The sequence below is a fragment of the Paenibacillus caseinilyticus genome, from assembly GCF_027533645.1.
Classification (GTDB): Bacteria; Bacillota; Bacilli; order Paenibacillales; family NBRC-103111; genus Paenibacillus_G; species Paenibacillus_G caseinilyticus.
The window spans coordinates 1-57,671 of sequence record NZ_JAQAGY010000002.1 but is presented as its reverse complement, the minus strand read 5'-3'; the positions used below and the strand labels follow the sequence as shown (position 1 = coordinate 57,671).

The following is a 57,671-nucleotide window of genomic DNA, read 5'->3' as shown; positions in this document are numbered from 1 at the left end:
CAGCCTGTCATGCGTATGGGCGTTGCCGAATACCCAGCCGGCTCCGTGGGTATACACGATGACCGGCAGCGTCTTCGGGGCATCCACAGGACGCAGAATCCGAACGGAAACCGTGCCTTCCGGTCCGCCATCGATTGTCCGGTCTTCGATGTCGACAGGCAGCTTGTGCACCTCGCCGGACTGCACTTCATCCACTTGAGCCCGTCCCTTTTCGGGGCCGAGATCGAAGAGATACGGCGGCTTGGCCGTGTCCTCCGCAAACTTCTGGGCCTTGGCTTCCAGCCGAATGTTCTTAGCCATTGATATCCACTCCTCGCGATTCGTATCCTTCCTAAGGGCTTACACTTCCTTCCATTACCCTTATTGGTATGGCGGCTAATCAGACAGCCCCGCCACCCGGCCTAAGCAACGAACAAAAAAAGACTCGCCGCGGCGAGTCCTCTACAGTGACATTTTTGGAAGTAAAAGAGAATGAACGGGGCAGATTTATACGCGCTTGGCCCCTACGTACTTGCGGCCCCAATAACCGGTGGTAATACTCGCGATGGAGACGCCGGAAGAACTCGCCGACGAGATAAATTGACCGTTGCCGGTATAGATGCCTACATGGGATACCCGTCCGCCTTCGGCAAAAAAGACAAGATCGCCGGCCTGCAGATCCGTAACGACGCTGCCCGCCGACTGATACATCTCCACGGAGGTGCGGGGAAGGCTGACTCCCTTTTGACCAAACACATAGCCGACATATCCGGAGCAGTCAAAACCGCCCGGCGAGCTGCCGCCCCAAGCATACGGCGTGCCCAAGTATTGGTACGCGCTCTGCAGGATAGCGGACTGCAGAGGCTGCGGTTGGGCTTGCGCCTGGGCCTGCAGTTTCGCCTCGGCCTGCTGCTTGTACCAGGCTGGGGCATGATACTGCCCGTCTTCGTTAATGATCGCGATCCGGTTATCCGCATCCCACTGAATCCGGTATCCGAAGGTTTCGGAGACGAACCGCAGAGGAAGATATACGCTGCCAGAGATGAATTGCGCCGGAGAGTCCAACTCGACCCGCTTGCCATCGACTTCCGCATAGCGGGAGGCGGTCTGCAGCGAAATCTTCTCATTCTTATTGATGAGCGTCACGTTTATGACCTCGCCCTTCTTCTCCCAGCTGACCTGATATCCTAGTTCCTCCGTCAAAGTACGCAGCGGAATCTGCATTTGATTGGAAGGATCGATAAAAGGCTGGGCTTCCGGAAAAGAGACAAGGCTGTCATTGATTTGGATTTTGACATTCGCAGCCGCCTCGGCTGTCCCAGCATGAAGCACCCCAAACAGTCCGGCGGCAGAAAAAGCGCACGACAAAAGAAGCTTTCGATAAAAACGACGATTCAAATTCATTCCTCCTGCGGCCTCCGAGGTTAGTTGACGGATTCGGAAGAGGCTGCTCCCTAGTTCGATTTCTCGAACATTCACCCCATTTGAAAGAATCCCCCGTACCAGATCTTCTGCTGAACTGGATTCGGCCTGTATTTTTTTTATAAGACTAGCACAGCCATTACGTATAGTACCAACCATGAAACAGGTTTTTTCCTAATATATTCCTTATATCGACGGATTTTTCGATTTTCGACACACTTTTACCAATATATAGAACAAAAAAAATAGATTGGCAGCGGCTAGGCCTGCCAATCTATCATGGTGTCAGTTGTGGGGATATGGGAGCAAGAAGATTGAATCTCCGGCGGCCCGGCGCTATTCTCAGCCGTGCCCCCGGCTCAGACGCCCGCAGCCTTGGCGCTTCTGCCCTATGGCGTCGTCGTCCCGGCTCCAGCCGGCTTGTCCGCCTGCGCATCGCCTGCTGCCGGGCCTGCGGCCTCTTCTGCCGGCTTACCGCTGCCCGCCGTCTGCGCCGCCGGCTCATCTGCGCCCGGCTGCGCTGTGGCGCCGCTCCCCGCTCCGCTCCCGGGCTGCGCCGTACTCCCGCCGGGCTGCGCCTCACCGCCCGCCACACCGGTGCCGCCCGCCCCCGCCTCCGCTCCGCCGCCTGCTGCCGCCCCGCCTGCTGCCGTGTCCGGCTCCGACGGGGCGCTCCCGCTTGGCGTGCCGCCCTGCGGAGCGGGAGCGGACTGCCCTGCCGGCGCCGGCTGCCCGCCGGCCTGTCCCCCGGCAGCGTCCGCCCCGGCAGGCGGGGCTTGGCCTTGCTCGCCCTGCGGCTGGGCCGCAGGAGCCCCTCCGGGAGCGGCAGCAGCCGCCGGTGCCGTACTTCCCGCAGCTTCCTGCCCCGGTGCGGCGGCGGCCGTTCCCGTCTGTGCCTGCTCGGTGCCGCCGGACTTCTCCCCATATCTTGGCGCTTTGTCTCCGTTGATCCGTTTGCGTCCCCCGGCGAAAGCTCTATACTTCTCCGGCTTCTCGAAAGCCGTCACGGACACATCCAGCAGAGCGCGGCTCACGACCTCTTTGAACAAGGACGCGGGATACTTGCCTCCGGTGGTCGTCAAATAATGGTCCTTGTTCGTCTTCTCGTAGCCCAGCCAGACGGCCGCCACGATCTCAGGCGTATAGCCGACGAACCAAGCGTCCTTCGAGCCGTCAATTTGGTTGCCCCGGCGGTCCTTGAATTCCGGCGTGTCCGGGAGCTGGGTTGTCCCCGTCTTGCCTGCGACCGGCCTCTCCATCCTTGCGGCGCGCCCGGTGCCCTCCGTCACGACCTTCTCGAGCATCTTCGTCATCGTATACGCCGCGCTCGGATCCAGCATCGGCTCCAGCGCCGGCTGCACCTCCTGGCCGACGAGCTTGCCCTGCGCATCCGTAATTTTGCGGATCGCATATGCCTTGGCCAGATTCCCGCCGTTCGCGAACATCGTGTACGCCTGCGCCATCTGAAGCGGCGACGTGCCCTGGCTCATGCCGCCAAGCGCAATCCCGAGCGTGCGGTCCGCCTCCTGCATCGGCAGTCCCGCCTTCTTCGCGAAGTCCAGCCCCCGGTCGATCCCGATCTCCTTCAGCATGGCGACAGCCGGGATATTGTAGGATTCCACGAGCGCTTCCTCCAGCGTGACCCAGCCGTGAAGCTGCTTCTTATAATTGGCAGGCGTATACCCGCCGCCAAAATCCGTCTCGGTATCGTAGATCTGATCCCGCGGTCCATACCCCGCAGCCAGTGCCGGCGCATAGACAATCAGGGGTTTGATCGTCGAGCCGGGCTGGCGCTCGTTCTGCGTGGCATAGTTGAACTCCCGGAATTTGGGCTCGGGATTACGGGAACCTACAATCCCGAGCACCGCTCCACTCTTCGGCTCCATGAGCACAATGCCGCTCTGCAGACCTCCCTCATCCTCGGGGAAGAACTCCGGATTCCGCATCACCTCTTCGGCCGCCTTCTGTACCTTGGGGTCGAGATTCGTATGGATATGCAGTCCGGAGGACAGAATCTGCTGCTCCGTCAAGCCGTACTTTTGGGAAGCTTCGTTAATGACATGGTCGATGTAGGAAGGATAGATTCTGGCCGTCTGCTGTGCGGCAGGAGGAGCGAGCTTGATCTCTTCCCGCATAGCCTCGTCACGCTGCGCAGCCGTAATCTTGCCCTGCTCAGCCATGAGGGAAAGAACCAGATTCCGGCGCTCCTTGGACGCCTCCGGTCTCGCGACAGGCGAATAATTCGTGGGGGATTTAGGGATGCCGGCGAGCAGCGCGCTCTCGGACAAGGTCAGCTGGGAAGCCTCCTTGCCGAAGTACGTTTCGGAAGCGCGCTGCAGCCCCCAGGCCCCTTCGCCGAAATAGATGTGATTGAGATACATCTCCATGATTTGGTCCTTGCTGTATGTATGTTCGATCTTCAGCGATGCCACGGCTTCCTTCAGTTTGCGCTCATAGGTCTGCTCCGGGCTGAGCAGCATGGTCTTGGCCAGCTGTTGTGTAATCGTGCTGCCGCCTTCCACCGTATGGCCGGACTTCAGATTCTGGTAGAGCGCACGGGCAATCCCCTGGTAATCCAGCCCATGGTGCTCGTAGAACCGCGCATCTTCGACGGCGGTTACGGCATCCAGCAGCGTTGCAGGGAATTCGCTCAAGGGCCTATACTCCATCCGCGCGTTCGTAAGCTCCGCCATCACCGCGCCGCTGCGGTCATAGAAAAAGGTCGACCGCGCCGGCTCCTTATCGAGCAGCGAAATGTCCGTACTGCGGTACATATCCCGGTAAGTCTTATAGCCCCAGCCGAGTCCGCCGACGCATGCCACGGCAAGCACCGACCCCAGGACCAGCAGGATCGTTTTTATAAGAGACGTTTTTTTCTTAGGCTGCTCTTCCGGCTTTTGAGAAGGATTCATGCTGTATTCCCCGTCCTTACCTTTTTTCAGGCTTATTACCCGAAGGAGCGAGGAGGGAAACAAGCGGGGATATCAAGCTTCCCGCAGGGGGCACGGAACCGTCCTCTGCCCGGCGGATCTGTGCTACAATCAAGACAAACGGCTTCGCCGTCCATTAAAGGACGATGCGCGTTTATAAGAAATATGAGATTACAGAATCGAACCTGGTGAGATATATATTCTTAGATTTGAACAAAACGGACCCGGCCTCCGCTCGAGAGCCGGGATCCCGGGAAGCGGGAGGGGTACGCCGGCCATGCCAGACAGAGGAATACGGGACCGATGGATACGCAGCGAACGGGAGGCGGCGATTGCCGCACGGTCGGACCGATTGGCCGCGCTGTTTGCGCAGCGTGCGCCGAAGCATGACGCGGAGGGGAGCTTCCCCTTCGAGAACTTCGCGGATCTGCAGGCTGCCGGTTATTTGGCGCTGACGGTTCCCGAAGAGTACGGCGGCGAAGAGGCTTCCTTATATGAGCTGGTGCTGGCTCAGGAGCGGCTGGCCCGCGGGGACGGATCTACGGCGCTGGCGGTAGGCTGGCATCTGGGTCAGCTGTTCCAACTGCGCGGTACGGGCGCTTGGCCTGAAGGGCTCTACGCCTCCATGTGCCGGGAGGTTGCGGAGAACGGAGCGCTGATCAACCATCTGGCGACGGAGCCTTCGACCGGCAGTCCCAGCCGGGGCGGCAAACCGGCTACAACGGCGTGCCGGACGGACGGGGGCTGGGTGCTCAGCGGACGCAAAACGTTCAGCACCCTGAGCCCGATCCTCGAGCATTTCACCGTCTCCGCTTCGGTCAGCGGCACGGATGACACCGGCGTGTTCTTCGTGCGCCGGGGGCCCGGAGTCCGCGTGGAGGAAACGTGGAATACGCTCGGCATGCGGGCTACGGGAAGCCATGACGTCGTGCTCGACCGCGTGTTCGTACCGGAGCAGGAAGTCATCCGCCTGTCCCATCAGGCAGCGATGGGGCCACCGGGCGATACGGGCTGGCTCCTGCATATTCCCGCCTGCTATATCGGCATTGCCTGGGCGGCCAGGGACTTCGCGCTCGACTATGCGCTGCACCACCGCCCTAATAGTCTCAGCGGACCGATCTCGGATCTGCCGCATATTCGGCGGCAGATCGGCGACATGGAGACGGAGTGGATGAAGGCGCGTACGCTGCTCTATTCGGCGGCAGGCCGCTGGGACGAGGCTCCGGACCTGCGCCCCCTGCTGAAGGGCGAGCTCGGCCTCGCCAAGATCACCGCCGTGAACAGCGCCATCCGTATCGTGGATCTGGCGATGCGTATCGTGGGCGGGGCCAGCCTCTCGCGCAGCTGCCCGCTGGAGCGGCTGTACCGGGATGTTCGCGCCGGCCTGCATAATCCGCCGATGGAGGATGCCGTGATCGAAGATTTGGCCGGGCAGGCGCTTGCCGGACGGGAGGCACGGGAGATGGTGGAATGAACGCCGGACTACGCGGGCGGCACACGAATGAACCCGGTTTCGGCAGCAAATCTGCTGTTCCGGGCGCAACAACCCAAGCCCTTCACCTATCCGGGAGGGGCTCAGCGTGTTCCGTATGGCCGTACTTTTATTGCGCTGCACCTTCCTCCGCCGCAAGTGAAGGGCGGCGGTCGGTACGGGGCGGCGGCAGCGCCCTTCACTCACAGCGCGGGTCCGAATATCGGACGCAAGACACCGTCGTCTTTTGCCTCTGTCCCGCACCATGCTGTCACGCTCTCTAACGTCCCTCTTCCACACCCGCTCCCGCCGGACTCCAGCCGTCCGGGCCGCCCAGTACGCGTCGCACGTCGAACGACACCGCCTCGGCTTCCGTCAGAGCCGCCGCCCACGCTACCCGGGCTTCCGGCGCCGCGCCCGGTCCCGTGCTCCCGAACTCCCCGTAGCGGGCGGTACGCTCATTGTCCGGACTGCTCCAGTTGTCCCAGCCGTCCCTATGAATATGCGGTCCCATCCAGGTATCGATGAATACCGTGTGGGCGGCGGGCCGCCATGGCCTGCCCAGGTAGACGGATCCCTCAGGTGCCCGGCCGGTCAGACGGCAGCCTCGGAATACGTATCCGACTTCGGTGCGTGCCGCCGTGGAAGCCGCCGTAATGAACCCCCCGCGCAGGCTGTGAATCTCGCAGCCTTCGAACAGCACGGTCGCCGAGCCGAAGATATAATCGACATGCCCCTCGATATAGCATCCTGCGAAATACTGGCGTCCCCGGCCCGTATAGAGCGTGTCCTGGTTGCCGAGCAGCCGGACGTTCCTGTACGTCTGGCGATCACCCGCCGTATACAGGGCCACCGCTTGTCCGATCGCCGCTCCATAGCCCGCCGTATTCTGCACCGTCACGTTTTCCATGCGGAAATCATCCGCATCCACCTTCAAGGTCGCGGTCCGGAATGTGGTCAGCTCGCTGCCGTTCGTCCCCTTCATCTGGGCATAATCGCCATAAGCGATCACGGTCCCTTCCGCGCTCTCCCCGATCAGGGAGATATCCGGCTTCGTGTCGGGTACCAAGAGTTTCTCGCGGTACACCCCATTCTTCACGAAGATCGTAACAGGCTCCAGCGGCAGCACGCGCACCGCTTCGATCGCCTCGCCAATCCGTTCGAAATCCCCTTGTCCATCCTGTGACACCGTAATATGCCTCATCCGTCCGGTTTCCCCTTTCGCCTCAGACCCTGCCGCTCCGCTATGAAGCGCAGCAGGATCCCCTATGGACTTCATTATAAGGGAAAGGGTCTCGCCCTTCTTCCCCCTCCCTTGTCCCCTTGGGCAGGAATTGGCTCCGCTTGTCCGGATCTCATGATTACGGGGCACCACACCCAGGCGCACTGCTGCAGCTCTTCGCCGAGCCTGTTCCATCTCCGCCGCTAAGCTTAAGAGCATGCCTGCCACTATAAAAAAAGCAGCCCCGGACCCTATCCCGGAACTGCCTCTTCTATTCGATAGGCACTGCCGTGGCAGCCTTAAGACTGCCCGGCCGGAGCGGCCTTCGCCTGCGCGGCTCCCGCTTTCCTTCTGAATAAGCGCTGGTTGATCCGGTCAATGATCTCGTACACGACCGGAACGACCAACAGCGTAAGCAGCGTGGAGGTCGTCAATCCTCCAATCACGACCACCGCAAGACCCTTGGAGATAATGGTTCCCTTGGATAAGCCGAGGGCCAGCGGCATCAGGGCGATGACGGTAGCGCCGGCTGTCATGATGATGGGACGCAGGCGGGTATGCGCCGCGCTGATCAGCGCCTCGCGTACGGGCACCCCCGCCTCCCTCAGCTGCTGCACCCGGTCAATGAGCACGATCGCGTTGGTCACGACGACGCCGATCAGCATCATGAACCCGATGAGCGACGTCAAGTTAAGCGACTCTCCGGTCACGAGCAGGCCGAGCATGCCGCCGATCGCCGCAAGCGGCAGCGAGAAGAGAATCGCGAAGGGGGCACTGCCGTTGCCGAACGCAAGCACCATGACCAGATAGACAATGAAGACGGAAGCCCCCATGGCCATGAACATATTCTTGAATTCCCGGTTGATGTCCTCGGCCACCCCCTTCACCTGGGGATGCACGCCTTCCGGCAGCTGGAGCGTGCCGAGCAGCTCGGTCGCTTGGGCCGTGACGCCCGCTTTATCCTTCGAGTCGATCTTGGCGGTCACATTCACGTACTGCTCCTGTTGATCCCGAGGGATCGAAGCGGGACCTTCGATCTGCCGGAGCTTCGCCACCTCATTCAGTCTGAGGGTCTGCCCCGAAGGGGATTTGAGCTGCAGGGAGCCGATCTTTTCCACGGAATCCTTGAATTCATTATCGAGCGAGATCTTCGTGCTCAAAGTAATGTTATCGAATTTGAGATCGCCGACCTCTTCTTCGCCGAGCCACGAGTTCAGCGTCTCGATAATCTCGCCCGAAGAGAGGTCGTACAGGCGGGCCTTGTTCTGATCGACCGCAATCTCCACTTCCTTCTTCGATTCTTCGAGGCTGTCCTTCACATCTAGGAATTCCGGAATCTCCTTCATCTTCGCCTTGACCAGCCCTGCTGCCTTGATGAGCGAATCCACATCGTCGCCGCGGAGCATGTAGGAGAAGTCCGTCGTGCTCCCGCCGCCGCCAGCTACGCTGACGATGGCCCCTCCCACCTCCGAGCCTTTGGGCAGCAGTTCCGTCACCTTGGTCTTCATATCTTCCAGGAGCTCTTTAGCGTTGGTCCCGGCCGAAGCTTCCGCATTGAACTCGCTGCGGTATGCCACCCTTTCGCCGCCGCCGGCATAACCGATCAGCGATTGGACATACACGAAGGCCGGTTCGTCCGCGGCATTCTTCGTCTCCCTCATCATCGATTCGATCTCTTTCACCTTGAGATCGTTCGATTCCATGGAAGTTTGCGCGGGCAGTTTGATCCATAGCGAGATCTTCTTATCCGAATTGCTGGCCGGCATGAATTCGAAGGGTACGAACGGAATCGACCCGCCGACCGCCACGACGAAGATGAGAAGGGCAAGCAGCATCGTCTTGATCCGGTTGTTCAGCGACCACTTCAGCATCCTCAGGTAGCTGCCAGCCACCGGGCCGACATGCGTGTCGTCATGGACGGTCAGCTTCTTCGAACGCAGCACCAACAGCTTCGCCAGCATCGGAATGACGGTGACCGCCACGAGCAGAGAGGAGAGCAGCGCCGCGGACAAGGTGATGGCAAAAGGACTGAACATGTCTCCGAGCTGTCCGCCGACAAAAGCAATCGGCGCAAAAACGCCCACCGTGGTCAGCGTCGACGATGTAATGGCCGAGGCTACCTGGGCGGTGGCGACGGCGATTACCGACTCTCCCCGCTCCTGCGTCTTCACGAGCTCACTGTAGATGTTCTCGATGACGACGATACTATCGTCGACGACACGCCCGATGGCGATCGCCATGCCCCCTAGCGTCATGATATTCAGCGAGATATCGAGAGGCGCCATGACGAGCAGGGTAATCAGGATCGACAAAGGAATCGAGACGAGAACGATGAACGTCATCCGGAGATTCCGGAGGAAGATCAGGATCATGACCGAAGCCAGCAGCGCTCCGAGCGCCCCCTCCTTGACCATGCCGTTGATCGATTCATTCACGGTATCCGAGTTCTTCTCCACTGACCGGAACTCGACATTCGGGTACGCCGCCTTCCATGAGGCGATCAGGGCATCTGCCTCCTCGGTGAACTCGACCGAGTTCGTGCCCATCGTCTTGTACAGGATCACGCCGATCGCCGGCTGGCCGTTCATCCGGGAGAAGAATTTGGACTCCGTGACCGCCTCCACTTTGACGATATTCTTGAGGAGCAGCGTCTCCCCGCCGGCGGTCTTCATCTTCATGTTCTCCAGGCTGTAGATCGAGTTCAGATCGCTCTTCACCCGCACCATCTGGTCGTTGCCCTGGATATCCGCCGACCCGACCGGACTCGTGAGGATCGCCGATTGAATACGCCGGGACACTTCGGCCGGCGTCAGCCCGTACGCGTTGATGGCGTTCCCGTCCAGCTTCAGGTCCAGGACCGCCTCCTGGTTGCCGATGGAGTCGACGTGGTCGATACCCTTGACCGCCTTGAATGCCGGCAGGAACACATCCTTGTACAGTTTATCGAGCTCCTGCTGGTTCATCCCGTCCTTCCCGTATACAGAGAGCTTGTATTCGGGAATCGCCGACATGCCGAACGTCGATACCTTCGGCTTCTCCGCGCCCTTCGGCAGCTTGACGTTCGCGATGAGCCCTTCCACGTCCACCTTCGCCTTGTCGGTATCGCTGCCGTGCACCAGCTCGATCTCTAGGGAAGAGTAGCCGTCGCTGGAGACGGACCTCAGCGACTTGATATTCTCGAGACCCGCCACCGCTTTCTCCAGCGGCTTCGTGATCCCCTCCAGAATGTCCTTGGGCGTGGCATTGTACTGGGTCGAGACCAGGACATACGGAAGGGAGACTTCCGGATAGAGTTCCGCCTTCAGCATCGTGGCCGCATAGCCGCCCCCGCCGAACAGCAGCAGGATGATGATCAGCACGGCCGTCACGTTCTTCATGGAAAATCGGGTTAATAAGTTCATTGCTCCGCTCCTTTAGTTGATATCCTAAAAGCTTAGACGAAGCCATGCGGATCTTCCCTTCATTTTCCATGGAATTTACTGTTTCTTTACATCGCTTCTTCCATATAAAAACCGCAGGCAGACCTCTTGGGGTCACCTGCGGTTCCATGTCCTGGATTATAAAATTCGTTTGCCGAGCAGCGAGGCGGCCAGCCCCGACAGCAGCCGGCCCGTTCTCCGCTGATCGTCGAGAAGCGGATTCACCCCGGTGACATCCATCGAAGTCACCTCTCCGCCCTCGGCCAGCAGCTCCAGCGCGAAGTGCGCCTCCCGGTAGAACAGCCCGCCCGGTACCGGGCTGCCGACGCCCGGCGCTTCAAGCGGATCGAGCGTATCCGCAGCGAAGCTGACATGGAGCCCGTCGGTCCCGGCTCCTGCGATCTTCCGTGCTTCTTCGATGACCCGCTGGATGCCCATCCGGTCGATCTCGTGCATCGTGAAGCAGGTGATGCCCTGCCCTAGGATCCACTCCCTCTCTTGCGGATACACCTCGCGGGTGCCTATGAGCACGACCTTCTCCTTGCGGATGTGCCCGAGGCCCGGAATCTTCCAGGGCATTCTCCCGAGAATCGCCGAGAGGGCCATCTCGTTCGCGCTTCCCGTCGGACCCGTCTCCTCCGTAAGCAGGCCCGCATGAGCATCGAACCAGATCAGTCCGGGGTTCGCATAACGTTCCGCCAAGCCGGCCGCCGCGCCGATCGAGACGCTGCGGTCGCCTCCGAGCACGAGCGGGAACGCGCCCTCTTCGGCCGCCTGCTGCACCCGCCGTGCCACAAGCAGGCTCATCTCGAGCACGGCCCGGAGATTCTTCACCGCGGACGAACGCTCCGAGGAGGCTTCCCTCAGCCACATGCCGGTCACCTGTTCTTCGGACAGCTCCCTGCCGAGATTGCGGATCATGCGGCCGATGCCTGCCTTGGTGATGCTGTCGGGTCCCTGCTCCTCTCCCGGACGGCCTGCGCCGAGTCCGAAGGGCACCTTGATCAGGTTCACCCTCGAACGCCCGGTCGTCTTCTTCTCCTGAGCCTCGCTCGCTTCCATCATGCGTATTCTCCTCCTTCGCGCTTGCCTACTCGTTCCCGGCCGTTCTTACAGAATCCGCTCGCCGAATACGGAGCCCGCCAGCTCTACCGCGGCCCGTGCAGTCTTATTGCCGACATCGAGCATCGGGTTCACCTCCACAATCTCCGCAGAGACGAGCGAGCCGCTCTCGTAGAGAGTCTCCATCGCATAATGGCTCTCCCGGTACGTAATGCCGCCGCTGACCGGCGTGCCTACCCCCGGCGCTTCCTGCGGATCCATTCCGTCGAGGTCGAGACTGAGGTGGACGCCGTCCGTCCCGTCCGTGACACGCTCCATCGCTTCGTCCATGACGGCCCGCATGCCGTACTTGTCGATCTCATGCATCGTGAAGACACGGATGCCCTGCTCTCTCAGGAAGACCCGCTCGCCGGGATCGATGGACCGCGCTCCAATGATGACGACGTTGCGCGGATGGACCCGCGCGTGCTCGCCGCCGATGGAGATGAGGCTCTTGTGCCCATACCCGAGCAGAACGGCCAGAGACATGCCGTGGATGTTGCCGGAGCCTGTCGTTTCTTCCGTGTTCACGTCCGGGTGTGCGTCAAACCAGACTACGCCCAGTTTGTTCACATGATGCAGGACGCCCTTGATCGTCCCGATCGCCACGCTGTGATCGCCGCCAATAACCAGCGGGAAGTTTCCTTGGCCCATCTCCGCCGAGACGCATTCCGCGAGGTCCGCATTCACGCGGGCGATCTCCGCCAGATACTTCAGCTTCTCGCCGGGCGCACAAGGATCCAGGAAGCGGTTCACGTGTATGTCGCCTTTATCGTGTACGCGGTGGCCCAGCACTTCCAGCCGCTCGCGGAGGTTCGAGGTCCGGATCGCTTGAGGCCCGAGGTCCACCCCGGCCCGGTCTGCGCCAAGCTGAAGAGGAACGCCGATCAGTGAAATATCCCGTTTGTCCGTTGCCAGCTTCATCAGCATAAGAGCACCCCTCGTTAACTATCGAATGTATTCAGTCGGTAAGCGGTTGCAATGTTGTTGGGGAAGAGAGGCTGTATAGAAGGCCTCTCTACTTCTCTACTTCTTTCTTCGAATGTACCACACTTCCCCGATGGCGAAAAATTGAATGTCTCAATCGTAACTATTGAGAAATGTAATGACGATTGCGTATAGAGCGGCAATTCCGTCAGTGCCCGGTTGCAAGAAAGCAGCGGAAGCGGGCAGCGGCGGTACGGGACGCGGCTCCGCTCTCAGCGCACAGAGGGGCAGGCAGGAGCGTAGGGCCCATGCCGCCGGGGGTGGCGGGCAGTCGCCCATGTGCCGCACACCGGGCTGGAGCGCGGGCCCCGGCGCCGCTGCAGCATGCGGGCAAAGCAAAGAACCGCTCCTTGCGAGGAGAGCGGCTGCCAAGCGGTGCCTATGCGTCCGGGGCTATGGACCGCCTCGGCGGAAAGCGCCGGGCGATGGGCTGCGGCCCTCCCGACTGGATTGGCGGCGGGCCATTGCCGGGCTCATTACGCTTCCATCTCCAGCGTCGGCCAAGATGCCGTCAGCGTCTCGGCGAAGGAGCGGATGTTGATCTCGTCCATCCGGCTGTGGAGGACGATCATCGAGGTCTCGATCTTATCCGGGAACCGGTGCAGCTCCACCAGAGTCCCTTTGCGGAGCTCGGACTGGACCAGTCCCGCGCCGAGGAGGGCCACGCCGGTCTGATGGAGGACCGCCCGCTTGATTGTCTCGTCGCTGAGGCATTCCACCAGGGAGGACGGCCGGTAGCCGATCTCCCCCAGGCACTCATTGACGAGACTCTGCAGGTTCGAGCCCGCTTTGTAAGAGATAAGCGGCCCCACCCGCAGCACCTCCTCGCGGCCGAAGGACTTGTAGCGCTCCTTCGTGGTTACGAGCACGACGTCTTCCGTACCGAGCCGCACGGACTCGACTCCCGGCAGAGTGCAGGGGCCTGCAATGATACCGAGATCGGCCTCGCGCGCGGCTACTTTCTTCATCGCTTCGTTGCTGTCATAGGAGGACAGCTGCAGCTTGACCTGCGGATTGGCCGATATGTAAGAGTGCATAATCACCGTCAAATAATGGGAACAGTACAATTCCGGCGCCGCAACGACCAGGGAACCTCCCGGCCGGTCCAGCTTGCGCAGCTCTTCCTCCATCTCGCTTAGCGTAGCAAATACGCGGTCGGCATATTGTTTGACGATTTGGCCGTGCGGGGTCAGGTAGGTCTGCTTGCCTGCACGGCCGAGGAGCGCGAAGCCCAGCTCGTTCTCCAGAGTCTGAAGCTGTATCGTGATCGTAGGCTGCGTATAGCCGAGCTGCGCGGCGGCTTTGGTCAGATTGAGGCAGTCTGCCGCGACTTGGAAGGTTTTCAATCGCTTGATATCCATGCCTGTCCAGTCCTTACATGTTAAATTGGCGGGAGCGGGTGAGTGGATGTGGAGTTGGGCAGCCGTCCGCCTCTGCTCCTTCCACTATAGCATGGATGGGCGGGAGGAAGGTACCTGAAGGTACCTTAGGAACGTTAGGCAAGGCACAAGTTGCTGCCCCCCCCTCCTGAATTAGACACGCCAAAAGCAGCCGGCAGGGTTGTCCCTTCCGGCCGCCTGCTACGTCTCTATAGATCCTCCTCAAGATTCGGGCAATGAATCCAGCGCTGCCCGCTCCTGTGCGGAAGCCTGCACGGATAGCTCCTTGCGGTATTTCAGATGATAGACCGCATAACACACGACAATAAAAGGAACGCCGCAGTACAATGCCATCCGCTGCTCCGGGTCAAACGCCAGGGCGATGCAGGCCGTGGTACATAAGACGAAGGCCAGAATCGGCACCAGCGGATACAGGGGAACCCGGTACTTCAGATCGCGCACATTCCCGCCTTCCTGCAGGAACCGCTTCCTGAACATATACTGCGAAGCGGCGATGCCCATCCAGACCAGCATGGCGGTCAAGCCTGCGATCGATACGAGCCAGAGGTACACCGTATCCGGCGCGAACACGCTCGACAGCAGCGACAGACACGCCACGCCGATACTGACGAGCAGCGCATTCAAGGGAACGCCCCTTCCCGACAGCTTGCCGAGGAAGGGCGGTGCCATCTGCTCCCTGGAGAGCGCCCAGAGCATCCGCGAAGCGGCATACAGCCCGGAGTTCGCAACCGACAGCAGCGCCGAGAGAATGACGAAATTCATGATATCGGCCGCGTAGGGAATGCCGATGAGGTCGAAGACCATCACGAACGGGCTCTCCTCCACTCCGGCTTCCTTCCAGGGGATGAGTCCCGCCACAATGAAGATCGAAGCGACGAAGAAGAAAATGACGCGCCACACGGTGTTCTTGATCGACTGCGGAATCGTCTTCTCCGGCTCTTCGCTCTCGCCCGCCGCAATGCCGACGAGCTCGCTGCCTTGATATGAGAAGTTCACGGCAATCATCGTGAACAGTACGGCGCCGATGCCGTTCGGGAACAGCCCGCCTTCGCCCGTGAAGTTCGACAGCATCGGAGCGGATGCCCCTGCCGGATGGATGAGGCCGAACATCGCCGCTCCCCCGAGCCCGATGAACAGAATGATGGTGACGAGCTTCACGCTGGCTAGCCAATATTCCGTCTCCGCATATGCCTTGGCGGACATAGCGTTGAGCAGGAACAGGAGAACGACGAAGAAGACACACCAGATCCAGACCGGAATGCCGGGGAACCAGCGCTTCATCATCAGCCCGGCTGCAGTGAACTCGGAGCCGAGCGTCACGACCCAGCCGAGCCAGTACAGCCAGCCGATCGTGAAGCCGGTCCCGGGGCCGATATACTTGGAAGCGTAGGTCTGGAACGAGCCGGTCACCGGCATCGCCACCGACAGCTCGCCAAGACACATCATCACCAGATACATAATGAAGCCGCCGACCAGGTAGGCGAGAAGCGCTCCCCCTGGTCCGGCTTGATTGATGGTATAGCCGGAGGATATGAACAGGCCTGTCCCGATCACGCCGCCAAGGGAGATCATATACAGATGCCTGCTTTTCATGGTACGCTGCAGTCCCGCTGCATGCTGGGACTGAGGATAGCCGTTGTGTTTCGTCATGAATCCAACTCCTCACAGATGGATAAACGCCCCCGCGCGCATCCGGCGGGCGGATGCCGTGCGCAAATCTCGGGCAGATGCGGGGTACAGGCGGGAGGGGAGCCCCCTCCCCGCTGCTCGCAAAAAATCAATACTATCAAACTGCCGGTTCATTTTCAAGCCGGCTAGACCCAGCCCCGGAACCTGGAGGCTTCGGCCAATTTGCGCAGCCCGACGATGTACGCGGCGAGCCTCATGTTCACCTGCTTAAGCTGCGCCGTCTCGTACACGGTGTGGAACGATTCCGTGATGAGCTTGTTCAGCCTCGCATCCACTTCCTCCTGGGACCAATAGTAGCCCTGGTTGTTCTGTACCCATTCGAAATAGGATACGACGACCCCGCCCGCGTTCGCGAGCACGTCCGGTACGATCAGCACGCCGCGCGAGGTCAGGATCTCGGTCGCTTCCTGCGTCGTCGGCCCGTTCGCGGCTTCGACGACGATCTTCGCCTGGATCTCATGGGCGTTCCCTTCCGTGAGCTGGTTCTCGATCGCCGCCGGGATCAGAATGTCGCACTCCTTCGTCAGCAGCTCCGCATTCGAGATGCGGTTCGGGAACAGGTTCGTGACCGCACCGAACGAGTCGCGCCGCTCGAGCAGCTCGTCGATCAGCAGGCCGTTCGGGTTATACAGCGCGCCGTGCGCATCGGAGATGCCGACGACCTTGGCCCCGGCATCCACCATGAACTTCGCGAGATAGCTCCCCGCGTTGCCGAAGCCCTGGATGATCACCGAAGCTCCCTCCACGTTCATGCCGAGCACGCCGGCTGCTTCGCGCACGGCGATCGCAACGCCCCGGGCGGTGGAGGACTCGCGCCCCACCGAACCGCCAAGCACCAGCGGCTTCCCGGTGATGAAGCCCGGAGAATCGAACTCGCGGATGCGGCTGTATTCGTCCATCATCCACGCCATGATCTGCGAATTCGTATAGACGTCCGGAGCCGGGATATCCTTCGTCGGTCCGACAATCTGGGAGACCGCCCGCACGTAGCCGCGGCTCAGCCGCTCCAGCTCGCCGAAGGACATGCTCCGGGGATCGCACTCGATGCCGCCTTTGCCGCCGCCGTAGGGCAGGTTCATGATGCCGCATTTGATGCTCATCCACAAAGCGAGCGCTTTCACTTCATCGGCTGTGACGGCGGGGTGGAATCGTATCCCCCCTTTGGTCGGTCCCACCGCGTCGTTATGCTGCGCCCGATAGCCTGTGAACACCTGGACGCTGCCATCATCCATCCGTACCGGAATGCGGACGGTCAGCATCCGCAGCGGTTCCTTCAGCAGCTCGTAGAACGCCTCGCCATACCCCATATGCCCCAGTGCCGTCTTGATGACGCCCTGCGTCCGCTGAAGAACATCCCCATTGTCCCCCGAGCCGCTTTGCTTCGCTCCCGTAACTCCCGTATTCATCCGTTTCTCCCCCATTATCGTCCATACTTGGCTTGATCATCGATTCCCATCCAAAAGAAACAAGAACCCGGAACGCAAATCGGCATCCCTCCGGTTCCCCCGCCGGCCATTCAAATTTGGCGTTCCCGTCCCCAATCTGCCGATTAATCCGATTTGTCCAATTTGTCCGCTTGGCGGCGCCTCAGCCGGCTGCTTCCCCCCCGGCGAACACCTGCCGGATCCGCTCCAGCGCCCAATCCAGGTTCTCCTGCGTGATCGTCAGCGGCGGTGCGAAGCGGATCGTCGTATCGTGCGTCTCCTTGCAGAGCAGCCCGAGCTCCTTGAGCCGTTCACAGTAAGGACGCGCCGCCTCGGTGAGCTCCACGCCGATGAACAAGCCGCGGCCGCGGATCTCTTTGATCTTGGGATTCGCTATCTCCTTCAGCTTCCCGAGAAAGTAAGCTCCGAGCTCCGCGGAGCGGCGCACCAGCTCCTCCTCTTCCAAGACATCCAGCGCGGCGATCGCGACGGCGCAGCCGAGCGGGTTGCCCCCGAATGTGGAGCCGTGCGAGCCCGGATTGAATACGCCGAGGATGCCCGCATCGCCGGCCACCGCCGAGATCGGGAACACGCCGCCGCCGAGCGCCTTGCCCATGATGTAGACATCCGGCTGCACGTCTTCCCAGTCGCAGGCGAACAGCTTGCCCGTGCGGCCGAAGCCGGTCTGGATCTCATCGGCAACCATCAGCACGTTCTGGTCCCGGCAGAGCTGCCGTGCCCCCCGGAGGAATCCTTCCTGCGGGATGACGATGCCCGCCTCCCCCTGGATCGGCTCCACGAGGAAGGCCGCCGTATTCGGCGTGATCGCCGCGCGCAGCGCTTCCAGGTCCCCGTACGGCACGTTCCGGAAGCCCGGCGTGAACGGTCCGAAGCCCCGCTGGTACTCCGCATCGGAGGAGAACGAGGTGATCGTCACCGTGCGGCCGTGGAAGTTCCCCGCACAGACGATGATCTCGGCCTGGTCCGCCGGCACCTTCTTGACGTCATAAGCCCAGCGCCGTACGGCCTTGAGCGCGGTCTCCACCGCTTCCGCGCCCGTATTCATCGGCAGAATCATGTCCTTGCCCGTCAGGCGGGACAGCTTCTCGTAGAAGACGCCGAGCTGGTCGTTGTAGAACGCGCGGGAGGTGAGCGTCACCTTGTCCGCCTGGTCCTTCAGCGCCCCGATAATCTTCGGGTGGCGGTGTCCGTGATTGAGCGCCGAATAAGCGCTGAGCATATCCATATACTTGCCGCCCTCGGGATCGTGCACCCACACGCCTTCGGCATGGGAGATGACGATCGGCAGCGGGCGGTAATTCTGCGCGCCGTACCTCTCGGTTTGCTCGATAATATTCGTAGTTTGTGTCATGATGAATGACCTCCTGTCATCGGATCTGGAAGAACTGCACCTAGTACCCCTGTGCCCGGGTATCGGGATTCAAGGCCTTCATTGATGTATATAGCAAGAACCGTGCCAACTTGATTCGAATGCTGCGGACTTTTTGCGGACGGAGGATGTTCCGCTGAAGATCAGGCGATCTGCCAGGGGGTTCTCGGCCCGCTTCCCCCTATCCGGGCAGGCATGTTTCCGTGACTTCGCCCTCCCAGCTGCCGCATGACGCCAATTTTTTTTGCACCCCGTTGTCTCATTTGGCAGGCAGCGAATAAAAATTTGGCACCCCTTCCGTACCCGTGCTACAATCGACACGAGAGAAAGGGGGATCGGTCCATGTGCGCTGACCATCCGGAGAAGGAGACGGAAGAGAGCCTTCTCTCCTACTATAAACAGGCGATCGACCATATCAACGAAGGCGTCCACGTCGTGGACCGGCATGGTCGTTCCGTCCTCTATAACCGCAAGATGACCGAGCTTGAAGCGATGGAGGAAGGGGATGTCCTCGGCAAGAGCCTGGAATCGGTGTTCCAGTTCCCCGGCGGTCAGGAGAGCACCCTGCTTCAGGCGGTCCGAAGCGGCAGGCCCACGCTGAACGTGCGCCAAACCTACTTTAACCAAAAAGGTAAAAAAATAACAACCCTTAACAATACGTACCCTATTACGGAGAACGGCACCCTGATCGGGGCAATCGAAATCGCTAACGACGTGACCAAAATGGAGCGGCTCGTGCGCGAGAATCTGCTGCGGCAGCAAACCGGCAATGGCCTCTACACGTTCGAGGGCATTATTGGCCGGAGCGAGGCGCTCCTGCGGGTAATCCAGTATGCCCAGCGTGCCGCGCGCACCGCTTCCTCCGTGCTCGTCGTCGGCGAGACCGGCACGGGCAAGGAGCTGTTCGTCCAAGGGATTCACCAGGCCAGCGCCCGCTCCGGCGGCCCCTTCATCTCCCAGAACTGCGCCGCGCTGCCCGAGGATCTCGTGGAAGGCCTCCTCTTCGGCACGACGAAGGGCGCGTACACGGGAGCGGTCGAGCGCCCAGGCCTCTTTGAACAAGCCGAGAACGGCACCCTGTTCCTCGACGAGATCAATTCGCTCGCCATGCCGCTGCAGGCCAAGCTGCTGCGGGTCCTGCAGGAGCGCTCGTTCCGCCGGCTCGGCGACACGCGGGAGCGGACCATGAACGTCCGCATTCTCGCGGCGATGAACGAGCACCCCGATACCGCTATCGACGAGGGGCGGCTGCGCGAGGATCTATACTACCGCCTCGGCGTCGTGACGCTGCTGCTGCCGACGCTCCGCGAGCGGCGCGAGGATATTGCGCCGCTCGTCCGCCATTTCATCGGCAAGTACAACGACCTGTTCCAGATGCAGGTCGAAGGCATCAGCGAAGAGGTGGAAGCCTTCTTCCTCTCGCACTCATGGCCCGGGAACGTCCGGGAGCTGCAGCATACGATCGAGGGGGCGATGAACCTGCTCATCGACGAGACCGTCATCGAGATGGCGCACCTGCCGATCCGCCGGATGAGCCGGATGACCCGCATGGGCGGGGGCCAAGCCGCGGGCGTGAGCGCAGGCGCAGCCCCGGGCGGCTCAGGCCAGCGCACCGAGGCTGCGGCGGACCCGGGCGTCGCGGGCAACGGCGCTGCCCCGGGGGGCCCAGGCGGCACCGGTGCTGCGGCCGACAGCCTCGCCCCCGGTACCTTGGCCGGCGGCAGCCGGGGCTCCGGGGCGGAGGCTCCTTCCCCACCCCCTGCCTTCACAGCCTTCCCGGCGGAGCTGGCGCCGCTGGTCGAAGCGCCCGGAGGGCTGACGCTCCGGGCGCAGCTTGAGCTCTTCGAGGCGTACGCCGTGCGCAGGGCCGTCGAGAATCACGGCGGCAACATCGTCCGCGCCGCGAAGGAGCTCGGCCTCAGCCGGCAGAGCCTGCAGTACCGGCTGCGCAAGCTGAAGCTGAGGTAATCCGCCGGCTGGCGCCGGACGGGAACCCAAAGAGCCCCGCCCTTCATCACGGATGAAGAGCGGGGCTCTCCGTTTTTCCAAAGCGCAGAATCTAGAGATGTGTATAGATCAATGACAGCACAATAAAAAAAATTATAACCGCCCAATGATGGTTATAGCCTAAGCACTTTATCATAACCATACGTACAATAGCGTATCGGTTCCGAAGGGAGGTAATACCATGAGTTGTGTTAAAGGCTTTTACACCAGCACAGGAACAATCCTGGTTCTTTACATTCTGCTGGTCATCGTTCTCGGGGCGGGCATGATGATTTAAGGGATTAAAGCTCAAGCCCCAAGGCTTGAGCTTTACTTCGTTCTTGCAGACGAATAAACCTATTGCGGGCAATCGCTGCCGCCCGGTCTCACCAGCCGACGCTTGAATGGCTGATCCCACTGTCCGCGCCAGCCCTTCCCTCTGCCTGCTGCAGCCGGGAGGGGCTGGTTTGGTCTTATCGATCCTTTTGGCTTATCGATGCTTTAGCTGCATGGAGGGCACAAGTGCCGATTCATTGAAGCCTCTTACAATGAGCCATACGGCCAGAATCATCTCATTGGCAGCTACGGGCAGCGCCAGCACAGCGCCCCACACCGACAGTTGCTCGATAGCTCCGAACATGACCAGCAGGGAGCAGCTAAAAACAAGAACCGCCCCTGTCATGCCCAAGATGGGGATAAACCTCGGTACGAGCCTGGATTTATATAAGATATAACTGTACATCATCGTATTGATCCCCAGCATGAAATTGGGGCCGAGCAAAAATGTCCAGTCATGGACTGCTTTCAGTACGGCACCTGAAGTCAAATAAGAGGCGGCGTCCGGGGCTCCTGCTGCTGTGAACTCACGGCTCAAGGTCAATAAGGCCAGCACGCTGATGACACCGACCGTAATGACAACCGCTTCAAGAAACCGGAAGCACACATGCCAGAGCGCTATCGTTTCATTATGCTTTCTAAGAATGGGGAACATGGTGGCTGCCGTACCGACCGCGGATACGACAAGAATTAACTCCATCAGCGCTCCGAGGATCACCTGACCCGCGTGTTCGGAGCCTTGAGTCAAGTAATCCGGACCTTGCAGGATCGGATTGTATAAGAGAAGTCCCATGACCGCCGTAACGGCTGCAATAATAAACAGGACGCCCACCAGTTTCGCAGCTCTTTGGTTGGAGTTCATTTTTTGTCTCCCTCTGTACATGTTTTTTTACGGATGGGAACTTTCCCCATAAAAAAATACCTCTTCGAGCGGCAGGTTGAACGCGAGAGCAATCCGAAAGGCGAGCTCCAGCGATGGAGAGTAGTTTCCCTTCTCGAGTGCCACGATCGTCTGCCTGGTTACCCCCACCTTGTCAGCCAACTGCTGCTGGGTCATTTCGTCATGGTTGAACCGTAATTTACGGATGTGATTGCCGACAAGATTCCTGCCCATCTTATACTCCTCTCCGGTAGTGATACAGTTTGGTAATGGAGCCGGTCACATCCGACAGGAATCCGGAAGCGATCAGGACGATGAACATCAGCTGTGACGGCTGGGCGAGGACCAGCGATCCCATAGCGAGCAGAAAGCCTGCGACGAACACAAAAAAAGAATTCCGCGTCGCTTTCAAGCCAATCAGCTTGTCGAGTTCATCCTCGAAGCTCGGTTCCTTCTCGCTCGTCGTTATTCTGAAGACGATGTTAAAAACGATGCTGATCATGATGTGCGCAGCGATGGAAACCAAAGTCAGGATGAGGACGAAGGACCCCCAATAGCGGAAGGTTGCGTCCGATTCCAGCCCCCCTGCGGGGAACTGCGGGTACATGTACAAGCAATAAGAAACGAAAATGAGCACAGCGCTGATCAACGATACGATGCTTTTCTTTTCCTGGTAAGTCAAGAAGTGACACCCCCTGTGTATTCACCTTTACATCATGAATGGTAATATATACATAATGTAATTCAAACCATTCATGATGTCAAGTAAAGTATACACACATTTTCATGCGAATGGAGGCCGTCTGCGGCCGCGCAAAAAGAAAAGGAGCCGTATGCCATGGGCATCGCTCCTTCATCGTTTCGATTGGATTAAACCGAACCCATTGGTTGGATCTGTGGCTGGTTCATAATCTGTGGCGGGTTCATAAGAGGATGCTCAGGCCGTTCTTGCCCATCGCCTCCTCCCTCTACCGCTTCCTGTAGCTCATCGGCGTCGTGCCGGTCACCTTCTTGAACATCGTGATGAAGTGCGACACGTTCATATATCCGACAGCCTCCGCAACCTGCCCGATGCTGAGTCCGGTCGCGGCGAGCCGCCGCTTCGCCTCGGCCATCCGCTCCTGGATGATATAATCCGAGAGCGATACGCCCGTCTGCTTCTTGAAGAGCCGGGAGAGATACGAGGGATTGAGATACACGGTCCCCGCGATATCCTCCCGGGAGAATTCCTCGTGAAGATGCTCCGCGATGTACTTCTTGATCTTCCGGATGAGATCCGTATCGCCGCCGGCCGCCTCTTGGTAATAGTCCAAGCCCGCAGCCACCGATCTGCACGCCCACTGCCGGATATGGGCGGCATTCCGACTGCCCGCCGCAGGATCGATCAGGTCCCTGAGCCCTGATGCCTCATAGACGGACAGCCCTTTCTTATGGAACGCCGTATACAGCGTATAGAGGACGCTCGCATACAGGCACTCGATCTCTTCTTTGCTCACGTGCTCCTTCTTCTCCAGCGCGGCGCAGCGTTCTTCGATGCCGCCGATCAGCTCCGCGCGGCGCCCGTGCTCGAAGAGCAGCACCCAATCAGCGACGGGATTCGGCGAAGCGGCGAATTCGCAGGGAGCCTTCTGCGCTGGAAGCTCTTCCTTCAGCTGCACCGTGCCGGGCGTCGAGACATTGGCCCGCTCCATCTCCAGGAGCTCCCGGAACATCCCGGGAAGCCCCGAGATGCGGACGACCTCCCCGATATAGCAGGACAGGCTGCACTTGAAATGCCTGACGCAGTACCGGACATACTCCCCGCAGAGGCGTTTCACCTCGCCAAGGTCCGGAACAGCCCCCTCCGGGGCATAGACCAGCACCAGATTGATCCCGCTGCGGTCGAGGAGGACCGTACCCGGCAGCGCTTCGAGGATCACCTCGGCGGCCACTTTGCGCATGGCATACTCCATAATCTCTTCGTCTCTTGCCGTCAGTTCTTCCCTCCACATCTCGACGGAGATCAGCACGGGCAGCACCCCGTCGCCCGCCCGGAGCGGAATGCCGAACTGCTTCAGCGAGGCCTCCAGCTCTTTGGGCCGCGGCACGGCGCGCTGGTTGACGAGATCCTGCCAGAACCGTTCGACGAGATAGGGCAGCTGCGCCTCCCACTGGCGCACGTACTGCCTGCGCAGCTCGCTGTCCGCTCTCGACTCCCGGTTCCGCCTCCACCGGACGAGCGCCTGCTCCGCCGCCTCCTTGACGGCTTCGTGCCTGGCCGGCTTCAGGAGGTAATCCTGGCTTCCCAGCTGCAGCGCTTTGCGGGCGTACTGGAAGTCGGCGTGTCCCGTCAGGAAGATCGACACGGTATCTTCGGAATGCTCGTTGACCCACTCGAGCAGCTCGATCCCATTGCCCCCGGGCATCTCGATGTCGCAGATCAGGAGGTGGATGCCGCGCGAGCTCATGATGTCCTTGGCCTGCTTGGCATTGTAGGCTTCGTATACCTCCGTGACCCCGAGCTCCGCCCACGGGATGCCCTGGGACAAGCCGCGGACCGCCGTTCTTTCGTCGTCTACGATTAATAAAGAATGCATGGCTGCTCCTCCTCCCCTCTGTCCGGTATCCTCTCCGCTTCCTCCCCGATACCGCGCGGTCCGGCAGGAATCCGGATGATGACCTCAGCCCCCCGCGGCTCCCCGCAGCGGAATTGCAGGGAAGCGCGGTCCCCGTACTTCATCTTGAGGCGGTGGTACACGTTCCACAGGCCGATATGGGAGTCGGAGTCCGTCAGGTCCGTGAAGTACCCGCAGGAGTTCATGCGCTCCAGCTTCTCCACAGGAAAGCCCCGCCCGTTGTCTGTTACCACAATGTCGGCGTATCCCTCAGGCCCTTCCTCCGACGGCTTCACGCGGATATCTAGATGCAGGCGCTCCACCTCCCCTTTGAACCCGTGCACCATGCAGTTCTCCACCAGCGTCTGAATCGCCAGCGGCGGGATAGTCAGGCTGCCGTACCCCGACTCCACGTCGATACGATAGGTAAGCGTCTCAGGGAAGCGGACCTTCTGGATGGCGAGGTAGCCCTCGATGAAGGCGATCTCCTCCCGGATGGGCACTTCATCGGTATTCTTGCGGATCCGGTACCGGAAGAACTCGGCCAAGTGCAGCGCGAGGGTCTTCACCGTCTCATACTCTTGGAGCACCGCGGAGTTATACATGATATTGAGGGTATTAAGGTAAAAATGCGGATTGATCTGTGCCTGCAGGTACTTGTACTCCGCGCGCTGCACTTTCAGCCGTTCCTCGTACCGGTCGATCGTAAGATCGCGGATTTCGGCGCCCATCCGGTTGAAGGTCCGGATCAGATAAGAGAATTCGCCGGCAGGCTCCTCCTTCACCTGGACGCTGAGATCGCCATGCACGATCCGGCGCATCCCGCCGAGCAGCCGGTTCATCGGGAGAAGCAGAAGGCGCCGGAGAATAAAATAATAGACGGAGAGCACGGCGATGCACAGAAGCGGAATGAGGTAGATGACTTTCTTATAGAAGGGGAGCTGCAGGAGCACATTGGTCTCGGGAATCGAAATCACCAGATGCAGATCCGTCTCGCCGAGCTTCATCCAAAGCGTCAGCCGGCTTCCGCCTCCTTCCCGCGAGTCCGCAAGAATCCGGTACGGCTCCTGCCGGTCGCCAAGCATCTGCTGCAGCGCAGCCGTGTCGCCCGGAGCCAAGGTGGTGGCGGTAAGCGGGGCACCCGCTCCCGAGAGCAGGAAAATCTCGCCCTCCCGGCCGAAATTGAACGGCTTGATGGACTGGGTCAGCGCGGACAACGGCACCCACGCGCCGAGATACACCTTACCGTCGAAGGAGACGGCCTTGAGCAGGGCGTGGGCTCCCTCGCTAGTCACCACATTCCAGGAAGCGGAAGCCGCTCCCCCTTTCATATACGCCTTGATCGCCTCCAGCTCCCCCTGAAGGTTCTTGTCCCGGTAGCTCACGATGAAGTTGTCCGCATCGCTGTCATAGACAAAGAACGCTCCCGCCACCGGATGATTGTTGAGCTCCACGTACATTTTCTTCGAGAGGGCCACTTGGGACAGGTCGTACGCCTCCGATCCGTATTCGTAGATCCCCACCGTCTTCAGGTCCGTATCGCTGAGCACCTGCTTGTAGAGATAATTCGTAATGCCCGAGATCGACTGGTCCATCTGGCGCACATACGTGGAGAGCAGGTTCTGGTTCGACTGGGCGACCTGCACCCGGACGACATCCATCGAGTAGAGCGTGATGTAGTACAAGAAGATGATGAGCGGCGTAAGCACCAGCGCGAAGGCGGCGACCATCCTCATTTGCAGCGACGTATTGTTCTTCACAGCATCACCCTCTCCCTCCCGGTTGTTCCGGCAGCGGATTCCCGCCCGTGCCGGCTCCCTCCGGCCGAATAGATAGCGAAGCAAACCTGCCCCCCTCTTCCCGGGACCGGTTTGCTCCGCTGCTCCAGCATGACTTATTTGTTCTTCTCGTTATACATCGCGGTCCAGGCATCCTCGACGCCCTTCAGCCCCTGCTTCTCCAGCTTCTTGATCAGCTCGTTGTACAGCGTAACGACATCCTCCTGCGAGCCCGCCATGATAATCTTCGTGAGCTCCGTCTCGATGGAAGAGGTCATGTTCGCGAACGCGATGCCTTCCTTCGATTCGCCGTTCAGCGTCAGGATGCGCAGCTGGGTCGCATCGAAGTTCACCGCTTCGACAAGCTTCCGGTCCTCGCGGCGGTCCGGCGCCTCCGCATCCCGCTCCCAGTTGTACTTCTGGTGCTGGTTGAGGTCGAGGTAGCGGACGCCCGTTTTCTTCCCATAGCCCTCGGAGTCCTTCATGATCTCCTCGTATACCCCCGGCTTCAGCACCGGCTTGCCGTTCACGTTCTCCCAGGTCTGTCCTTCGATACCGTAGAAGGAGAGAATCTGGCCTTCCGGACTCAGGTAATAATTGAAGAACTCCATGATCTTCTTCGGATTCTTGGCATTCTTGGTGATCACAGCAATGTTCCAGCCGGTCTTATCGTAGCCGTCGCCGTTGGCTTTCACCCCGGCCGTGCCCGCCGGGTGCGGCACCACCTTGTAGAAGGCCTGCTTATCGGTCAGCTTCAGCACTTCGCTCGCCTTCCAGAGATCCCAGAAGTTCGCCACGATGACGGCGAACCGGCCTTTGGCGGCCGCCTCGTCGAACTGCTCCGTCTTGTAGGTGAAGTTCTCGGGATCGAGTAGCTTTTCTTTGTACAGGGTGTTCATCCACTTGAGGGCATTCAGAGTCGCTTCGCTGCGGATGAAGTGCTTCACCCGCTTCTCGCCGGCATCGTAATAACGCGAACTGGCGTTCTGGGCGCCCCACAGGTTCGCGATCCGCTCGACGTTCCCGGTCACCCCCTGGAAGCCGATGCCGTACACCGCCTTGCCGTCAATGGTCAGCTTGCTGTCGCGGACCTTGCGCAGGTACTCGGTCAGCTCGTCGACCGTCTTGAACTGCGGGGTGCCGAGCTTCGTGTAGATGTCATTCCGCACGCTGAACGAACCGCCGACGGAGAATTCGCCTTTCTCGTTGAACCAGTTCGGGATGCCGTACACATGGCCGTCCGGCTTGCGCAGCGCATCGACCGCTCCTTGGGGAATGTTCTTCGTGAGTATATCCTTGTAACCGTACTTCTCGGCGAGCTCGTCGATCGGATACAGGGCCCCCGCAGCGATATACTTGTCGAGTACGGGCCCGCGGTCCATCCACATCACTTCCGGGTAATCCTTGGCGAGCAGCATGATGCTCGCTTTCTCGTTCCCGTCGCCCGAGACGCCGTTGAATTGAAAGGACACGCCCGTTTTCTCGGTAAGCGCTTTCGTAACAGGGTCGCTGCCCCACACTTTGGGCTTCCACCACTCGTACATCCACGATGCCTGCACCGTGACCGGTGCGTTCGGGTCGGCATTCTCGGCCGCAGCTGGCGTCTCCGGCGTCTCGGTTGCCGTCCCTCCGGAGCAGGCGGTCAGCGAAGCGGCCACGCTCACGGCGAGGACGGTCTGCGGAAGCTTTCTTTTCCAACGTTTCATAAGAAGAACACCCCGTTCATTTAGATTTATATTAATTGGTATAGATTCATTTGACAATCACAGATTCGCTCGACTATCCGCTAGCCCTTGATCGCGCCGACCATGAGCCCCTTGGTGAAGTGCTTCTGGAACAGAAAGTAGATCAGCGAGATCGGCACCGCCGTGATCACCACCGAAGCCGCCTTGATCGTCATCTGGTTCGCCTTCAGCCGGTCCATGAGCTGCGACTGGGCAGCGTTCGTAACCGGTGTCTGCGACAGCGCGATGATCTTGTACAGGAATGTCTGGATCGGCTGCAGCTTCGGATTGTTGTTGAAGATATACGCATCGAACCAGGAGTTCCAGTGATCGACACCGACGAAGATACAGATCGTGGCCACGATGGGCATCGATACCGGGATGATGATCCGGTAGAACGTGCTGAAGTAGCCGCAGCCGTCGATGATCGCCGACTCCTCGAGCTCCTTGGGCAGCTGCTCGAAGAAGGTCTTCATCAGGATCATGTACCAGACATTGATCGCTCCCGGAATGATGTACACGAGGAAGTTGCTGAGCAGTCCCATCTCCTTGTAGAGCAGGTACGTCGGGATCAGCCCCCCGTAGAATATCATCGAGAAGACGCAGATGAGCAGGTAGGCCCGGCGGCCCATCAGTCCCTGCTTGGACAGGCCGTACGCCAGCAGGCCCGTGCAGAATACGGTCACGAGCATGCCGAGCGCCGTCCGCGACAGGGTGATCCAATACGCGCCGATAATCGTTTTGTCCGAGAACACCACCTGATAGGAGCTCACCGAGAACTGGCGGGGCCACAGGTAGATCCCGCCCTTCTGGGCGTCCAGCCCGTCGCTGAACGAGATGGCCAGCGTGTTGATGAACGGGTACAGGGTCCCGAGGCTGAGCAGCACCATCAGCGTGATATTGAGTGTGTCGAATGTCCGCTCTCCAAGCGTTCGCTTCATTGTCTTATGCCCTCCTCCTTACCATATGCCCATCTGGAACCTGCGGGCGATGGCATTGCTGCCCCATACGAGTGCGAAGCCGATGACGCTCTTGAACATGCCGACCGCCGTCGCATAGCCGTACCGGCCTTCCTGAAGCCCCGCCTCCAGTACGTGGATGTCGAGGATATCCGATACCTCCTGGATAACCGGATTGCGCAGCACGAGGATCTGGTCGAAGCCCGCATCAAGCACGTAGCCGATCCGCAGGATGAGCAGGATCACGATCGTCGTCAGGATTGAAGGCAGCGTGATATGCAGCATCTGCCTGAAGCGGTTCGCCCCGTCCATCTTGGCCGCCTCGTAGATCTCGGGGTCGATGCCTGCGATCGCCGCCAGGTAGATGATCGCGCCCCACCCCATCTCCTTCCAGTTCTCCGTGATGATCAGGATCGGCCAGAAGTACTCCGGCGTTCCCATGAAGAAGACCGGCTCGCTGATGAAGCCCATAGCCATCAGAACATTGTTCAGCGTTCCGTCGTCCTTGCCGAGCACCGTCAGGATCAAGCCGCCGACAATGACCCAGGAGAGAAAATGCGGCAGGTACGAGATTCCCTGGAACGCGCTCTTCCATCTCGAGGAGCGGATTTCGTTCAGCAGGAGGGCGAACAGGACCGGCAGCGGGGTCAGGATCACGAGCTTCAGCAGTGAGATCATCACCGTGTTGTACATGACCGTCCCGAACGCCGGGGAGGTGAACAGGTCCTCGAAGTGCTGCAGCCCGACCCATGGGCTTCCCCAGATGCCCTTGGTCACCGAGAGCTCCTTGAAAGCGAGCTGCATGCCGTAGATCGGGAAGAACTTGAACACGATCAGGAACAGAATGCCCGGCAGCACCATCAGCTGCAGCTCTTTCTGGGCCATCAGCCTCCGCCAGCCGGAGCGCTTCCCCTTCTCCTTCCGTACGGCGGGATTCACCGCCGATTCCATTTGCACAGGCTCCAAGCCCCCTTCGTTTGGCTAGTTTTATTTGATTTCATTCCGTCTTGGTTCCCACATTATCCCATGTAAGCGGGTCGCCTGTCTTTTGGTCTCGTGACCTTCTATACGGGTTTGGTGACCCGTGAACTCCCGGGAGCCGTTGGCTGTAATGGGGACAGCCAACCCTTGGACGCCAAAAAACCGCATCCTGCAATGGATACGGTTGGGTGTATCGGCTGCCAGCGGGCCAGCATATCGGCGGGCCAGCCGCTATGGCATGCGCCAGCCGGTGACGCAGCGGATTCTGGTTGTCGGTGAAAATGCGGTGCATCGGCAATCACCGGTCTTATTTGACCGACCCCATCATGCCCGCCACGAAGTGCTTCTGCATCAGGAAGAACACCAGCGCGGTAGGCACTGTCGCGATGACGATCGCCGTCATGATCAGCCCGTAGTCCGGCGAATAGCTCGACCCGAGGTTCGAGATCAGGAGCGGAACCGTGATCTTGTCCGGAGACTGCAGCACGACCAGAGGCCACAGGTAGTTGTTCCAGCTCGACATGAACGTGATGATCGCCGCAGCCGCATAGGTCGTCTTCATCGTCGGCACGTAGAGCCGGAAGAAGACGCCGAGCTCGGTGAGCCCGTCCATACGCCCCGCCTCGATCATATCCTTCGGGAACATCTTCGTGCTCTGCCGGAAGAAGAAGATGAGGAAGGCGGTGGTGACCGTCGGGAGGACGACCGCATACATCGTGTCGATCCCGATGGCCGGGACGACCTGCGAGATGCGGGCGAACATCCGGTAGAGCGGCACCATCATCGCTGCGAAGGGAATCATCATCGACAGCAGCAGCACGGTGAAGACGATATCCCGCGCCTTGCTGCGGAAGATCTCGAAGCCGTATCCGGCAAGAGAGGCGATGAGCAGCGCGAGGAACGTCGTGCTCAGCGAGAGCTTGGCGGAGTTGCCCAGCGCGTGGATGAGCTCCGTGCTGTCGAGCAGCTTCCGCAGGTTGGCCATGAAGTAAGAGCCGGGCATCAGCACGCCCTTCGTCACATCGACCGACCGGTTCGTGGAGGAGATCACCATCCACAGGAACGGGAAGATCGAGACGAGAGCCGCTCCGCTCAGGAACAGATAGATGAACGTACGCCGGAGCTTAGCCATTCTTCTCACCTCCAAGCTTGAACTGCACAATGGCCAGCACGACGATCATGATCAGGATCGAATACGATACGGTGGCTGCGTATCCGAAGTCCGGCGAATATTTGAACGAGAGGTTGTAGATATACTGCGAGATGGTCATCGTCGCATTCCCCGGCCCGCCCTTCGTGATGTTCATGACCTCGTCGAAGAGCTGCAGCGTACCGATCGTGGAGGTGATCGAGGTGAACAGGATGATCGGCTTCAGCAGCGGGATCGTGATCTTGAAGAACTGCTGGAAGGCCGAAGCCCCGTCGATCCGCGCCGCTTCGTAGATCGAATTATCGACATTCTGCAGGGCAGACAGATAGAAGATCATGTTGTAGCCGGTCCAGCGCCACGTGATCGCAAGAACAATCGTGATCTTGGCCCAGAACGGGTCGGTGATCCACTGGATCGGGCCGGCGATGAGTCCGACCTTGAGCAGCAGCGCATTGACCAGACCGTTCGATGCGAACAAGTATTTGAAAATAACCGAGTACGCTACAAGCGACGTCACGCACGGCAGGAAGATCGCCGTCCGGAAGAAGCCCTTGAACTTCAGCTTGCTGTCGTTAAGCAGCACCGAGATGAACAAGGCCAGCACAATCATCACCGGCACCTGAATCACCAGGTAGATCAGGGTGTTCTTCACCGTAGTGAGGAACGTAGTATCCGTCAGCAGCCGCTCGTAGTTGCCGAGGCCCGTGTAGGTCAGATTCGAGCCCTTGCCCGATTGGAAGCTCAACAAGAGCGCTTCGGCCATCGGATAGAAATAGAAAGCGATGATCATCGCGACGGCCACGAACACGAACGCCCATCCGACCCGGTTATAATTCCCGTTTAAGCTCTTTCTTTGTTTCGGCTTGGATGTCATGACCGCCTTTACCTTTGCCGTATTACTCATCCTGTTGTCCTCGCCTCCTTTCTGCAGGGGAACCGCTGCCCGTACGGCCTGTGCCTCCTCGGCACCAACCGGCCGGCAGCGGTCCCTGCCGTCTGACCGTTCTTACTTCAGCTGCGATTGAGCCTGGGCCTGCGCATCGCTGAGCACCTTGTCAATATCCTTGCCGTTCAAATAATTCTGCATCTCGACCACCAGGATATCTTCCACCGCATACGTATGCATGCCGTAGTTCACGTTCGGGATCTGCTTGGTCCACTCCGCGAAGTCGGCGGTAATCTTCTGGCCGCCGAAGAACTCGTCGCCCTTCTCATAAGCAGCGCCGCTCGAAGCCGCCTTCAGGGTGCCCAACGCGCCGACATCGGTTACCAGCTTCTGGTACAGGTCCGCGTCGGAGCCGAAGGTCTTCGCGAGGAAATCCGCCGCCGCTTCCTTGCCCGGCACGTTCAGCACGTACCACGAGGAGCCGCCGAGGTTCGAGGCATTGACGGACTTAGAATTACCCGCCATCTTCGGAATCGGCGCCACCGCCCACTTGCCCGACTGGTCCTTCGCCGCCTTGATCGAAGGCGTGATCCAGTTGCCTGTCGGCACCGAAGCTACTTCGCCGTTGTTGAAGCCTGCCACGAACTGGCTCCAGTCGGAATGCATCCGGACGATGTCCGCTTCCATCATTTTCTTATAGGTCTCGAACGCTTCCTTCAGATCCTTATTGCCGGCCAGCGTCGGCGTCTTGCCGTCCTTATCCAGGTACCAGGAGCCCGAGGACTGGATCATCACCCGCAGAATTCCGAGGTCGTTCGGGTCGAGGGAGATCATCGCCTTGCCGGTCTTGGCCTTCACCGCTTTGCCGATCTCGATGAACCGGTCCCACGTGATATTCTTGAGGTCGTCGGCCTTGAAGCCGGCCTGCTCAAGATAGTCCGTCCGGTAGTAGAACCCGGTCACGCCGGAGTCGAACGGCACCCCGTACTGCTTGCCGCCGAAGGATGTCGGGCCGGCCTTGTAGTCGGCGAAGTCCGTTCCTTTGACCACGGAGGAGAGGTCGTAGAAGGCATCCGGGTAAGAGCTAAGGAAGCTCTGCGCTCGCAGATCTTCAATCAGCACGATATTCGGCAGTCCCTTGGTCGTTCCGGAGTTGAGGCCGGCGTTCAGCTTCTGGACGATGTCCGCCTGCGCATTCTCCACAATATTGATATTGGCGTCGCCCTTCTTCGCCTGGTAAGCTTCCTTCGCTTTGTTCAGTGCCGCGATATTGAAGTTCGGGTCCCACGCCCAGATCGTGACGTCCTTCACCGCTCCGGCGGTTTCCCCGCCGCTTCCGCTCTTCGGCGCTTCGGTCGCACCGGAAGAGCACCCTGCTGCGAGCAGGAGACTTGCCATCGATACTGCAATCGTTTTCTTCATCTTTTTCATTCCCCCATTAAGTATGATCGATGCCAACTGACACAGGTTGTAAGCGCTTATACAGGTATCATACCGAATGGGTGGACGGTACCGTTAGGAGAATCATTGTCCGCTTTTGTACTTTATTTGTGAATTTGTATCCGCTTTCTTCTGCCATTTGTATTCTTTTTGGTTTTCTTGTACTCTCTTTAGCTTTCGAGAAGCGGCAGCCGGATTTTGACCCTCGTCCCTTCGCCGGACCGGCTCGTGATCGTCACTCCGTAAGGCTCCCCGTACAGCAGCAGGATGCGGTCGTGCACATTCCGGATTCCGATCCCGGAGAAAAAATGGCTCTTCCCCCCGTCCTCCGGCAGCATGTGCTCCCCGGACAGCCCTTCGATCCCGTCCCCGTTGTCGACAATCTCGCAGACCAGCGTCTCCCCGTCTCTGGCGACCAGCACGTGCACGGTGCCCTGCTGCTTGCGGTTGAAGCCGTGGAAGAACGCGTTCTCGATGAACGGCTGGATCATCAGCTTCGGCACATGGTACCGCAGGCAGTCGGGGCCGATGAAGAAATTGGCCCTTACCCGGTCCCCGTAGCGGACATGGTTGATGAAGACGTAGCTTTTGAGATTGGATATCTCCTGCTCCACCGTGACCGTCTCGCTCACATTCCCGATCGCATTCTGGAGCAGCGTAATCAGCGCATGAATCGTCTCCGCCGCCTTCTCCTTGCTGCCTTGCTGCACCAGGAACTTGACCGAAGCGAGCGTGTTGTACAGAAAATGCGGATGGATCTGACGCTGCAGCGCCGCCAGCTCCGCATTGCGCTGCTCCTTCTGCGTGGCCACCAGCTTGTCGACATACTCGTGGAGCTCATCGAGCATATAGTTGAAGGCCTGCCCGACCTGCCGGGTCTCGTAGCTGCCCGTGACCGAGATATAGTTCGCGAAGTCATTCTCCGTGATCCGGGACATCTGGCGGACGAGCAGCGTCAGCGACCGGGTCATGCCTCTTGTGATCAGGAACACGATGACCAGCGCCGCCAGCACGAACAAGGAGCAGGTGAGGACGATCGCTTTCTTGTTGAGCATCTGGCCCGAAGCAAGCTCGCTGTCAATGACATTGACAAGGTATACATCATAGAACGGCAGCTCCTCCGCCAGAATAATGCTGTCCTTCCCCCACACCTTCCCGTTCACGGTGCGCACCTGCTGCTCTGTAATCTGCGAGGCGTACCGCAGCAGCTCCGGCGTATACTCTCCCCGGTAATCCTCCCGGTTGCTCGAGACGATGAGGCCCGTGGGGCCCAGCATCACCACATCGTTGCCTTCGCTTGTGAAGCTCGAATAGAACTGACGGAAGTCGCTCTCCCGGATCGCCACATACAGCATGCCGTAGACTTCCTCGGTGGAGCGTTCGCGGATCACCTGCGTGGCAACGATCAGCGGCTCCTTGCTCCCCGCATCCGCCGGGCCGGGCCGGTAGTACTGGTAGGTCATCTTCTTCGGCTGCTCCAGGGCCCTGCGCGTCATATCCAACCCCTCGAGCTGCCTGGCCTGCAGCGGCAGCAGGGACCGGTCCGTCGAGTAGCTGCGGCCGTTGACGCCGCTGATCGTGATGCTGACCTGGTAGGCGTCGATGATCGACTGGATCCGGTCCATCTCCTGGCGGATGCTGCCGTACTGCCTGGCCATCGTCAGGGAATCGCTGTCCCCTTCCGTCAGGAACGACTTGACCGTCCCGCTCTGGAATACATTATTGGCGGCCGTAATGACCGTGTAGTGGAACGAGTCCATGTTCGTCTTGATCTGGGAGATCACCTTGGCGTTGGTGATCCCGAACGTCTCGGTGAAGAGCTTCACCGACATATGCAGCGTAATCCATGAGGTGGCCGCCGATACGGCAACAATGCTGACCACCATCACGGCGATCAGCTTGACGAACAAGCGGCTCCCTCTCCACTGCTCCCACAGCGACCGTATGAGCTTCACTCTTTTTCTCTCCCCCGGTGTTGTCACGTATGATTCTTGCGGTATCGGCTGGGAGACATTCCCGTGAACTTCTTGAACACCTTGCAGAAGTAGCTGTGGTCCGCGTACCCCACCCGGGCCCCGATATCCGAGATGGCCACGTCACCGGTCCGGAGCAGCTTCGCCGCCTCTTCAATCCGGATCCGGTTCACGTATTCGTTGAATCCCTCCTTGCTGTTCGACGCAAAGTAGCTCGACAGATAGGACGGGTTAAAGTGAAAATGCTTCGCCACCTCCGACAGGGTCAGCGGCTCGCTGTAATGCTCATGGATGTACGCGAGCAGCCTCTTCATATTGGCGTCGACGCGGGGCTCCCCGCAGGTGCCCGCTTCTTCGAGGAAGGCGTCCAGCAGACCGAGCACCGCGCGGGCCGACGGCGCTTCGTCGATCCCTTTGAAGTAAGCGTACTTCTCTTCGTCGAGCCGCTTCACGTCGATCCCCGCCTCCCCCAGGGCACTCGTGGTATGGAAGATAAGATTGACGAAAAAGGCCTTCAGCTCGAACACATCGGTCTCGTAATCCTCAATGAAAGCCGCAGCATACTCCCTGAGCCGCCGGAAGGCCGAGTCCGTCTGCCCCCGCTTGAGCTCCTCGGTATAGCGTCCCACCTCGAACTCCGGCAGCGCCGCCGGCCGGGAGGGCAGCATGCTCTTCGCCAGGCAGCCCGCTTCCGGGAAAAAGAAGCGGTACTGCTGGAGCAGCCTCAGGAACTCCCCGCGGTACACCGTCCCGAGCTGACCGAACGAGCCGAACGGCTCGCTGACAGCCCAGACCGTCCCCGGCTCCTGTCCTCTGCATGCATCAGCCAGTGTCTTGGCAGTAGAGGAAAGCCCGCCGAGAGCACCCTCCTCCGCATTCACCAGCAGTACCAGGAGGCCGGGTGCCGGCACCCTATGGCAAACGTAGGACACAAGCTGCGTGCGCAGCTCTCTCTCAGCCATAGCCGCGAGCCGGTCAGCGGCGGCGCTCTCCCCCTGGCCGGCGCTCGGCAGCAGGCAGCCCAGCAGGCGCATACCTCCATAAGGCAGCGCTTCCACCCATAGGCCCGGATCATCCGGCACCGGATAACCGGCCGCCGCTTTCTCGATGAAGCTGTCGATGGAAGCACTGCCGCCGGCGGGCGGCGTCTGCAGGCGCAGCCCCGGAATCCGGTCCGCCGTATTCTTCAGCACCCGCAGCAGCTCCTGGGATTCCAGACTGGGCTTCAGGATATAGTCAGCCACGCCGCTCTGGAATGATGACCTCACGTAGGTGAATTCGCTGAAGCTGCTTAGGACGATGACCTCGATCTCAGGATAATTGCGCTTGATGATCCGGGTGAGCTCCTCGCCGTCCATGACCGGCATGACGATGTCCGTCAGGACGATATGCGGCCGCAGTTCTCCGATCTTAGCCAAGGCTTCCTCTCCGTTCGCCGCCTCCCCCACGATCCGGAAGCCTACCTCTTCCCAGTTCAGGTGATGCTTAATCCCCTGCCTGACGAGCAGCTCGTCATCCACGATCAACACATGGCAGTATTCGCTCATCGGCTGTTCCCCCTTACCAGTTCTCCTGCATTCCTATGGATCACAGCATACTCCCATCCGAAGCCCATAGGCAAATCTTACGCCCATTGTACCAAATCCCGGTACAGGTAACGAATCCAGATATTGGAAGGGGCGGGGAGGCGGTTGTGTACAGAATCCATACTTGCGTGAGCGGGCAGGGAGGAATATGGGGTTCCGGCCGCTGTTGAAATCGTGTCCCCTTCCCTCACTGTGCCGCTAATTGCTCTGCGCCATAGCAAGAAAAAGGCAGAACCGTCATGAACGGCTCTGCCTATCGGGTATCGGATGAATAGGATATAACCTTGCTCTATTGCAGCTTTCTCCGGTGTGATGAGGCATGGCACCTTAGGGGAGGCGGCCGCCGTGATGCCGTGATGTTGTACTGCCGCATGCACTGCTTACGACCGGCGTCCCGCACGCGCCTCCCCCTGGCCGCCAGCCCTTCGTTACATCGTCTGGCCGCCGTCGATCGTGAGCAGCTGTCCGGTCATCGACTCCAGCTCCAGCACGGAGACGACCAGCTTCGCGACTTCGTCCGGTGTCGTGATGCGCTGCAGGGGCAGGTGACCGCCGAGCTTCCTCATCTGCTCCTCCCGGCCGGCCCACCACCGCGTCTCTACGGCTCCCGGCGCCACGCAGCACACCCGGATGTCCGGCGCCAGCGCGCGGGCCAGCGACCGGGTCAGCCCGTGGACGGCCGCCTTGGAGACCGCATAAGGCAGGGAGGAGCCCAGCCCGGTCGAACCGGCGATGCTGCCGAGGTTCACGATGGCTCCCTGCCCGCCCGACTTCAGGAACGGGGCCGCCGCTCTGGCACAGTAGAACATGCCTTTGACATTCACCGCGAACAGCTCATCCCATACCTCTTCCTCCGCCGCCTCCAGATCACCGAGCGGGATATGGCGGGTGATGCTCGCATTATTGACGAGCACGTCCAGCCTGCCGAGCTGCTCCGCAGCCTCAGCCACCATCTCCCGGACCTCCGCGTCCTTCGATACATCCGCTCGAAGCGCCACGGCCCGGCCGCCCAGCTCCAAGATCTCCCGCACCGTGTCCTCCGCCTCAGCCTGCGACCGAGAATAATTGACGGCCACGGCCGCTCCTCTGCGCGCCAGCTCCAGGCTTACCGCCCGGCCGATTCCCGTGCCTCCGCCCGTGACCAGCGCTCCTTTGCCCTTCAGTTCCACTGTCATCTCTCTCCCTCCGCATTGCCGCCCGGTGCATGCTGTGCGATCCCATTGCCGAACGACCAATCCTCCAGCGTATTCTCCGTCACGATGATCATGACGTCCTCAGGCCGAACCCCGGCCGTCTCCTTCAGCAGCTGCGCCGTCCTCGCGTAGAGCGCCCGCTTCTTCTCCGCGCCCCGGCCTTCCCTCATCGTGATTGCGATGTAGATCAGCCCGTCGGTGCGGCGGATACCGAGGTAGCCCGGGTCATAGCGGAACTCCTCCGCTACATGCTGCGTGATCACCTGAAAGTAATCGTCCTCCGGGACGCCCGCTGTTTCGGTCAGTGCCTGGTGGACCGCCCGGCTGATGGCCTGCAGGTCCCCCTCTGTGCGCCCCCGGCGCAGATCGATCCGTACGAATGGCATAGCCTCTCTCCTCCTTCGCCTGCTCCCTGTGGAATTTTCCATCCTACAAGTTCATTGTAAGACCCCTGCCGGGTTTTGTATAATTGAATCTAATGAACTTCGAATTCAATTATATTGAACCAAGGAGAGGACGGAGACTATGGATCTCAAATCGCTGAAGACCTTTCACCGGATCGTGTCGCTCGGAAGCTTCAACCGGGCGGCCGAGGAGCTGAATTACGCCCAGTCCACCGTCACCATGCAGATGCAGAAGCTCGAAGCCGAGCTCGGCATCACGCTCATCGAACGCGGGAGGACGTTCCAGCTCACCGAAGCGGGGCGGCTGTTCCACGAACAGAGCGCCGGGATCGTCAAGGATATGGACCGGCTCCACAGCCGGATGTCCGACTGGATGCTCGGCGAAGCCGGAGAGCTGCGCCTCGGGGCGGTCGAGCCGATCGCGAGCTCCCTGCTGCCCCGCCTGCTGCAGCGGTTCCTGGCCGCCTATCCCAAGATCGGCATCGCCGTGGATATCGGGAATACCCCTCTCTTGGGCGAACGCCTGCTGAGAGGGGAGCTGGATCTCGCCCTCTGCTCGAGGCCGGTGGCCGGCGGGGGACTCTACTTCGAGCCGCTCTACTCCGAAGAGCTCCTCTTCCTGCTGCCCGAAGGGCATCCGCTCTCCGCGCTGGAGCGTATCCGCTTCTCCGATATCCGGGACCACCGCATCCTGCTGACTTCCAGGAACTGCCCTTACCGGCACAAGATCGAGATGCTGCTCGGCGAAGCCTGCGGCAGCCCGCTGAACAGCATGGAGATCAGCTCGATGGCCGCGATGAAGCCTTATGTCGAGAGCGGCCTCGGGATCGCCCTCATGCCCCGCAGCCTCATTGGTCCGCTGCCGCCCGGCATGCTGGTGCGCGAGGTGCGGGATGCGCGGGTATCCGTTACGTTCGGCCTGCTCTGCCGGGCCGCAGACTTCCCGCTGAAGCTGGCCGGCGCCAGGCTGTACGATGATCTGAAGCGGAATCTGGGCGGGGAAGGGGTCAGATAAGCGGCCCCGCTGCTGGCCCTACTCTTTCTTGCGGCCGGTGTCCCCTTCCAGGGTAATGTGGGAGAACGCGGCCGTATTGTAATTGACGATCCGGCTCGAGTTCTTCGCGGCATCCACCGCGAATCCGACATAGACCGTGCGGCCCATGGGAATACGGCTCGCCCCGACCTCGGTCCACTGCACCCCGTCCGGCGAGGCATAGCCGGTGATGGTGTCGCCGCTGCGTACAATCTTCATCCAATACGGAACCGCGGTTCCCTTCAGCGCAGGCAGTCCGTGATCCTCCGGAAAGTCGTTCTCCCCCGGCGCCGCGATCGGCTCGCCCTTCTGGGTCCGCGTAGAGAAGAATACGGCGAACGGAGTGCCTTCATCCGCTTTGACCACAGAGGAGCTGATGACAGCCGCCGCCGCATCCGGCGCCAGGCTGTCGCGGATCATCAGGCCGGACAAGGCGTTGTTGTCCACCTTCGTGAGCGAATCGAGCCTCGCCGTCAGGACGGCATCGCCCTTGATCTCCCGGTAGGCGAACTGGAACGCATCGGCTGTGCCGCTGATCCGCCCGGCCCCTTTGACCGTCAATCCTTCGGAAGTGACAGCTGCGTTCCCCTTGATGCCCACCTTCCCGATATCCTTGGAGCTCCACTCCCCGGACTGCTTCATCGTGTTGACATGCACCGGCATGGATGTCGTCTGCGTGGCATTGCCGGCGCGGTCGATCGCCTTCGCCGAGACATACCAGGTGCCGTCCGGCACATCCTTCCATGTATAGTCGAAGGAGCCTCCGGTCGATTCGCCAATTCTCACGTCATTGCGGTAATATTCGACTTTGGCTATATTCCGCTTATCCTTCAGCCGCACATTCAGCTTGATGGAGGAACCGGCCTTATGGATACTGTTCCCCTCCGGAGACTGCAGCGACACTTCCGGATTGGCAGGCGCCGCATTCATGTCCACCAGCGAATGCAAGTAGAGCTCCAGGTTCGAGTAGCCCGACCCTGTAATCCGCCTGCCGTCCGCCGCATCGGCCGCATCCAGGCCCTGCTTCCGTTCCCACGTGTCCGGCATGCCGTCGTGATCCGTATCGGCCGGAGCCGGCAGGGACTTCAGCTCGGGGAATCCGCCGGCTTCCCACTCGTTATTGATGAGACGGCCGGTGCCCTCCTTCACATCATTCACGATTCGGGCATCGACCGCATCTCGGCGCGGATACGTCGCTCCCGCCTTATTCAGCACCTCGCGGTAAGCCTGTCCGGCAGGCTTGATACCGAGCGAATCATGTCCGGCGACCGGATACGCGGTATCCGAGAACTCCGTCCCGCTTTTGACCTCCTCGGTCCCTAGCGTATTGTCCGCCGAGACCGCCGCATTGCCGTGCATCACATTGCCGGAGATATGGAACCGGCTCAGCTTCCCGTCCTGCCCCGGGCTGACGATCCGCTTCAGCACATTCGCATAGGTGGACGGGCCCGGCTTATAGTAGTTATTGATGATATTGTTATCCTGGTCATTCCCCCCGTAAGTGGAGTTGAATCCCCAGTTGTAGATCACATTGTTGACCAGATCCGTGCTGCCGACCGGATACACGGTGTTGCCCCCATTACCGAGCGCCGGCGCCCGGCTGACATGGCTTGCGATCAGATTGTTCGAGAACGTGGCGTTGCCCCCGCCCCAGATCCCGCCGTAGCCGTGCCTTCCCTTCACATGCCCGGAGAGCAGCATGCTCTCGCTGACGATACTCCACTGCAGCGTCGTATCGGCATTGCGGTACAAGGACAAGGTCTCATCCACCGACCAGCTCGCCGAGATGTGGTCGATGATCGCATTCTTCACGTCACGGCCGCCGAAGGCATCCGGCTCGGCATCGATATGCGCGCTGCCCGGTCTGAACCGCATGTAACGCAGGATGAGGTTCTCCGAGCCGGAGATATCCGTGCCGTAGCCCGCCACGGCAATCCCGTCGCCCGGCGCGGTCTGTCCGGCGATCGTCAGGTTCTTCGCCTTGATCTTCAGCGGCTGCTTCAGATGGATCGTGCCCGACAGCCGGAAGACGACCGTCCGGTCCCCCTGGCTGACCGCATCCCTCAGCGAGCCGGCGAGGGGCGCTTCCCCGATGCCATAGTCCTCCAGCGTGGTTACTTCGTATACCTCGTCTCCGCGTCCCCCGCTGGCGTACATCCCGCCGCCTTCCGCACCGGGGAACGCCAGCACGTTCACCGGTGCCGATGTCTCTGCGCTCGCGATGCCACTGGCCGGCAGGCCTCCGCCCGCCGCACCCGTCACGGCCAAGGATGCGGCTACCACGCCGATCCACTTGCTTCTGATCTTGTTCATCATTGATCTCCTCCTGTATCGTAACCCAATGGACTTCCTGTGTTCCGTGCAGCTCCCCTCCTTGTGCCGCCTGCCCATCATTATTGCCCTCCCCGCCATGTAAAGATATAACCCCGAGATAACCGCTTGGTCCTTTGTCCCGCTACCGGCTGGCCGGTGCCCGCCGCCCCTCTCCTTCCTAGCCCCCAGGCAACCTATTGTGCCGCAGACAACCAGCGGGGGGAGCAGGGGTAGGCTGCCTCATGCTGCACCAGGGTAGTTATGCCGCCGCACTTTCTAAAGCTGGGGAGGGCGGCAGAGATCCTCCACATCTACGACTCGCCCAACGCAAAAAAGGCGGCCCCCGTCAAAACGGGTGAAACCGCCGCCTAATGACTTTGCACGCTAGAATTCTCTCCTGCCTGCTTGAAGCCCCGCCTACCGGCATCTGCAATAACCAGTGCATCCTTTGGATCACTCTTTGGTGTTCTTGAACCACTGATTGTCGCGCCCTTTTGGGGAGCACGTATGGGAGAATAACTCTTTTTGGTTTGTGGCACCAGCCTCTTTTTTTATCAGCTACGTTCAAGGATCTCATTTTTTCAGCTGCAGTAACGCAAGCGCAACAAAGGCAGACGATCGAGCGCAGTCTACCTTCATGCCAATTAATAAATTGTCGGTACCATTCCTCCGTCCATGCGGATCGGCGATCCTTTGAAGGCGGAGGCCATCGGGCTGCAGACGAAAGCAGCCAAGCGGCCGATTTCCGCTGGTCTGATAAACCGTTGGATTTCGGATTGGGGAAGGTTCTTCGTCATAAAATCTTTCTCTTTAGCCTCGAAGGTCATCTCTTCGTCCGAATAAATGCTCTCAATGATCTGCTGCACGTTTTCAGAGAGTGTCGGTCCCGGCAGGATCGTGTTCACAGTAACCTCGGTGCCGCGGGTCAGCTTCGACAAACTCTTCGACAACGACAGCAGCATGGATTTGGTCACTGCGTAATGAGGCATCTGTCCGGAAGGCATGACGGCTTCCTCGCTCGCGATAAAGAGAATGCGACCGTATTCGCGGCACAGCATGGAAGGCAAATAAAATTTGGTTAAGCCGTTGGCAACGAGAACGTTTGTGCGAAAATATTTCTCCCATACGGCATCGTCCACGTCGTCATAGGACATGATTTCGTAGATGCCCATGTTGTTGACTAGCATATCGACGTAAGGGAACTTCGCGAGTAAAGCTTCTCTTTGCCGCGTATCGACGAGATCGGCCGTTGCGTTCCGAGGTTCCGTCTCCGGGAAGGAGGCTTGGATCTCCGCCACCGTTCTCTCCACGTCTTCGTTGTTCCGACCATTTATAAGTACATGAACGCCTTCTCTGGCGAGCTCGATAGCAATCGCTTTGCCGATGCCTCTGGTTGATCCCGTTACTAAAGCCGTCTTATTCTTTAATCCCATATCCATCTATCTGCACTCCTTATACTTTAGATAGGGATAATGATACTTCGTTTCGCCTAATCAGTAACTAGCGCGGAACGACAATACCCTTGCACGGCGCGCCAATTGGCGGGAGTCTCCCCTTCCCAGGAGCGGAAAGCGCGATAGAACGAATTCTGGTCCTCATAGCCGACGAGAAAAGCGACCTCTTTGATCTCCAGCGACGGGTCTGCCAAGTAAGCAAGGGCCTGCTCGTGCCTGGTTTGCGAGAGCAGCTGCTTAAAGCTTGTCCCTTCGTCCGTCAAGCGGCGTTGTAAGGTACGATCGCTCATCCCCAGCTCGCCGGCTATGGTTTTAATGTCCATTCTCCCTCGCGTCAGGCATCTCGACAGAATCCATTTGACCTTGTCTCTAATCGTACACATGCTCTGGTGTTTATCTAGCATACGGTCCAATGCAGGAGTCAGAATGGCAAGAAGCTCTTCGTTGTACGAAGCGAAGGGACAGTCCAGATCGGCGCGATTCAGCGTTAACCGATTGCGGTCCGCTCCTGTTCGAACGCGACAGCCGAAGTAACTTTCAAGGGCTTGGACATTGCCCATGGATGGGACGAATTCCGCGGAGAGGGCCGTCAGATGACGGCCGGTTCCCCGGCGACCGAGCTCTAGCAGGTAAGCAAACGTAATGCCGATGAGCACCGGGGGTCCGGGTTGCTCGGCATGCTGCCACTCCAATTCAATGTCGCATTGCCCGCCTTCTTCTCCAATGCGCAAGCTTTCCGGAGGGCACAGTTGCTTATAGCGCACCATTCGATGGAGAGCGTCCCGGTAGTCGAGAGCGTGGAAGGTCGCCAAGGCGGCCGGCGGATATTTCGCGGTATGGAATGCGGTCGCGAGCTTGACGAGTCCCACGGCGGGGTCTCCGACCAGTTCGGAATAGGCCTGCCAGATCGCGTAATAATGGGTGGTCGAGACGAACGTCTCATGAATGACGGTTAGCGGCAGTTTGGCATGGCGTGCTACGTCCTGAGGGGCTATTCCTAATTCGCGTACAGTGGTCCAGAAGCCTGGCGCGAACTTGATGCGGTGTGCGAAAGGAGCAGGCATGGTTGTCGACCTCCAAGCGGATATCCAATGACAAATGGTCCACGGGTTCCGTGGACCATAGATTCTTCCGATTATAGCTTAACCGTCGAGCAGCGTCATCTGTTCTTTCATGTACCGCGTGCCGTGAACGATATTCTTGGGGGTGACCTGATTCTCGCCTGTTTATCCCCGTTTTGCCGATAACCTATTCATACCATTGCTATTGATCCTAGGATTGGCACTCATTCTGTATGACTTGTTTCAGAAAAAATAGCCCTGCTCCTCCCGCAGCAGCCTACCCGGCGGCCGTCCCCGGCAGAGGTTCCTCTCCGCCAGACTTCAGCTTGAACCTCGGCATAGCCAGCCTCACGGTCGTCCCCTCGCCAAGCTCGCTGCGCAGAGAGACGCCGTACCCTCTGCCGAATTGCAGCTTGATCCGCTGGTCCACATTGCGGATGCCGTAGCCGATCCCCTGTCCAGAAGGATCGAGGACGGAATCGATCACCTCCTGCTTCATCCCGAGGCCGTTGTCCCGGATCTCCATCCAGATCGTACTGCCGTCCCCGTACAACCGGATGCCGATCCGGATCTGGTCGTCGTACCACGCGTGCTCCAGCGAGTTCTCGACGAACGGCTGCAAGATGAACTTCACGGTATCGTACTCCAGCAGGGTCTCATCTAACTCATAATCCACGACGATCCGGTCCGCATGCTTGATATTCTGGATATCCACGTACGACCGCAGAATCTGCAGCTCCTTACCGATGGAGGTGATCGTCTCGCCTTTGTTCAGGGTCAGCCGGTAGAACTGGGCCAGGTGGCGGATCACCCGGTGCAGCTTCTCGATCTCGCCCAGCTTCGCCATCCGGGAGATGGAGGAGAACGTATTGTAGAGAAAATGCGGGTTCATCTGGGAATGCAGCACGTTCAGCTCCGCTTCCTTCTTCTCCAGCCGGCCGACGTACACTTCCTCGATCAGCTTCTCGATGGTGGCCGCCATGTCATTGAACGCGGACCCGATCTGGGAGAATTCATCATGCCCCGGAATGTTCATCCGCTTGTCGAAGTTGCCTTCCTTGAACGCATGCAGGGACCCGATAATCTTGTGGAACCGCCTCAGGGCATAGCCCGACAGAATGAGGCTGATGACCGTGAGCACGAGCAGACTGAGCAGACAGATCAGGATCGTCACCGTCCGCACCCCGCGGGAGTTCTCCTGGAAGGACTCGTAAGGAATCCGGGCCACCACCTGTGCCGGCATGCCCGTAATCCTCTGCCGGATCTCGAGATCTTTCTCCCCGGCTGTACCTCCCAAGTTTCCGCCGTCCCTCCCGGTTCCCTCCGTCTGCATATCGTCATCGTCCGCAGAAGAGTACCACATCTCCCCCTTGTCGCCTGCCACGAGCAGGCTGCTGCCCTCCCCGAGACGGGACATATCGGCGGTATAGAAAATATCCTGCAGGCGCACCGTCATCTTGATCAGCCCAATCGGCTGCAGGGTATCGTAATTGATTAAGGGGCGCAGATACGAGATTTGACCGGCGGCGGCGTCTTCTCCGACCTGTCTCCACTCGGCCGTCGTATAGTTGAGATCGAGCGCGCGGTACCAATCTTCTCCGGAGATCCGCTCCGTGTGGTAGATCGAGTACTGGCGGCCCCCTCCGCTGTTCGACTCCGGCGTATTGTAATAGAATTCCCCGATATGCGTATTATCGAGATACAAGGAGAGATGCACATTCGGATCCGGCAGGCTCGCCGCCGATTCCAGCCGGGGCATAATGTACTGCGTGGTGATCGAATATTTCTCGAAGGGGAGAAAATAGCCGGACAAGTACCTCGACAGCGTCTGGTCGGCGAAGATCTCCTCCGATCCCCGGACAATATTCGCCAGCCGGCCGTTGATGCCCCCGGCAATCTGCTCCACCGCGAATTCCATATTGTTGCGGGTGTGCTCGCTGATGGAACGCACCGAAGATACGTAGGAATAGCTGCCGATGCCGATCACCGGAACAAGCACCAAGAGGAGGTAAGACAGAAGCAATTTGTAACGGAGCGGCACATACCGCACCCTGCCGTGCTGCTGCATGGGATCAACTCTGCTTTCGATAATCTCCCGGCGTCAAGCCGAAGCGCTCGCGGAACTGCCGGCTGAAGTAGGCCAGGGACTTATACCCTACGTGTTCCGCTATCTCATAAATTTTATGCCTCGGATCCCTCAGCATGTTCTTCGCCTTCTCCATGCGGAGCTTCACGAGATACTCGTTGAAGCTCTCGCCCGTATGCTCCCGGAACAAGTACCCGAGATGATTGGGCGAGTACGAGAACTGGTTCGCGACTTCTTTCAAGGTAAGATCCTCGGACAGACTTGCCTGCACATACTGCTCAATCTGCTCGATGAGCCTGCGGTTCTTCCCGTTCTTGCGCAGGAACAAGATCTCGGCGATCTCGAACAGCGTCCGCCGGAACCAGGACTTGATATCCTCGATCGTCTCGAATCGCAGGATGAGCTCCAGATGCTCCATCCGCCAGCCGAGCAGGCTCGCGAACGATTCGTTCAGCGTATGGAGATACGTCTCCAGCTTGGTCGCAATATGGATGGAGAAGCTGCGTACCTTGACGGGGTTCTCGAAGGTGCCGACGACATCGAACAGATCGTCGACGCAGTCGCAGATCGCCACGAGCCCATAGCTCGTCATCGCCGCGAAGGTCGCATCGAGCACGGCCTGCAGATCCTTCGCCTCCTCCGCCATGTTCACCCGGCCGGAGTCCGGCAGAATCACCCGGTTCTTGCCGAGGAACATCTTGAGCGCGATCCGCTCCTTCGCCTGCCGGAAGGAATCCGCGGTCTCCTCTGGAAAGGCCGCGACGCTCCCGCAGCTGACCGTGACCGTCCCCTCTCCCCTCCCGCTGACCGCTTCGCACAACCGCTGCAGCCCCTCGGCCGGCGTGCCGTCCGCGGTATACAGCAGGCCGATCTGCGACTCCGACAGCTCGCACCAGGGGCCGAGCCCCTCAGCCTCGATTGTCCTCCCTATGCTGCGGATCATCCGTCCGGTATCCGTCCGCTCACCGCTGCCGGAGGGGCCGTACTTCCACAGCGCGTCGTCGATCTCGATGAGGACCGCCGCTGCCCGCTCTCCCGGTACCGGAAGCGGGCAGCTCTGCAGGAACGAGCGGAGAATGCTACGATCCACCGTCCCTTCGAGCAAATGCTGCAGGAAGCCGTTTTTGATGAACTCGAACGATTCGATCATTCGCGCCGCCTCTTCGGAGCGGCTGGTCTGCGTCCGGTTCAGCTCCGCCGTCACCCGCCGCAGCACATCGACGATCTCTTCGTCGTCCACCGGCTTCAGAATATAGCCGTCCGCCTTAAGGTTCATCGCCTGCTTCGCATACTCGAAGTCCTGATACCCGCTGATGAAGACGGTCTTCAAGGCGGGACTCCTCTCCAGCGCCTTGCGGGAGAGCTCTAGGCCCGAGAGCACCGGCATCTTGATGTCGGTAATGAGAATATCGATCTCGTGATGTTCGATATACTGCAGGGCTGCAAGCGGTTTCTCTTCGCTGCATACGATGCGGATGCCGAGCTCCTCCCAAGGAATCAGCACCCGCATGCCCTCCAGATCGAACGTATCGTTATCTACCAATACAGCCCTGTACATGCTGCCAACACTCCTGTTCCTTGCAATGCCTATACGAAAAAGAAAAAGAAAGGTATAAGTTCATTATACCTTCCCTGTCCAGAGGCCAAAAGCTATAGGCGCCCCTTGCCTCTCCTGCATGCCTCTACGGCTTGCCCTGCAGCTTGGCGATATTCGCCTGCCACTGCTTCGTCTTCCAATCGAGCAGCTTCCCGTAGCCGAGCTTCATCGCTTCCTGATCCGCCTGGCTGATCAGCGCGTTCACCTCTTCGTCGCTCTTCGCGAAGAAGATCTTCGGCACCGTCTGCTTGTAGTGGTCCTTCAGCCGCTGGAGAATGATGCCCTCCTCCGAATTCGGCACCGGATCCAGGTTCGAGAATTCCGTCATGTCCTTCGACGTCTTGAACGATACGTTCGCCTGGCTCTGCGTCGTCCAGTCCTGCGCCGCTTCCGGCAGCAGCTTCTCGCGCTCGCCCTTGGTCGAATCGACATACGCCGTATTGCCGTTCCAGTTGAATTCGCCGATCTTCAGCTCGTCGTATTTCTTCGGATCTCGTTTGATGTACGCCTCACTCGGAATCGGTACCCCGTTCTCCACCTTGTCATAGAAGAGTCCCGGCGGCCCGTAGAACAGGACCTGCTGGCCTTCCGGGCTCGTCGCCCAGTTCATGTAGGAGAAGATCGCTTCGGGGTCCTTCGCCTTCATCGTGATGACGTTGACGTTCCATCCGAGCGTATTGTAGCCGGACGGGAACACTTTGTCCTTGCCCACACCCGCCTTGTGAACCGGCCAGATGACGTCATAGCCGTCCTCGGGATTCTTCGCCTTCAGCCGGTTGTTCGCTTCCCTGCCGATGCCTTCCACGACCGCGTCGTACGCGCCGAAGACGGCGATCTTGCCGGTCTTCAGCTTCTCGAGAATCTGGTCGCGGGTCTGGGTGAACATGTCCTGCGACGTCAGGCCGGCACGGAACCACCGGGAGCTGACGAGCGCCGCGTCGCGGAACGCCTCATCCTGATAGATCGAGGCGAGCTTGCCGTCCTTCGGCACCCCGAACACCTGGCCGGAGCCGGGCGACAGGAAGGCCGGCGTGCGGTCCTCGGCCGCGCCGCTGTACAGCATCCCGAGCATCTGCACATCCGCCCCGTCCCGGATCTCGCCAAAATCCAGCGGCACGACATCCGGATACTTCTCTTTGACGAGCTTCAGGTACGCCTCTACGTCCTCCCACGTCTCCAGCTTCGGGGAGCCAAGCGCTTTGTAGAGCTTCTTCTCGACGAGATAGGCGGCGTTGCCGTTGCCCTTGCCGCCGTTGATATACCAGTTCGGAATCTGGTACAGCTTGCCGTCGGCGCTGCGCAGCATATTCAGGTTCTTCTCGCCGACCGCCTTGGCGAACTCCGGATATTTCGCCAGGTACGGATCGAGCGCGACGAGCTTGCCCGCTTTCTGCAGCCGCTCCACATCCTTGCCCCGGTCGAGCACGACCACGTCCGGCAGATCGCCGGAGACGATCATGGCGTTGAGCTTCTGCGCGGCCGCGCCGTTCGATTGGATCGGCTTCAAGGATACCTTGAGCTGCTCGGTGATCCACTTGCCGTGCGGCCGTTCGGCCCAGGCCGGCGCCGTGTACCAATCGTAATTGACGTAGAGGCTGAAGTCGACCGGCTTCACTCTGGATTGGATGCTGCCGGCTGGCACCGGAGCCGTGCTCTGGGCTGCGGGCTCCTGCACAGGCTTCGCCCCCTCCCCGCTGTCCGAGCAGGCCGGCAGGATCAGGGTGGCTCCCAGCATTCCTGCGGCGAGCAGCTTACCGCCAATGTTTCTTCTCATGTTGTTTTCTCTCATCTTGTTTTCTCTCATGTTGTCTCCCCCTCTTGAACTCTCTTCTGATCCTATTCTTTCAAGGAACCGACCAGGGCGCCTTTGACGAAGTACTTCTGCAGGAACGGATAGATCAGCAGGATCGGCAGCGTCGCGACCATCATCGTGGCCATCTGCAGCGCCTTGACGGTCACCGTATTCTGCACCATGCTTTGCGCATACGAATTGAGGTTCGAGACCAGCGTCGCCGTCGTGCCCGTATTGATGATCTGGACGAGCATCGTCTGCAGCGGAATGAGGCTCTGGTCGTTGATGAACACGGCCGGCGTGAACCAGTCATTCCATAAGCCTACCGCCGTGAAGAGCGACAGGGTGGCGATCACCGGCCCCGAGACCGGCAGGACGATGCGGAAGAAGACCCCGTAATTCGAACAGCCGTCGATGCGGGCCGACTCCTCGAGCCCGTCCGGCAGCTCGGCGAAGAACGTGCGGAAGATGATCATATTGTACACGGAGATCATCCCGTGAACCACGAGAAAGGCGAATGTATCATACAGCCGCATGTGATAGACGAGGACGAAGTAGGGAATGAGCCCTCCGCTGAAATACATGGTCACCACACAGAGAATCATATAGAACTTTTTGAAGACGATCCCCTTCTTCGACAGCCCGTAAGCGAATAAGGCCGTGAAGAACATCGAGAGCGCCGTGCCGATCACCGTGCGCAGGATGGTGATTACGTAGGCGTGGAAAATCTCGTCTTCCTTGAACACGATCCGGTAATTCTCGAGGGTGAATTCCCTCGGCCAGAAGGTCACGCCCCCGAGCGAAGTGTCGCTTCCCGTATTGAACGAGATCACGAGCGAATTCCAGAACGGATAGAACGTGACGAACGACAGCAGCACGAGCAGCGCATAGATCGCACCGCGAAGCGTTTTGTCAACCTTATTGAGCTTCATACCGGCCCTCCCTTCCTTGTCTGATATCGCAGGCTACCATAGGCTGGCCTTGCCAAGCCGCCGGGCGGTGAAGTTCGCGATGAGCAGCAGCAGCACGCTGATCACCGACTTGAAGAGGCCCGCTGCCGTAGCATACGAATACCGCTGGTTGAGAATGCCCATCTGGTATACGTAGGTGTCGAGCACTTCCGCGAAGGGCATCAGAATGCCGTTGTTGAGATTCTGCGTCAAGAGCAGAATGTCCTCGAACCCCGCATTGAGAATGTTCCCCACGCCCAGGATCAGGAAGATCATGATGACCGGGGACAGGCTCGGCAGCGTGATAAGGAACATCTGGCGGAACCGGCCGGCCCCATCCAGCGATGCCGCCTCGTACAAGGCCGGGTCAATGCCCGCGATCGCCGCCAGGTAGACGATCGAGCCGAAGCCGATCTCCTTCCAGACGCCGACGGATACGAGGATGCCCCAGAAGTATTCCGGCACCGACATCCAGTTCACCGGCTGGTCGATCAGCGAGAAGCGCACGAGCAGGTCATTCACCGGCCCGTTATCCACCGCCAGCATCGAGAATACCAGCCCGGATACGACGACCCACGAGATAAAATGCGGGATGTACGTAATCGTCTGGACCACGCGCTTGAACGCCATGTTCCCTACTTCATTAAGCATCAGCGCCAGGATGATCGGAGCGGGGAACCCGACTGCCAGCTTCAAGAGCGAGATGCAGACCGTATTGCGCATGATCAGCCAGAACTCCGGCGACTCGAAGAACATCCGGAAGTGCAGCATGCCCACCCACGGGCTGGCGGAGAATCCCGCGAACAAGTCATATTCCTTGAAGGCGAGCAGCACGCCCCACATCGGAATATAGCTGAAGATAATCAAGAATACGATCGAAGGCAGAATCATCGACTGGTAATCCCACTGCTGTGCGAACCGCCGCCATACCCCCGGCTCCAGGCGCTTCTCCTTGCCCGAAGCATCCGGGGCCGCTCCGGCCAGCCCGCTGCTTCTAGCGGTTTTCATCTCTCATCCCCATCTCTATAAGTTATATCCCTATGGTACCCGAAGGGACTTGCACCAGCTACGACACCGATTAACGATTGTTTGACTTAATCAACGGGAATGGGGACAGGCAGCGTGCAGCCCTCGCGGCACATAAGAAAAACCGTCCGGATGCCCGGACGGTCCTTCCACGTGCCAGTCCATACGTTGGTGCACGGTGAGGGAATGGGTATGGGGCTCCAGCCGCAAGGTGGAAACAAGCTCCACCCCGAAAAAAGTACCGGACCCGGCAGCCTGCTGGCGCCGAGCCCGGTACTCTACGATTCTGATGAAAATTCAATGACGACTATACTCAAGACTTCGTGCCGTATACCTCAAAATCGAAGAGCGAGTAGCCGAACGGCAGCGCGCGGGCCGTGCCCAGCATCCGGACATACCGGCCCTTGCCCGTCACGGTCACATCGTCGACGCCCCCGTCTCCTGCTGCGGTGACGAACACATCCTTGCCGGTCCAGTTGTTCGGATCGTCGGAGATCTGCAGCTTATACCCCTTGGCATAAGCTCCTTCCCAGTTCAGCTTGATGCGGCTCACATTGTACGAAGCGCCGAGATCTACGTAGATCCACTCCGCATCGTTCCATGCCGAGGCCCAGCGGGTGGAGGCGTTCCCGTCAGTCGCCTGGACGGCTGTGTAGCCGTCCTCTGTAGAAGAGGCGACGGTTGTCTTCTTCAGCGCCACATTGGCCGAGGGCTGTGTCGTGCCGCCGCTGTTCGTCATCGGATTCACGGAGACGAGCGACTTGGCGGCGACGGTGGCCGTGCCCGTTACACCGGAGGCGTTCCGGAACGTGACGGTCACCGGAGCATCCGTCGGGTTCCATACCTGCGCCGTGTAGGTGGTGCCCTTCTTATACACAGTGGCCGACGACCAGCCCGTAGCCCAGACATCCTTCGTCCGCTGGCCGAGCGTAGCCATCGAATGAACGAAGTAATACGTATTGAACGCTTCGTTCTGCTGCAGCACGGCCGGATTCCACTTCGCGAGCACCGCCTGCGGATCGCTCAGCGCCTGGACCGGCCAGACGATATGCTGCCAATCCGTCTCGGCTCCGCCGTTATCCTTCACGAAGCCCTGGTACAGCGAGGCTGCCTTGGCTGGGTCGAATCCGTAGCTTGTCAGATACTCGGATGTCGGCAGCCAGTGAATGCCGTAGACATACACCGGGTTTCCGTTGAAGAACGTGCCGAAGAACTGCGACGAGCCGTAGATTTGGCCGACCGACTTGTGCTTGTATTCCGGAATCCAGTTGTCGTTGTCATAGTTGAACCAGTATTGTTCTACGGCCTTGAGCTCGGTGGTGAAGCCCCAGATCGCGGCGTCCCGGTAAGCCGTGTTGCCCTTCAGGATGCTCCACATGTATTGGCCGACCCAGCCGAACAGCGATTCGCCGGCCGCTTCCTGGTTGTTGCCGTTATCCTGGTCGGCATAGCCGCCCGCCCAAGAGTGGCCAGAGTAAGGGTCGAAGCTGCGGAAGAACGGATACTGCGCGTCCGTACGCGAAGGATTCGCATAATCGCGGATGAGCTGCTCCACCATACCGCCGTAGCGGGTCTCGAAGTCTTTGTCATAGGTAGCAAGAACAGCAGAGGAGAAGACAAAGTAGCCGTACGTGAAGTGATGGTCCGTGATGCCCACGTTGGCCCCGAACTCGCTGTTCTTGTAGTACATCGTGCCCCAGTCGTCATTGTAATACAAGAAGTAGTTCGGTTCGCCCTGCGTATACGTATACCAGTCCGTAAGCGCGGTCTTCAGCCGGGCGAGGAACTTCGACTTGTAGCTTGCATCCCCGATCTGATCTGCGATCAGCACGCCCATCGCGAGCGGATGCAGCGTCTTGCCCTGCCAGTAAGCGTCAGCTTTCATGAGCTCCTCGGTCGTATCGGTCGACTGGTCGAGGATCGCCAGCTGATCCAGCAGCTGCTGGCGGTCGTACCCATTCCCGCTCGGCTCCGTGAACTGCGGCACAATGCCGTTGAACCGGTCTGCCGTCTTGAAGCTGTTGCCTTCGCTCACTTTCATCGTCCCCCGGATAGAAGGATAAGTGAGCTCGGTGAGCGGCGTGGACGCAATCTTCCACTGGTGTGGCAGCAGGGCCATCAGCGTCGTGTTCGGGAACCCCGCACGCTTCAAGGCAGTCGTCGCCGTGAAGGTCGTCTCGACAGCCGACGTGGATTCGTCGAATTGGTATCCGACCTTCGTATCCGTGACGAACGCATAGCCGTGCTGATAGTAATAATTCAGCTTATCCGGCGATGGTAGCGCTGCCAAGGATAGGTAGTTCTGGCCGCTCGGAAGCGTGATCTTGATCTTCGGTCCTACCCGCTTGAACACAGTCCCTGCCGGGGCATTCAGCGCATAGTAGCGCTTCACCTGCGCCGGTGTCGGAGCCCCGTTCGTGTTCGTGACTTCGATCCCGATGTGATCGGCCGTCAGGGTAGCGCCGTCCGCGGCCAGTACCGATCCGTTCGCATCATTGAACAGGCGGGTGATCGCAGGCGAGTAGATCTCGGCCGAATTCGGATCGCTGAACTGGGCGTAGATGTACGGCGAGCCCTTGACGAAGGTGACCTTCATCTTGTCTTCCGTGGCAGAGTCGCTGAGCACCGTGTCTACGGAGAAGTCGCCGTAGGAGGTGACGCGGTTCGTCATTGAAGCGGTGTTGATATTGGACGCCATGAGCGACAGGTCGAAGTTCGTGCCGGTCTCGACCGCCTTGCCGTCCGGGGTGATCCACCCGCTGCCCGGCGTCATGATGCCGAGTCCCTGGGACTGGAACTTGGACTTCAGCGGCAGCGTAATGATGCCATTCCCCAGCTTGTTGATGAACAGCGACTGCCACCAGTCGTTGGACGGCAGCGGCTTCTGGATGCTGTCCGACTTATAGTGCGGGAATTTCGGCTGCGGCATCGTGATGTCATTGCGCAGGTAGCTGCCCGAGCCTTCCGTTACGACCGACTTGACCGGCAGCGGCGGAATGGTATGCACCGGCTTCGGATCCCCATTCACATAATCGTATACCTGGAATTCGAAGAGGGAGTACCCGAAGCTCGTCGCTCTGGAGATGCCCTGCATCCGCACATAGCGGCCAGTGGCGTAGACCGGAATGTTCTGCACCCCGCCTTGGCCCTTCAGCTCGCGGTATACCGTCGTCCACTGGTTCCCGTCGGACGATACCTGCAGATCGAAGGCCCGGCCCGCAGCCGCTTCCCAGTCGAGAATGATGCGCCCGATCGTCCGCTGGCTGCCGAGATCGACCTGGTAGTACTCGTTGTCCGTCGGATTCGAGGACCAGCGCGTCTGGCGGTTGCCGTCTACACCGTTCTCCGGCAGCGTCGATCCCGGCGGCAGGTAGTCCGCCTGCTCGTAGGAGGACACCTTCACCGGACGGTTCAGGGCCACGTTCGGTCCGAGCTTCACTGGCGGCGTGTTCACACCCCCGGTTCCGAACACTTCCAGTTCGAGAATCGAGTAGCCGTAATTCGGCAGCGCTCTCTCGGTGCCGAGTACTCTGACGTAGCGTCCGCTGGTGTTCAAGGCGACCTCGTCTACGCCGCCGTCTCCGGCTGTCGTGCTGTACACATCGGTCCAAGTCGACTCATCGTTCGATACCTGCACCTTGTATGCTTTGGCGTAAGCTCCCTCCCAGTGGATGACGACACGGCTGATGGCGGCTACCGCCCCGAGATCCGTGTACAGCCACTGCGGGTCGGCGCCCCATGCGCTGGACCAGCGGGAAGCTTCCGAGCCATCGACGGCGAGGTCCGGCGAATTGCCTCCTTCCACGGAAGACGCGTAGACGGTCCGGTTCTGCGAGAGCAGATACGGTTCGGCCGCCCGGGCGGTCTGCAGGTTCGATAGAGACAAGGGACTGAGTGCGGTGAATAGAGCCAGTGTGGACAGAACGGTGCGCTTCGCCCCGGCTGCTCTCTTGCGGTTGAGCTTCAATTTGTTCTCCTCCTTGATAGGTCTGATCTCTTGCGTGCGGCCTGTCTTGTCGGTAACAGGACACCCCTCCCTTTCGGCTGAGCTAGTATTATCATAAAGCTGCGGCAGAAGATTGAACACGACACCGATCAACGATTGATAGTACTTATTAATGAACTTGGGGCGCGCTCGCGGATGCGGACACTGGACGCGGTGATCAACGAAGCATAGGCGGGTAACCATTCGCTGGGCCGATGCATACCCTACCCCATAACGATCCCTCTTCCGGCTTCAGATTCGGAATATATACTTAGAACGAAGGGCAGGAATTCCACAATGCCTCACGCCACGGTAGATTACGCCTCGCCGTCCGCTCAGTTCTTTTTTGACTTGAGCCATGATTTGTTCTTCAGAAAAGATGCCCGCAACTACATCAACCGGCTGTCGATCAAGGACCTGAACACCTTGGGCGGGGTATCCCTGCTCGATATCTATCTTGATACAGGGAACGTCGTCGAGCCGCACATCCACCAGAACGCTTCCGAGCTGGTCTACTGCATCGCGGGCGCGGCGGTCGTCTCTCTCATCAACCCGTTCACGAACGAGCTGCTGAACTTCCCGATCACCCCCGGACAGGTGGCGAATGTTCCCCAGGGCTGGTGGCACTACGAAGTGGCTTCCACGAATGGCACACGCCTGCTGGCGATCTTCGATTCCTCTGTGCCCGACGCCATCTTCGGCTCGGATATTCTCCGGCTGACGCCGCCCCGCGTCTGGGCCCATACGTACGGCCTGAAGGAGGCCGAGGTCAAAGAAACGCTCGCCCCCCTCACGGGCACAACGGTCATCGGCCCTCCCGTACCGGGCCAGAAGCCGCTGAACGGTCCCCACGGATACGCATCCGCCAGCCCTTACTTGTATACGCAGCCGGCCCAGCCCCCCGCATCTTACGGACCGTATTCCCGGCAGGCTTACTATCATCCGTATCCGTACTAAAGCTTGCCGTATCGCTGGCAGCTGGCGAACCTGCGATGACTGCTCCTACGCCTGGTGGAGCGCGGCCCTGCGGCCCGTCGGGCTGCCAAGCTGACGCGTCCCACCGGGCGCGGCGATTGGCCTTGCACTACGCATGCAAATAAGATCCCAAGGCTAGAGAGCCTTGGGATCTTTTTTGCACGCTTGCTGGATAGGACGCATTCAAAAACTGGGGACAGATCATCTTTAAGAGCAAGTTGCCTCTAGAGAAGTTCTAATATACGATTAATTCTCAAAACTAAGGCATTATAAGCTTTCTCTAATAATTCTTTATAACCCTCGCTTTGACGTGCCCATTCATTAAAATTACTTGAATTAACCGTGTATTTACTTGCTAAATACTGTTCAATAGCCATAATTGACAAACTCACAAAAGAGATAAATTCAGAGAAATCAACATTCGTACCTAATAATTTATTTCTTGTATTTGCAGCTATTATCTTTTCCTCTTCAAGTAACTCTTTCCATTGGTTTGCTTTTTTTATATCTAATTTCATAAAACATTCGATGCCATCAAGATTTAGATTATTTCTCTGACTTAGGGATTTAGTTACCTCAAGTATATATATTTCTAATTTTTGCAATTCTTGTTGAGAAAGATTGTTTATTACAAAAGACAAGTGCTCGTAATATTCATTTACGTTGTATCCATTAGAAAGGTACATAGCAAAAGAATATAGGAACACATCACCTTTTTGTAATAGTATTTTTATAAAATCACTGACACTATCATCATGCATATTGTATAAATGTTGGATTTCTTCTAATTTTGTAAGGATTTCACTATTGCCGCTTGGTCCCAGTTCCTTCACTTTTATACCTCCATAGCGTGATTTGCGGGACTATTATGGTTCCTAAAAAACCGTATACACCCGGTTTCGCCGCTGCACAACAGGTGTGGGAGTTGACCTGACCAGTTAAACCAATCGGGGAAAGCCTCCTATATATCTGCTACCCCGAAAATTACTCTTAGCACAGACCCGAAAATGGCAGCACGAAACTAAGCCCAGCTTTTATGTTTTTTAAAAACTGTGCTTCTTTGGATTTATGTAAAAGCGTTAAGAGGCCTCTGAA

Annotated in this window: 41 protein-coding genes and 1 riboswitch (1 of these 42 running past the window's edge); of the genes, 5 read left to right on the top strand and 36 right to left on the bottom strand. The window is 59.3% G+C overall.

Annotation, left to right across the window (positions count from 1 at the left end; all coding sequences use genetic code 11):
- From O9H32_RS03145 to O9H32_RS03135, 3 genes are all read right to left on the bottom strand, one after another.
- Positions 1-300, bottom strand: partial view of an alpha/beta hydrolase gene (locus O9H32_RS03145; RefSeq protein WP_269864363.1) — the 5' portion only. It extends 669 nt beyond the left edge of the window; only the first 300 of its 969 coding nucleotides appear in the window; it begins with the start codon at positions 298-300; the stop codon falls past the left edge of the window.
- Between the two features lie 186 nt (positions 301-486).
- Positions 487-1,377, bottom strand: coding sequence for a C40 family peptidase (locus O9H32_RS03140; protein WP_269864362.1), 891 nt, complete (start codon positions 1,375-1,377; stop codon positions 487-489).
- Positions 1,378-1,520, bottom strand: a riboswitch (cyclic di-AMP (ydaO/yuaA leader).
- Between the two features lie 270 nt (positions 1,521-1,790).
- Entirely contained in the window at positions 1,791-4,313 is a 2,523-nt protein-coding gene (locus O9H32_RS03135) for a transglycosylase domain-containing protein (protein ID WP_269864361.1), read from the bottom strand.
- 295 nt (positions 4,314-4,608) lie between these two features.
- On the opposite strand from O9H32_RS03135, the gene O9H32_RS03130 reads away from it, so the two are divergent.
- Entirely contained in the window at positions 4,609-5,805 is a 1,197-nt protein-coding gene (locus O9H32_RS03130; RefSeq protein ID WP_269864360.1) for an acyl-CoA dehydrogenase family protein, read from the top strand.
- 277 nt (positions 5,806-6,082) lie between these two features.
- On the opposite strand, the gene O9H32_RS03125 is transcribed toward O9H32_RS03130, so the two are convergent.
- The 8 genes from O9H32_RS03125 to O9H32_RS03090 form a co-directional block, all read right to left on the bottom strand.
- The gene (locus tag O9H32_RS03125) at positions 6,083-7,081 is read right to left on the bottom strand and encodes a pectinesterase family protein (protein WP_269864359.1); all 999 of its coding nucleotides are present in this window, start codon (positions 7,079-7,081) and stop codon (positions 6,083-6,085) included.
- Between the two features lie 242 nt (positions 7,082-7,323).
- A complete protein-coding gene (locus tag O9H32_RS03120) occupies positions 7,324-10,425 on the bottom strand; it encodes an efflux RND transporter permease subunit (protein WP_269864358.1) in 3,102 nt (1,033 codons plus the stop codon).
- A gap of 156 nt (positions 10,426-10,581) precedes the next feature.
- Positions 10,582-11,508: an arginase gene (locus tag O9H32_RS03115; RefSeq protein WP_269864357.1), complete on the bottom strand. Its 927-nt coding sequence runs from the start codon at positions 11,506-11,508 to the stop codon at positions 10,582-10,584.
- Positions 11,509-11,553: 45 nt separating this feature from the next.
- Positions 11,554-12,474 carry an arginase gene (rocF, locus tag O9H32_RS03110; RefSeq protein WP_269864356.1) on the bottom strand — a complete coding sequence of 307 codons (921 nt, stop codon included), beginning with the start codon at positions 12,472-12,474 and terminating at the stop codon, positions 11,554-11,556.
- Positions 12,475-13,007: 533 nt separating this feature from the next.
- On the bottom strand, positions 13,008-13,892 hold the full coding sequence (locus O9H32_RS03105; RefSeq protein ID WP_269864355.1) for a LysR family transcriptional regulator: 885 nt from the start codon (positions 13,890-13,892) through the stop codon (positions 13,008-13,010).
- A 240-nt stretch (positions 13,893-14,132) separates the two neighbouring features.
- Positions 14,133-15,581 (bottom strand): amino acid permease, encoded by a 1,449-nt coding sequence (locus O9H32_RS03100; protein ID WP_269864354.1) that lies wholly within the window; start codon positions 15,579-15,581, stop codon positions 14,133-14,135.
- 164 nt (positions 15,582-15,745) lie between these two features.
- A complete protein-coding gene (locus tag O9H32_RS03095) occupies positions 15,746-17,026 on the bottom strand; it encodes a Glu/Leu/Phe/Val family dehydrogenase (RefSeq protein ID WP_269864353.1) in 1,281 nt (426 codons plus the stop codon).
- 181 nt (positions 17,027-17,207) lie between these two features.
- A complete protein-coding gene (locus O9H32_RS03090) occupies positions 17,208-18,416 on the bottom strand; it encodes an ornithine--oxo-acid transaminase (RefSeq protein ID WP_269864352.1) in 1,209 nt (402 codons plus the stop codon).
- 360 nt (positions 18,417-18,776) lie between these two features.
- On the opposite strand from O9H32_RS03090, the gene O9H32_RS03085 reads away from it, so the two are divergent.
- Entirely contained in the window at positions 18,777-20,402 is a 1,626-nt protein-coding gene (locus tag O9H32_RS03085; RefSeq protein WP_269864351.1) for a sigma-54 interaction domain-containing protein, read from the top strand.
- 220 nt (positions 20,403-20,622) lie between these two features.
- Positions 20,623-20,718 carry a YjcZ family sporulation protein gene (locus O9H32_RS03080; protein WP_269864350.1) on the top strand — a complete coding sequence of 32 codons (96 nt, stop codon included), beginning with the start codon at positions 20,623-20,625 and terminating at the stop codon, positions 20,716-20,718.
- A gap of 192 nt (positions 20,719-20,910) precedes the next feature.
- Here O9H32_RS03080 and O9H32_RS03075 read toward each other — a convergent pair whose 3' ends face one another.
- The 15 genes from O9H32_RS03075 to O9H32_RS03005 form a co-directional block, all read right to left on the bottom strand.
- A complete protein-coding gene (locus O9H32_RS03075) occupies positions 20,911-21,618 on the bottom strand; it encodes a DUF4386 domain-containing protein (protein WP_269864349.1) in 708 nt (235 codons plus the stop codon).
- A 27-nt stretch (positions 21,619-21,645) separates the two neighbouring features.
- Entirely contained in the window at positions 21,646-21,870 is a 225-nt protein-coding gene (locus tag O9H32_RS03070) for a helix-turn-helix transcriptional regulator (protein ID WP_269864348.1), read from the bottom strand.
- Between the two features lies 1 nt (position 21,871).
- The gene (locus O9H32_RS03065) at positions 21,872-22,318 is read right to left on the bottom strand and encodes a hypothetical protein (protein ID WP_269864347.1); all 447 of its coding nucleotides are present in this window, start codon (positions 22,316-22,318) and stop codon (positions 21,872-21,874) included.
- Between the two features lie 286 nt (positions 22,319-22,604).
- A complete protein-coding gene (locus O9H32_RS03060) occupies positions 22,605-24,212 on the bottom strand; it encodes a response regulator transcription factor (RefSeq protein ID WP_269864346.1) in 1,608 nt (535 codons plus the stop codon).
- On the bottom strand, positions 24,197-26,074 hold the full coding sequence (locus O9H32_RS03055) for a sensor histidine kinase (protein ID WP_269864345.1): 1,878 nt from the start codon (positions 26,072-26,074) through the stop codon (positions 24,197-24,199). Before O9H32_RS03055 ends, O9H32_RS03060 begins: the two co-directional genes overlap by 16 nt.
- Before the next feature lie 50 nt (positions 26,075-26,124).
- Positions 26,125-27,714: an extracellular solute-binding protein gene (locus tag O9H32_RS03050; RefSeq protein ID WP_269864344.1), complete on the bottom strand. Its 1,590-nt coding sequence runs from the start codon at positions 27,712-27,714 to the stop codon at positions 26,125-26,127.
- A gap of 80 nt (positions 27,715-27,794) precedes the next feature.
- Positions 27,795-28,673, bottom strand: a complete 879-nt coding sequence (locus O9H32_RS03045; protein ID WP_269864343.1) for a carbohydrate ABC transporter permease — start codon at positions 28,671-28,673, stop codon at positions 27,795-27,797.
- 18 nt (positions 28,674-28,691) lie between these two features.
- On the bottom strand, positions 28,692-29,642 hold the full coding sequence (locus O9H32_RS03040) for an ABC transporter permease (RefSeq protein ID WP_269864881.1): 951 nt from the start codon (positions 29,640-29,642) through the stop codon (positions 28,692-28,694).
- A 337-nt stretch (positions 29,643-29,979) separates the two neighbouring features.
- Positions 29,980-30,804, bottom strand: coding sequence for a carbohydrate ABC transporter permease (locus O9H32_RS03035; RefSeq protein ID WP_269864342.1), 825 nt, complete (start codon positions 30,802-30,804; stop codon positions 29,980-29,982).
- Positions 30,797-31,696, bottom strand: a complete 900-nt coding sequence (locus tag O9H32_RS03030; protein WP_269864880.1) for a carbohydrate ABC transporter permease — start codon at positions 31,694-31,696, stop codon at positions 30,797-30,799. The genes O9H32_RS03035 and O9H32_RS03030 overlap by 8 nt, the downstream gene beginning before the upstream one ends.
- Positions 31,697-31,828: 132 nt before the next feature.
- Positions 31,829-33,130 carry an ABC transporter substrate-binding protein gene (locus tag O9H32_RS03025; RefSeq protein ID WP_269864341.1) on the bottom strand — a complete coding sequence of 434 codons (1,302 nt, stop codon included), beginning with the start codon at positions 33,128-33,130 and terminating at the stop codon, positions 31,829-31,831.
- Between the two features lie 188 nt (positions 33,131-33,318).
- Positions 33,319-35,103 carry a cache domain-containing sensor histidine kinase gene (locus O9H32_RS03020; protein WP_269864340.1) on the bottom strand — a complete coding sequence of 595 codons (1,785 nt, stop codon included), beginning with the start codon at positions 35,101-35,103 and terminating at the stop codon, positions 33,319-33,321.
- A gap of 23 nt (positions 35,104-35,126) precedes the next feature.
- Positions 35,127-36,668 carry a response regulator transcription factor gene (locus tag O9H32_RS03015; RefSeq protein ID WP_269864339.1) on the bottom strand — a complete coding sequence of 514 codons (1,542 nt, stop codon included), beginning with the start codon at positions 36,666-36,668 and terminating at the stop codon, positions 35,127-35,129.
- A 467-nt stretch (positions 36,669-37,135) separates the two neighbouring features.
- On the bottom strand, positions 37,136-37,882 hold the full coding sequence (locus O9H32_RS03010) for an SDR family NAD(P)-dependent oxidoreductase (RefSeq protein ID WP_406627248.1): 747 nt from the start codon (positions 37,880-37,882) through the stop codon (positions 37,136-37,138).
- On the bottom strand, positions 37,879-38,286 hold the full coding sequence (locus O9H32_RS03005; protein WP_269864338.1) for a tautomerase family protein: 408 nt from the start codon (positions 38,284-38,286) through the stop codon (positions 37,879-37,881). Before O9H32_RS03005 ends, O9H32_RS03010 begins: the two co-directional genes overlap by 4 nt.
- A gap of 139 nt (positions 38,287-38,425) precedes the next feature.
- Here O9H32_RS03005 and O9H32_RS03000 point away from each other — a divergent pair, with 139 nt between their 5' ends.
- Positions 38,426-39,319, top strand: coding sequence for a LysR family transcriptional regulator (locus tag O9H32_RS03000; protein ID WP_269864337.1), 894 nt, complete (start codon positions 38,426-38,428; stop codon positions 39,317-39,319).
- An 18-nt stretch (positions 39,320-39,337) separates the two neighbouring features.
- Here the strand turns inward: O9H32_RS03000 and O9H32_RS02995 are convergent, their stop codons facing one another.
- From O9H32_RS02995 to O9H32_RS02955, 9 genes are all read right to left on the bottom strand, one after another.
- On the bottom strand, positions 39,338-41,650 hold the full coding sequence (locus tag O9H32_RS02995) for an Ig-like domain-containing protein (protein WP_269864336.1): 2,313 nt from the start codon (positions 41,648-41,650) through the stop codon (positions 39,338-39,340).
- 644 nt (positions 41,651-42,294) lie between these two features.
- Positions 42,295-43,089: an SDR family NAD(P)-dependent oxidoreductase gene (locus tag O9H32_RS02990; RefSeq protein WP_269864335.1), complete on the bottom strand. Its 795-nt coding sequence runs from the start codon at positions 43,087-43,089 to the stop codon at positions 42,295-42,297.
- A 50-nt stretch (positions 43,090-43,139) separates the two neighbouring features.
- A complete protein-coding gene (locus O9H32_RS02985) occupies positions 43,140-44,168 on the bottom strand; it encodes a helix-turn-helix transcriptional regulator (protein ID WP_269864334.1) in 1,029 nt (342 codons plus the stop codon).
- 274 nt (positions 44,169-44,442) lie between these two features.
- Positions 44,443-46,233 (bottom strand): histidine kinase, encoded by a 1,791-nt coding sequence (locus tag O9H32_RS02980; protein WP_269864333.1) that lies wholly within the window; start codon positions 46,231-46,233, stop codon positions 44,443-44,445.
- Between the two features lie 4 nt (positions 46,234-46,237).
- Entirely contained in the window at positions 46,238-47,809 is a 1,572-nt protein-coding gene (locus O9H32_RS02975; RefSeq protein ID WP_269864332.1) for a helix-turn-helix domain-containing protein, read from the bottom strand.
- 124 nt (positions 47,810-47,933) lie between these two features.
- Entirely contained in the window at positions 47,934-49,652 is a 1,719-nt protein-coding gene (locus O9H32_RS02970; RefSeq protein WP_269864331.1) for an extracellular solute-binding protein, read from the bottom strand.
- A gap of 32 nt (positions 49,653-49,684) precedes the next feature.
- Entirely contained in the window at positions 49,685-50,572 is an 888-nt protein-coding gene (locus tag O9H32_RS02965; RefSeq protein ID WP_269864330.1) for a carbohydrate ABC transporter permease, read from the bottom strand.
- A gap of 33 nt (positions 50,573-50,605) precedes the next feature.
- Entirely contained in the window at positions 50,606-51,598 is a 993-nt protein-coding gene (locus O9H32_RS02960; RefSeq protein WP_269864329.1) for an ABC transporter permease, read from the bottom strand.
- A 331-nt stretch (positions 51,599-51,929) separates the two neighbouring features.
- A complete protein-coding gene (locus O9H32_RS02955; RefSeq protein WP_269864328.1) occupies positions 51,930-55,583 on the bottom strand; it encodes a galactose-binding domain-containing protein in 3,654 nt (1,217 codons plus the stop codon).
- 315 nt (positions 55,584-55,898) lie between these two features.
- On the opposite strand from O9H32_RS02955, the gene O9H32_RS02950 reads away from it, so the two are divergent.
- Positions 55,899-56,558: a cupin domain-containing protein gene (locus O9H32_RS02950; protein ID WP_269864326.1), complete on the top strand. Its 660-nt coding sequence runs from the start codon at positions 55,899-55,901 to the stop codon at positions 56,556-56,558.
- A 242-nt stretch (positions 56,559-56,800) separates the two neighbouring features.
- Here O9H32_RS02950 and O9H32_RS02945 read toward each other — a convergent pair whose 3' ends face one another.
- Positions 56,801-57,409, bottom strand: coding sequence for a hypothetical protein (locus O9H32_RS02945; RefSeq protein ID WP_269864325.1), 609 nt, complete (start codon positions 57,407-57,409; stop codon positions 56,801-56,803).
- Between the last annotated feature and the right edge of the window lie 262 nt (positions 57,410-57,671).

Excerpts from the sequence above, each read along its gene's own strand:
- O9H32_RS03135 (WP_269864361.1), bottom strand. The coding sequence starts at position 4,313 with ATGAATCCTTCTCAAAAGCCGGAAGAGCAGCCTAAGAAAAAAACGTCT.
- O9H32_RS03130 (WP_269864360.1), top strand. The coding sequence starts at position 4,609 with ATGCCAGACAGAGGAATACGGGACCGATGGATACGCAGCGAACGGGAG.
- O9H32_RS03125 (WP_269864359.1), bottom strand. The coding sequence starts at position 7,081 with ATGAAGTCCATAGGGGATCCTGCTGCGCTTCATAGCGGAGCGGCAGGG.
- O9H32_RS03120 (WP_269864358.1), bottom strand. The coding sequence starts at position 10,425 with ATGAACTTATTAACCCGATTTTCCATGAAGAACGTGACGGCCGTGCTG.
- O9H32_RS03115 (WP_269864357.1), bottom strand. The coding sequence starts at position 11,508 with ATGATGGAAGCGAGCGAGGCTCAGGAGAAGAAGACGACCGGGCGTTCG.
- rocF (WP_269864356.1), bottom strand. The coding sequence starts at position 12,474 with ATGCTGATGAAGCTGGCAACGGACAAACGGGATATTTCACTGATCGGC.
- O9H32_RS03105 (WP_269864355.1), bottom strand. The coding sequence starts at position 13,892 with ATGGATATCAAGCGATTGAAAACCTTCCAAGTCGCGGCAGACTGCCTC.
- O9H32_RS03100 (WP_269864354.1), bottom strand. The coding sequence starts at position 15,581 with ATGACGAAACACAACGGCTATCCTCAGTCCCAGCATGCAGCGGGACTG.
- O9H32_RS03095 (WP_269864353.1), bottom strand. The coding sequence starts at position 17,026 with ATGAATACGGGAGTTACGGGAGCGAAGCAAAGCGGCTCGGGGGACAAT.
- O9H32_RS03090 (WP_269864352.1), bottom strand. The coding sequence starts at position 18,416 with ATGACACAAACTACGAATATTATCGAGCAAACCGAGAGGTACGGCGCG.
- O9H32_RS03085 (WP_269864351.1), top strand. The coding sequence starts at position 18,777 with ATGTGCGCTGACCATCCGGAGAAGGAGACGGAAGAGAGCCTTCTCTCC.
- O9H32_RS03080 (WP_269864350.1), top strand. The coding sequence starts at position 20,623 with ATGAGTTGTGTTAAAGGCTTTTACACCAGCACAGGAACAATCCTGGTT.
- O9H32_RS03075 (WP_269864349.1), bottom strand. The coding sequence starts at position 21,618 with ATGAACTCCAACCAAAGAGCTGCGAAACTGGTGGGCGTCCTGTTTATT.
- O9H32_RS03070 (WP_269864348.1), bottom strand. The coding sequence starts at position 21,870 with ATGGGCAGGAATCTTGTCGGCAATCACATCCGTAAATTACGGTTCAAC.
- O9H32_RS03060 (WP_269864346.1), bottom strand. The coding sequence starts at position 24,212 with ATGCATTCTTTATTAATCGTAGACGACGAAAGAACGGCGGTCCGCGGC.
- O9H32_RS03050 (WP_269864344.1), bottom strand. The coding sequence starts at position 27,714 with ATGAAACGTTGGAAAAGAAAGCTTCCGCAGACCGTCCTCGCCGTGAGC.
- O9H32_RS03045 (WP_269864343.1), bottom strand. The coding sequence starts at position 28,673 with ATGAAGCGAACGCTTGGAGAGCGGACATTCGACACACTCAATATCACG.
- O9H32_RS03040 (WP_269864881.1), bottom strand. The coding sequence starts at position 29,642 with ATGGAATCGGCGGTGAATCCCGCCGTACGGAAGGAGAAGGGGAAGCGC.
- O9H32_RS03035 (WP_269864342.1), bottom strand. The coding sequence starts at position 30,804 with ATGGCTAAGCTCCGGCGTACGTTCATCTATCTGTTCCTGAGCGGAGCG.
- O9H32_RS03030 (WP_269864880.1), bottom strand. The coding sequence starts at position 31,696 with ATGACATCCAAGCCGAAACAAAGAAAGAGCTTAAACGGGAATTATAAC.
- O9H32_RS03025 (WP_269864341.1), bottom strand. The coding sequence starts at position 33,130 with ATGAAGAAAACGATTGCAGTATCGATGGCAAGTCTCCTGCTCGCAGCA.
- O9H32_RS03015 (WP_269864339.1), bottom strand. The coding sequence starts at position 36,668 with ATGAGCGAATACTGCCATGTGTTGATCGTGGATGACGAGCTGCTCGTC.
- O9H32_RS03010 (WP_406627248.1), bottom strand. The coding sequence starts at position 37,882 with ATGACAGTGGAACTGAAGGGCAAAGGAGCGCTGGTCACGGGCGGAGGC.
- O9H32_RS03005 (WP_269864338.1), bottom strand. The coding sequence starts at position 38,286 with ATGCCATTCGTACGGATCGATCTGCGCCGGGGGCGCACAGAGGGGGAC.
- O9H32_RS03000 (WP_269864337.1), top strand. The coding sequence starts at position 38,426 with ATGGATCTCAAATCGCTGAAGACCTTTCACCGGATCGTGTCGCTCGGA.
- O9H32_RS02995 (WP_269864336.1), bottom strand. The coding sequence starts at position 41,650 with ATGAACAAGATCAGAAGCAAGTGGATCGGCGTGGTAGCCGCATCCTTG.
- O9H32_RS02990 (WP_269864335.1), bottom strand. The coding sequence starts at position 43,089 with ATGGATATGGGATTAAAGAATAAGACGGCTTTAGTAACGGGATCAACC.
- O9H32_RS02985 (WP_269864334.1), bottom strand. The coding sequence starts at position 44,168 with ATGCCTGCTCCTTTCGCACACCGCATCAAGTTCGCGCCAGGCTTCTGG.
- O9H32_RS02980 (WP_269864333.1), bottom strand. The coding sequence starts at position 46,233 with ATGCAGCAGCACGGCAGGGTGCGGTATGTGCCGCTCCGTTACAAATTG.
- O9H32_RS02975 (WP_269864332.1), bottom strand. The coding sequence starts at position 47,809 with ATGTACAGGGCTGTATTGGTAGATAACGATACGTTCGATCTGGAGGGC.
- O9H32_RS02970 (WP_269864331.1), bottom strand. The coding sequence starts at position 49,652 with ATGAGAGAAAACAAGATGAGAGAAAACAACATGAGAAGAAACATTGGC.
- O9H32_RS02965 (WP_269864330.1), bottom strand. The coding sequence starts at position 50,572 with ATGAAGCTCAATAAGGTTGACAAAACGCTTCGCGGTGCGATCTATGCG.
- O9H32_RS02960 (WP_269864329.1), bottom strand. The coding sequence starts at position 51,598 with ATGAAAACCGCTAGAAGCAGCGGGCTGGCCGGAGCGGCCCCGGATGCT.
- O9H32_RS02950 (WP_269864326.1), top strand. The coding sequence starts at position 55,899 with ATGCCTCACGCCACGGTAGATTACGCCTCGCCGTCCGCTCAGTTCTTT.